Genomic DNA, 57,671 nt, shown 5'->3' with positions numbered 1-57,671 from the left:
GCCTCAATCCCAAGCTCTTCCCCAACTCTTTCGCAGCGTTCTCCGACCCGGCCGATGTTGCCCGGGTCGAGGAGCAGACCTTCATCTGCTCGCAGAACGAGCGGGACGCCGGATTCACCAACAACTGGATGGACCCGGACAAGATGAAGGAGAAGCTGCGCGGCCTGTTCGCCGGCTCCATGCGCGGCAGGACCATGTATGTGATCCCCTTCGTCATGGGCCACCTCGATGCGCAGAGCCCGAAGTTCGGCGTCGAGATCACGGACAGCGCCTATGTAGTGACCTCCATGCGCATCATGGCGACCATCGGTACCGAGGTCCTGGACCGGCTGACCGAACTCAATGCCGAGTTTGTCCCGGCCCTTCATTCCGTAGGTGCGCCGCTGGAGCCGGGGCAGCAGGACGTCGCGTGGCCGTGCAACGAGGAAAAGTGGATTGTGCACTTCCCGGAGGAGCGCTCAATCTGGTCCTTCGGATCCGGTTACGGCGGAAACGCTTTGCTTGGCAAGAAGTGCTATGCCCTTCGCATTGCTTCGGTGATGGCCCGGGACGAGGGCTGGCTCGCTGAGCACATGCTCATCCTGAAGCTCACTTCTCCGGAGAACAAGACGTACTACGTTTCCGCAGCCTTCCCGTCCGCTTGCGGCAAGACGAACCTCGCCCTCCTCGACCCGACCATTGAGGGGTGGAAGGTCGAGACACTCGGAGACGACATCACATGGATGCGTTTCGGGAAAGAGGGCGAATTGCGGGCGGTCAACCCCGAAGCCGGCCTGTTCGGCGTGGCGCCCGGCACCGGGTGGGACACGAATCCCAACGCCATGCGTGCCATCGCCAAGGGCAATTCCGTGTTCACCAATGTTGCATTGACTGACGACGGCGGTGTCTGGTGGGAGGGCATGACCGAGGACGTGCCAGCACACCTGATGGACTGGCAGGGCAACGACTGGACGCCCTCCTCGGACAACCCGGCTGCCCATCCCAATGCCCGGTTCTGCACGCCGATCGACCAGATCGACATGCTTGCCGAAGAATTCAACGACCCTGAGGGCGTTGAACTGTCGGCGATCCTCTTCGGCGGCCGGCGAAAGACCACCGTCCCCCTCGTGACGCAGTCACGCGACTGGACCAACGGCATCTTCATGGGCTCCACCCTGTCCTCGGAGACCACGGCCGCCGCTGCCGGAGCGGTTGGCAGGGTGCGCCGCGATCCAATGGCGATGCTGCCCTTCATTGGTTACGATGCCGGTGATTACCTCAGCCACTGGCTGAAAGTCAGCGGCCAGGCAGACCAGGCGCGGTTGCCGAAGATCTTCCTCGTGAACTGGTTCCGCCGCACCGCGGACGGCGGCTTTGCGTGGCCGGGCTTCGGTGACAACTCACGGGTGCTCAAGTGGATCATCGAACGGCTCGAGGGCCAGGCCGATGCCGTTGAGACCCCGATCGGGTACGTGCCGGCGCCGGACGCGATCGATCTCACCGGCCTGGACCTCACCGCCGCTGACGTTGAGCAGGCGGTCCGGGTGGATGCTGACGAGTGGGCTGCCGAGCTGGAGGGCATCGAGCAGTGGTACCAGCAGTTCGGGGAGTCACTGCCCGCGGAGCTATCCGGAGAACTGCAGCGGTTGAAGGAGCGTTTCGCGGTCTAGCGGCGGGTAAGCCCTAGCGGCGAGTAGTCCGTAACAGTGTGGCCGGTTCTTCCAACGGGGGGCGGCCACACTGACTTAAGAAGGGCAGTTACTGCCGGATCTGCTCGAGAACCGCAGTGGTGAGGCTTTCGAGGGTCTCAGGCTTTTCGGCTTCCGCATTGAGCCTCAGGAACGGCTCCGTATTGGACGCCCGGAGGTTGAACCACCAGGAGCCGTCGTCGGCAGTAAAGGTGAGGCCATCAACCTCGTCCACTGTGACGCCGTCGTTCTCGAATTCCTGCCGGACGCGCGCGGTCGCGGCAGCGACGTCGTCGAGCCGGGTGTTGATCTCGCCGGAGGCGAAGTAGGGCTCGTATTCACGGCCGAGCTCGGACAGCGGCTGATCCTGTTCGCCGAGCGCGGCGAGCACATGCATGGCTGCGAGCATTCCGGTGTCTGCGTTCCAGAACTCACGGAAGTAATAGTGAGCCGAGTGTTCGCCGCCGAAGACCGCGCCCTCCTCTGCCATGACGGCCTTGATGAAGGAGTGGCCCACGCGCGTGCGCACCGGCCGGCCGCCCTCTGCGCGAACCAGTTCCGGCACGGCGCGTGAGGTGATCAGGTTGTGGATGATCACGGGTTCCTGCTCGCCGGCAGCCTGCGCACGGCGGATCTCCCTGCGCGCCACCATGCCCGTGATTGCGCTGGGCGAAACCGGGTTGCCCTGCTCATCGATGACAAAGCACCGGTCCGCGTCCCCGTCGAAAGCGAGCCCGATGTCCGCGCCGTTACTGACCACTGCCTGCTGCAGGTCGCGGAGGTTTTCCGGCTCGAGGGGATTGGCGGGATGGTTGGGGAAGGTGCCGTCCAGCTCGAAATAGAGCGGAATGATCTCGAACGGCAAAGCGTCCAGGTACTCGGCCCCAAGCACTGCCGGCGTAGTGAGCCCTGCCATGCCGTTACCTGCATCCACAACAACCTTCATCGGGCGGCTGCCCGAGAGATCCACCAGCGAACGCAGATACTCGGCGTAATCCTTCAGTACATCCCGTGAGGAAGTGGAGCCACGCCGCTCGCCTGCCGGAATGGTGCCTTCGGCAAGGTACTTCTCCGCCAGCTCCCGGATCTCCGCAAGGCCCGTCTCGGAGGACACCGGGACTGCGCCGGGGCGGGACATCTTCATACCGTTGTACTGGGCGGGATTGTGACTGGCTGTGAAGGTGACGCCTGCGGCGTTGTACCTGCCGCTGGCGTAGTAGAGCTCATCAGTGGAGATCAGACCGAGGAACACCACATCTGCGCCGCGGGTGGTAGCGCCTTCCGCGAAGGCCTCGGAAAACTCCGGCGAGGAAGGGCGCATGTCGCCGCCAACCAGGACGGTTTCCCCGGACAGTTTCAGCACATCAACGAAGGCGGCGCCCACTGCCCGGACGGACTCCGTGGTGATGGTCTCACCGACGATCCCTCGTACGTCATAGGCTTTGAACGATGCGGACAGATCGATGGTTGTGTTCACGCTGGAAAGTCTAACCGCTTGGCTTCGGCCGTCCGGAGGCTGGGGAGTAATGGACGACGACGGTTGTCCACACTGCGCCGAAGCCCGCCGAATGCGTCAGTACCAACTGCCATACTGGGGCGCATGGCTGAAACAACCACCCTCCACCAGCAGGCGCTCGCGATTCTTCGAACACTCGTGGGGCGCGAGGACGCCGCATTTCATGAGGGCCAGTTCGAGGCTATCGAGGCGCTGGTCAGTGGTGGGCGCCGGGCCCTGGTGGTGCAGCGCACCGGGTGGGGGAAATCCGCCGTGTACTTCGTTGCGAGCCTGCTGCTGCGCGCCATGGGTGCGGGACCCACCCTCATCGTGTCTCCGCTGCTCGCGCTGATGCGGGACCAGGTGGCTGCCGCCGAGCGCGCAGGTGTCCGGGCCGCTGCCATCAATTCGGCAAACCAAACCGAGTGGCAAGAGATCACCACCACGCTCGACGCGGACCAACTGGACGTGCTCCTGGTGTCCCCGGAGCGGCTGAATAACCCGGCCTTCCGCGAGAACCAGCTGCCGGAACTCATCCGTCGCACCGGGCTGCTGGTGATTGACGAGGCCCACTGCATCTCTGATTGGGGTCATGATTTCCGGCCGGACTACCGGCGCCTCCGCGATCTCATCACCACGCTGCCGCAGGGCGTGCCCGTGCTTGCAACCACGGCCACCGCCAACTCCCGCGTGGTCAAGGACGTCGAAGATCAGCTCGGCACCGACGGAACCGCTGTCTACACGCTGCGCGGAGAACTTGCCCGCAAGTCGCTGCGGCTCGGCGTGCTGCGCCTTCCCAGCCCCCGCTCACGGCTCGCGTGGCTCCTGACCCACCTGAATGATCTGCCTGGAAGCGGGATCATCTACACCCTCACCGTCTCTGCAGCTGAAGACACTGCACGCCTCCTGCGGGAGAGCGGCCATTCCGTGCTGGCCTACACCGGCCGAACAGACCCGGCGGATCGTGAAGCGGCGGAGAAGGCACTCAAGAACAACGAGGTGAAGGCGTTGATCGCCACGAGTGCCCTCGGCATGGGCTTCGACAAACCCGATCTCGGGTTCGTGGTGCACCTTGGCGCGCCGTCCTCTCCGGTCGCCTATTACCAGCAGGTGGGCCGCGCCGGCCGAGGAACCCCCAACGCGGATGTGCTGCTGCTTCCGGGAAATGAGGACCGCGAAATCTGGGAGTACTTCGCCACCTCGTCCATGCCCGCCGAGGACAAGGCGCAGCGGATCCTGGCGGAACTGGCAGGAGGAACGGTGCTCTCCACGCCGGCCCTCGAAGCCCGGGTGGACGTGCGGCGATCGCCGCTCGAGCTTCTCCTGAAGGTGCTTGACGTGGATGGTGCGGTACAGAAGGTGACCGGAGGTTGGCAGGCCACCGGGAGGCCCTGGGAGTATGACCGCGAGCGGTATTCGCGCATTTCGGCAGCTCGTGTGCAGGAGCAGAACTCAATGCTCGACTATGAAAATACCAGTGGCTGCCGGATGGAATTCCTCGCTGCCGCGCTCGATGATCCGCTGGCTGCGCCCTGCGGCCGCTGCGACAACTGTGCCGGGTCCTGGTTCTCGGACGAAGTGTCACACGACGCCTCGGAGAGTGCCGCCAGCGCGCTCGGCAGGGTCGGTGTCCTTCTGGAACCCAGGAGCCAATGGCCATCCGGGATGGACAAGCTCGGTGTCCCCGTCAAGGGGCGCATCCCCGCGGACCAGCAGGTCTCCGCCGGACGTGCACTCGCACGCATGACTGACCTCGGCTGGGGGAACCGGGTACGGGAACTCCTTGCGGACTCATCCGAAGACGCCGCGCTGGACCCGGCAGCCGTGCAGGCCTGTGTGCGGGTGCTCGCAGAATGGCAGTGGGACACCAGACCGGTGGCGGTGGTCAGCATGCCCTCACGACGGCGCGCTCTGCTGATCCGTTCGCTCGCCGAAAGCTTGGCCGGCGTGGGCCGAATCCCTCACCTGGGGGCACTTCAACTGCCGCAGGGCTGGCCGAGCGGCAGCTCCGGCGGCAACAGTGCGTTCCGTCTCGCAGCGGTGTGGGAGAGGTTTGCGGTACCGGACGAAGGCCGTGCCTGGTTCGCGGCGAATCCCGGCCCGGTGCTGCTGGTCGATGATCTGGCGGACAGCCGGTGGAGCCTCACAGTCGCCGGAAGGGCACTGAGGCAGGCAGGCGCCCAGGAAGTGCTTCCCTTTGTCCTCGCACTGAAGGCCTAACCGTTCAGCAGACACGTTCGTGTAAAGGAAAAGGCGCCCCGGTCCAGGACCGAGGCGCCTTTTCGAAACGCGGAGACGGGGGGATTTGAACCCCCGGTAGGCTTTAGGCCCACACTTCATTAGCAGTGAAGCCCATTCGGCCGCTCTGGCACGTCTCCAGCAGCTATTACTAGCCACCCAAGACTACCCAGAACCTCAGGGCAAGAGCAAAATAACGCGGGCCCTACAGCTTGCCCGTCAGCGCTTTCCACACAAACTCGTGGGACATGGCGTGCATGCGCGCCGCCTGGCGGTTATCGGAGGCTCCGGCATGCCCGCCCTCGAGCGCTTCGTGGAACCATACGTTCTTCACTCCAAGCGCCTTCATCCGGGCGGCCATCTTCCGTGCCTGCACCGGGCCCACCCGATCGTCACTCGTAGCAGTCCAGATCAGGGTCTTCGGGTACGCCGTCCCCTCCTGCAGCCGGTGATACGGCGAGAACGTCTGAACGTACTCCCACTGCTCCGGCTTGTCCGGATCGCCGTACTCGGCAATCCACGAGTAGCCCGCGGAGAGTTTGGTGTACCGCTTCATGTCCAGCAGGGGGACACCACACGAGATGGCGCCGAAGAGGTGCGGGTATTTGGTGAGCATGTTGCCCACCAGCAACCCGCCGTTGCTCCTGCCCGTGCAGCCGAGCAGCTCCGGTCGGGTCACTCCGCGGTCCACCAGATCCTGGGCGATCGCGGCGAAATCCTCGTAGGCCCGGTGCCGGTTGGCGTGCAGCGCCGCCTGGTGCCAGGCGGGCCCATACTCGCCGCCGCCCCGGATATTGGCCAGCACGTACACACCGGACCGGCCGTCCTCGGTCCGGCGTTCCAGCCAGCCGCGCCCGGTCACTCCGCTGTACGCGGGTGTCATGGCATGTTCGAATCCTCCGTAGCCGGAGAGCAGCGTAGGGTTGCCGCCGTCGAGCACCAGGTCCTTGGACGCCACCTGGAAGTAGGGAACCCGGGTGCCGTCACTGGATTGCGCGAAGTGCTGCGAGACGGTGAAGGAGGACTCATCAAAGTACGACGGCGACTCCTTCACTTCCGCGTGCGCTCCACCGATGGTGCCGCGCACCACCGTAGTGGGAGTGAGGAAGCCGGTGGCAACCAGCCAGTAGTCATTACCGGCGTCGTCGTCCTCGTCATCGACCGCATACGCATCCACCGAGTGCAGGGGCGGGCAGGCATCCAGCAGTTCGGCCGTCCACGAATCGGCAGGGTTGAGCACGCGGATTTCCGAAGAAACATCCCTGAGCAGGTTGAGCAGGAGGTAGTCCCTCGTCCAGCTCCAGGACTGCAGGGCAGTGTGCGCATCCGGCTCGAAGACGGTTGTCAGTCCGCGGCGCCCGGCGAGGAAGTCCTCCAGAAGGGCCGCCTGAAGCGAGCCTCCGCGGTACGTGACGCCGTCGAGTTCGAAATCGGTCCGTGGCCGCAGCAGCAGCCACTGGCGGTGCAGCGACACGTTGACGTCGTCGGGGACGTCGATGTGCACCCACTCCTCTTCGCCGCGCAGGTAGGTGCGGCTTGAGTAGAAGTCGATAATGTGGGCGGCGATATCGCGTTCGAAGCCCGGCGTCTGATCATGGGCCACTGCGGCCATCATCGAGTTCTCAGGGATCTCGAAGTAGAGCTGCGCAGCGTCCAGCGGTTCACCACGCCGAAGGGTGCGCACTGTGCGGGGGTAGGAGCTCGTGGTCATAGATCCCGGCCCGAAGTCCGTGCCGACATGCAGCGCATCCGGCCCAGCCCAGCTGATCCTGCTCTTTGCCACCGGGATATCGAAGCCGCCCTTCACGAAGGAGCGGTCGGCGAGGTCGTACTCGCGGTAGCGCTGCGCGTCCCCGCCGTCCGGTGAAAGGGCGATCAGGGCCCGCCGGTAGGGATCGCCGTCAGCCGGACGCAGGAACATCGCGCCGCCCCAAACCCACTCCTGACCCTCCACAGCCGCCAGCTCATCGACGTCGAGAAGCGTGTCCCACTCCGGGGCGTCGGTGAGGTAGCTGTCCCAGGTGGTCCGCCGCCAGAGCCCTTTCGGGTGTTCCTTGTCCCGCCAGAAGTTGTAGTAGTGCTCACCGCGCTTTACGACCATCGGAATCCGGTCGGTGGAGTCAAGAACCTCGAGAAGGCGCTGTTCGTCTGCGAGGAAGGCGTCGTTGACCAGAACATCCTCCGTCTCTGCATTCTGGCCGCGCACCCACCGGAGGGGTTCTTCGCCGTAGATATCCTCAAGCCAGAGGAATTCGTCGTCGCTGGTAGGGATGGGATCAGGCACGGTGGACGTCATACCGTTATCTTAGGCAACCTGCCTCGTGAGTGCTCATTGCCTGATCAATCAGGGTCTGCCCATTGCTTGCCCTACCTGATTGGATAGAGCCATGCACATTGCCGACACCCATGACCTGATCCGCGTGCAGGGTGCGCGGGAAAACAACCTGAAGGACATCAGCGTCGAGATCCCCAAACGGCGGCTGACCGTTTTCACGGGGGTCTCGGGATCCGGTAAAAGCTCACTGGTCTTCGCCACGATCGCCGCGGAGTCACAGCGGATGATCAACGAAACCTATAGCGCCTTCGTGCAGGGATTCATGCCCACGCTTGCGCGTCCCGACGTCGATCTGCTCGAGGGGGTAACCACCGCGATCATCGTTGATCAGGAGCGGATGGGCGCCAATCCGCGCTCAACCGTCGGTACGGCCACCGATGCCAACGCCATGCTGCGCATCCTCTTCAGCAGGCTCGGATCCCCATACGTCGGTCCGCCCACCGCCTACTCCTTCAACGTTCCTACCCGCAAGGCGAGCGGCGTCATGTCGACAGACAAGGGCGGCCGGGTGGAAAAGAGTGTTGTCAGCCAGGCCGTCTACCTGGGTGGGATGTGCCCGCGGTGCGAGGGGATGGGCAACGTCAATGACATCGATCGAACGGCCCTGTATGACGACGCGAAGACGCTCGCCGACGGCGCGCTGACAGTTCCCGGGTACTCGATGGACGGCTGGTACGGCAGGTTGTTCGGGGGCATGGGTTTGCCGATGGACAAGCCGATCGCCAAATTCACAGCGAAACAGCTCGACACCATGCTGTACGCGGAGCCCACCAAGATCAAGGTCGAAGGAATCAACCTCACCTATGAGGGCATCATCCCGAAGATCCAGAAGTCGATGCTCTCCAAGGACCCTGAGGCGATGCAGCCGCACGTGCGCCGGTTCGTCGAACGCGCAGTGACGTTCCAGACCTGCCCGGAATGCAAAGGGACACGTCTCACCAAGGAGGCGCTCTCCTCGAAAATCAACGGCAAGAACATCGCCGAGCTCTGCGCGATGCAGATCAGCGACCTGGCCGACTGGCTGCGCGATCTCAAAGAACCCACCGTGGCGCCGCTCCTCAAGGGGCTGCAGCACCTTCTCGATTCTTTCGCCGACATCGGCCTGGGCTACCTCTCGCTCGACCGGCCCGCTGGCACGCTTTCCGGCGGCGAAGCGCAGCGGACCAAGATGATCCGCCACCTCGGTTCCTCACTCACCGACGTCACCTACGTTTTCGACGAGCCCAGCATCGGTCTCCATCCGCACGACATCGAACGGATGAACCGGCTCCTGCTTCAGCTGCGGGACAAAGGGAACACGGTGCTCGTCGTTGAACACAAGCCGGAGACCATCACGATCGGCGACCACGTCATCGACCTGGGACCCGGAGCAGGCACGAAGGGCGGGACCCTCTGCTTCGAGGGAACCGTTGAGGGACTGCGAAAATCCGACACCATCACCGGTCGCCACCTCGACGACCGGGCCAGGCTCAAAGACACTGTCCGTCCGGCGGCGAAGGCGCTGGAGGTCAGGGGAGCGTCGACGCACAACCTGCAGAACGTGGACGTCGACATTCCGCTCGGTGTGCTGTGTGTTGTCACCGGCGTGGCCGGATCAGGCAAAAGCTCACTGATCCACGGCTCGGTGGCCAAGCGGGACGGCGTCGTGGTCATCGACCAGGGAGCCATCCGAGGATCGCGGAGAAGCAATCCCGCCACGTACACCGGCCTGCTTGAGCCCATCCGCAAGGCGTTCGCCAAAGCGAACGGGGTCAAGCCCGCGCTGTTCAGCTCCAACTCGGAAGGCGCGTGCCCCACCTGCAACGGCGCCGGCGTTATCTACACCGAACTTGGGGTCATGGCCACCATGGAATCCACGTGCGAGGACTGTGAGGGCAAGCGGTTTCAGGCATCTGTGCTGGAGTACACCCTGGGTGGAATGAACATTGCCGAGGTACTTGCGATGCCCGTGTCGGATGCCACCGCGTTCTTCGGTGAGGGTGATGCCCGCACCCCGGCGGCGCACAAGGTCCTCGACCGGTTGGCCGACGTCGGTCTTGGTTACCTCAGCCTCGGCCAACCGCTCACCACGCTCTCCGGCGGTGAGCGGCAACGCCTGAAGCTGGCCAGCCAGATGGGCGAAAAGGGAGACATCTACGTTCTCGATGAGCCGACCACGGGTCTGCACCTGGCCGACGTCGAGCAGCTGCTCGGTTTGCTGGACCGCCTCGTCGACTCCGGGAAGTCGGTTCTGGTCATCGAGCACCATCAGGCAGTGATGGCGCACGCTGACTGGATCATCGATCTTGGTCCCGGTGCCGGGCACGACGGCGGCAGGATCGTTTTCGAGGGAACGCCGGCAGAACTGGTGGCTGGCGGAGGTTCCACCCTCACGGGCCAGCACTTGGCCGCCTATGTGGGACGAAGCTGACCGGATGCGCCGGACATCCGGTTGAACCGGCGGATGCTGCGCGGCCGATAATCTAGACGGATGGAAACAACGCGGACGGTGACGGTAGCCATCATTGGCGCCGGTCCGCGTGGTACCTCCGTACTCGAACGTCTGGCAGCCAACTGGGCGGCCCTGCCCAAAGCCAACCGGACGCGCATCGCGGTCCACCTGATCGAGCCCTACGAGCCAGGGCCGGGCCATGTGTGGCGTACCGATCAGTCACGGCATTTCCTGATGAACACCCCGGCGCTGTTTCCCACGGTGGTGCCGGTGGGTGAGGCTGCTGCGGAACGGGCGCCATCGCTTGTTCCGCTGTCCTTCGACGACTGGCGTCAGCTGATGGCGGACTCTCCGGACGATCGTCTCAGCGACGATGACCGGAAGGAACTCCAGTCGCTCACCTCCGCTGATTTCCCCAGCCGCGCTCTCTACGGCCGCTACCTGGAATGGATCTACAGCTCGCTGACCGCGGCCCTTGGGGACGGCTTCGAGGTAGTGGTTCACCGGTCAGAGGCGCAACACGTGAAGCCGCTGACAGCGGGTTTCCGGGTAAGGCTGAGTGAGGGCGGCACGGTAGTCAGTGACGCCGTCGTGCTTGCGTTGGGCCATCTACCCGCTCAACTCAATCCGGAACAGGAAGCGCTGCGCGACGGCGCGGCCCGGCTCGGCCTGCAGTACTGGCCGCCGAACGTACCCGCAGACGCGGATTGGAACCGGTTGCCGGCGCGCAAACCCGTGCTGGTGCGCGGGCTCGGCCTTAACTTTTTCGACATCATCACCCACCTCACCGAGGGCAGGGGTGGAAGCTTCGTATCCAGTGGTCTGCCGGCAGGGCGGGCGTTGGATTACCATCCTTCAGGCCGTGAGCCGCTGGTAGTCGCCGCGTCGCGTCGCGGCACCCCTTACCGTGCCAAGGCAAAGCTGGACAGCTATGTGCCGCGCAGCATCCAGCTCCGCTACTGCACACCTACCCGCGCATCCAGCTTCGCGGCTGAGGGAATCCAGCCCGGCTTCGATCACGACCTGTGGCCGCTGCTGCACCGGGACGCTGTCTGGGCTTACTACGGGACGCTGGCGCGCACAGCAGGTTTGCCAGATACTTTTCTTCCCTCGCTTCAGGAGGTGCTGGATGCCGCCGATCATGTCTGGCGCCGACGGCTGGAGGAGCTCCTCGATGGAACGGTGGCTCCGGCTGACCGGTTGAATCTGGAAGCGCTCGCCCGGCCCTTCTGGCGGCAACGGTTTGCCTCTGAGGAGGAGTACAACCGTGCCGTGCTCGACTATCTGGAAGAGGACGCCGCCGGTTCCGACCGCGGCGAGAATGACCCATTGAAAATGGCGATCGGAGCCATGAACGCCGGCCGGTCCGTCATCAAGGGGATCGTGGCCGACGGCGGTCTCACCGAGGCGTCATGGACTGCGGAACTGCGCGGATGGTTCGAGCCCCTCGTCGAGGGCCTTGCCAGCGGGCCGCCGGCCCTGCGTATCGAGCAACTGGCAGCGCTGGCTCGCGCGGGCATCGTCCGTTTTGCGGGCCCTGCGCCGCGGTTCGAGCTGGATGCCGCCCTTGGCCGGTTCACTGTTTCCTCACCCTGGGTGGAGGGCAGAAAGTACGACGCCGGTGTCCTCGTTGAGGCGATGATGCCGGCTAACCGTGTGGCGCAGAACCGGTCGGTCCTGCTTCGCCGGCTATTGGAGGACGGCCTGGTCCGGGCACGCACCATGATGTCTGAAGATGGCGTGCCTGAAGTGTCTCCCGGAATCGATGTCAGCAAGCCGCCGTACCGGGCAATCGGCGCCAATGGTCTGGCGCAGGAGAACCTCTATGTCCTCGGCCTGCAGCTGAGTTCCGTGCAGTGGGGGACGGCGATCGCCGCGGAAGCCGGCGCCTCCCTCGATGCCGGCAGCCGTACGCTGCGGGACGCCGACGACATCGCGCGCGCAATCCTTGCCTGACGGGTGCCGTTATTGACGTGAGCTTTCCGACAACGTGCCGCTGAACGAAGAAGCGCTCCTCCGCTGCACGGAGGAGCGCTTCTTCATTAGTTCGCCAAGGCCTTACCGGCCGCGACGAAATCTAGCCGCGACGGGCATCCGCAAGGCACTTGCGGTACTCGGCCATGGCCTTGCCATAGCTGTTCGGGTGCCCGGCGCCAGGACCGCGCTCCGGCTTGACCGGGGCGACGCACTCTGCGCCGGCAACCGCTTCAATGGTGACCGGAAGGGTCACCGTCGTGCCGGATTCCTTGGCCACCAGAACAATTCTCCCCGCTCCCGGTGCTGCTGCCGGAACGGTGACCGTGACCTGCGCCGCGCCGTCCGTGACGGGCGAGGTGCCCAGCTGGGTGACCTTGCCGGCGGCGTCGACGAAGCTCGCCGACACGCTGGTGTTGATCGGGCTGCCTAGCGACGTGAGGTTCAGCTTTGCAACGTCGAAGGTGACAGTGTCACCAGCCGTGACGGTGGCCGGTGCATTCTTCACGATCACTGAGCGACGGTCGAAGCTCGGGGACAGTGGGCTGTTCTGCTCGATGTAGCTGATCCAGGCGTCGCGGTCTACAAGTCCCGAGTCACGGACGTCGGTTCCCTGCTGGAAGACGGTGAAGTTATCGCCGCCCTGCGCCAGGAAACTGAAGGTGCCGATCCGGTACTCTGCAGCCGGGTCCAGCGGTGCGCCGTCAATCGTGACCGACGTGATGCGGGAGCCGGCTGCAAGATCCGGGTTGTAGGTGTAGGACACGTTGTCCGACAGCCCGAGCGCCAGGAAGGACCGGGAGGAGCCTTCCGGCTGCCACTGCTGCTCCAGCATCGTGATGAACTGCTCACCGGTCAGGGTGACCGTCCACAGATTGTTGAGGAACGGCAGTACCGCATTCGCTTCGGCGTAGGTGATGACGCCGTCCTCACCGTAGTAGAGCTCGTTCCGCATCCCGCCGGGGTTGATGACACCGATCTCGGCTCCGCCGCGTTCAGCGGATGAGAGCGAGTCCCGCAGTGAGTCAGCGATCAGGTTGCCGAGCGTTGACTCGGACGTCCGGTCATCACGCTTGCCGTTGACGAAGGCTGTAGTGATGTCCGCTGTCACGGATCCAACGGGCTGGTTGCCGATGACTGCTGCTTCGGCGAGCGCCGCGTCAACAATCGTCTTGACCTCGGCGACCCTCGGATAGGTTGCTACCAGCGCAGCCGGGTCAGTGGCCGTGCGTGCAACATTCTGCGCCGTATACGACTCGACCTCGCCGGTGGCGTTATCCACGGTGAGGGTGATGTGGCCGATGAACTCGCCGTAGGAGCCGGTCTGGATGATCGGACGGGTTTCGCCCTCCGCGCCGGGTACAGGTGCATCCCACGCGTACTGCTTGTGCGTGTGGCCGGTGTAGATGGCGTCGACGAGCGGCGAGGTGCCGGTGACGATGTCAGCGAACGCGCCCCCCGCGGCCACCTCTGCCTCGATGGTGGAACCCTCGACGGCGCCGTCTCCGGCTCCCTCGTGATACTCGGCAATGATGACGTCGGCCAGACCCTGGTCCTCGATCTGCTGCGCCACGCGGTTTACGGCCTCGACGGGATCGCCGAAGTCGAGATCGGCGATTCCGTCAGGGCTCACCAGCGAAGGTGTTTCCTGGGTGACGGCACCGATGATGGCAACATCAATACCGCCCACGTTCACAATTTCGTACTCCTGCAGGGCAGGCGTGGTGGTTCCCTTCTGGTACACGTTGGCGCCCAGGTATGGGAACTCCGCGGCGTCGGCCACACGACCGGCCAGGTCCGCAAAACCGCCGTCGAACTCGTGGTTACCGACAGCCGAAGCGCGAAGATCCAGAGCGTTGAGGACGTCGATGGTTGGTTGGTCCTGTGCAACCGAGGAGGCGAAGAGTGATGCTCCGATGTTGTCTCCGGCGGAGAGGAACAGCGAGTTCTCCTCGCCGTACTGGGCGCGCAGTTCCTCGATGGTTCCAGCGAACTTCACGGTGTTCGAGTCGATACGCCCATGGAAGTCATTGATGCCCATGAGGTTGAGCTCGGTCGTGGTGTCCGCCGGTGCCAGGTTCAGACCGACGATCACCGGATCGTGGTCACTCGCCCGGAACTGGTTCGGCGCGTAGAAGTCGGTGGCGTTGTAGTTGTAGCGGCTGTACTCAAGCGCTACGGATTCCACCGCGTTGATGTTCCATACGTCCACGCCGGATACCGCCGCGTCTGCTGCGGGGGAGGCGAGGATGTGGTCAAGGGAACCAACGAGTCCGGAGAAAACGTAGGAGTATCCATCAGTCTTGGCGCCCTGATTGATGTAGCCGGCCTCGTACAGGACCTGCATGGGATCCTCAGCCGAGTAGGAGTTGAAGTCACCGGCAAGGAAGACCTTGTCTGTGCCCGCTTCAGTCTTCAGCTGTTCAGCGAAGGCGACGAGAGCGGTTGCCTGCTCAACGCGGTCGGCATTGGATGCGCCCTGTCCGTCACCCTGGTCTGCGTTTTCGCCGCTGCCTGATCCCTTGGACTTGAAGTGGTTTGCGATGGCGAGGAACTTGGTGGAGTCATCACCGCCGACAATGTTGAAGGACTGCGCCAGGGGCTTGCGGGCATTTGAGAAGGCGACGTTGTCATCGAGGATGACGGACTGGCCAACGGGCTCCACAACCGCCTTCTTGTAGATGAACGCGGTCCTGATGACGTCCTCGTTCTCGATGGCGGGCAAAGCGTCCGGTGAACGGACGTAGTCCCACACACCGGGGGCAGCCTCATTGAGCGCGGCAGTCAGCGTGGCAAGGGCGGCGTCCCGGTCCTTGCCGAACTTGGCCGAGTTCTCAATCTCCTCGAGGGAGACCACGTCCGCGTCCAGCCCGTTGATCGCCGCAACGATCTTCGCTTCCTGGCGCTCCAGATTCTCTGCATTCGCGGCGCCGCGGGCATCACAGCCGCCGCGGACGGTGACGGGATTGCCGTCGCGGTCCTCGTAGTACGTGCACCCGCTGAGCTGGTCACCTGTGGTGGTGAAGTAGTTCAGCACGTTGAAGGACGCAATTTTGACGTTGCCGCCAACGTTCTCCGGTGCGTCAGGACGTGAGCCCTCGAACACGACGGGCTGAACTTCGGCGGAGTTCACTGCAGTGAGAGCGGTCAGCGGCTGGAACTTCCAGGAGCTGTTGCGGAAATCGAAGACCACTGGCGAGGTGAAAGTTGCCGATGAGTTGACCCGCACCGGCTGCTCCGGTGTGAGGTAGGGCAACGGCTGGTCCATGTTGGCGCTGCTGAGGAAATTGGTGGTGGCGCCGTCGTCGAGCTTGACCCGGCGGGCAGCGTTGTCAGCGGAGACAGCAGCATTCTCGGCCGTTCCCGGCGGAGCGATTTCCGTGGGCTGCACCAGGGGACTGTCCCCGACGGCAAGAGTGATTTCCCCATACTGGTTCAGTGAGTAGTTGTCCGAGACCGTGAAGTCGTTGGTCGGCTGCACGAGCATTCCCTCGAGTGCTTCGCGCGCGACATCATCCGCGGGGTACGCGATAGAGGCGGTCTTCACAGCCTCCGCGGGCTCCCCGGGCTTGGTCATTCCGCCGGCCAGGACGGTGATCTGTGAGAGGCCGAAGTATTCTCCAGCGGTGCCGGTGACCTCCACGAGGTCACCAACAGCAACGTCAGCGGCCGTGGCGGTCGAGTAGATGAAGATGCCGTCAGAGGCGGCATGATCCGCACCGAGGTCACCGCCGGTCCCGGGGGTCTGGATGTAGTAGCCATCAAATCCGCCGGTGGGGTAAGTGGCAGTTACTACGCCGCGGGTGGTGACAACCTGCCCTCCATACGGCGTTGCTCCACCCGTGCCCTGGATCTGATCGATGGGGATCACTTCGCCCGGCGTGGGCGGTTCCGGTTCTGGCTCGGGTTCGCTTCCGGCCGTCTCACCAGCGGCACTGGTGGGAGTGACGGTTTCGGAAACGGTGAAGTCTGTCAGATTGTTGTCGGTGTCAACTCCGCCTGCGCGGTTCATCGACAGCGGGTTGCGGGTGCCACCGGGGCCTTCTTCGCCTGCGGCCTCGAAGGTGTTGGACTCTCCGTATCCCAACAGGTCAACGACGCCGGGCGCGGCCACAACAGAGCCGACAGGCAGGTTGCTGACAGCAGTAGCTTGATCGGACAGGACGATGGTCCCGCTGCTCCCGCTGATATTCAGCGAGCTGGTCACATCAGCCGCCGGAAGTGCTGCGCCAACAGAGCCGTTGCTGGACGCCTGGATGAGGAAGTTTCCGTTTGCCGGGATGCTTCCCTTCAGCGGCGCAACGCCGGTCGGAGCAACTACCCCCGTCGCTGAACGGTACTGGAGCGACCAGCCGTCCAGGCTCACCGGCGCATCGGTGGTGTTGATCAGTTCTACGAACTTGTGCGTGAACGGTGCGTTGGCACTGCCCCCGTTGACGTACGCCTCATTGATAACGACGCCGCCGCCCGCTTGGGCGTCGACGGTTTCCTCTGCGCTGGCTGGCGAGAACGCCATCGGTGAGGCAATGAGCCCGACCGAAAGCGCTGAGCACAGCGCGCCCCTCCACGAATTTTTCATTCGTCCTGTTTCTCCTTGCTTTTGGCCGGATTACGGCCGCGAGTGATGCCTGCTTCGGCAGTGAGCCTCGGCGGAACTGGCCACGAAAGTGACAATAGGATCTGCCGGTGACATTCCGGTCGCGGCAAGCCAAGCACGCCGCAATGAACGGGTGGTTACCTCGCGGAGAACAGAGCAGCCGGGTTGAGACCATCAACGCGTTTCCCATCGTCGGCCCGGTGGTGCCGGACGTCGGCGTCCTAATATTCACCACTTCGTAGTGATGTAGACCACATCAGGCGCCTTGCACATTCAAGCACGAGTACTTGCTGTTGGGAACTACTGGCTGGAGTCGCGGAGTGTTCCCGTTGAGGGCTCACCGCCGGCACTGCCGACGAGGCAAATCACCGAGCGGCCGCCTTCGTCAGTCCATTCCGACTCGACCGGGTAAAAGTACTGGAGTTCCAGGGCGGACGCGTCATACTCCACGCCGACGAACGCAGCGAATTCACCGCGGCAGAACTCCTGCGCCTGAGCGTCCGCTTCCCCGAGCCCGGGGTAAATGCCTTCATCCAGCTCGGTTGTCGCGAATACTTCGAACGCGTGAGGTTCGTCGCAGGGGATTACCTGAATGTCCGGCTCCGCTGCGGTGCCGGAATCGGTCACGCACTGACCCTCTTGCAGGTCGTTCGCCGTGACGCTCGAGGCCTTCTGCGCCTCCGCTGCTTCGCTACTCGCTGCCGAGGTGAGTTCGGAAGGTGAGGCGCCGTCGTCGTTCCCGGCGGTGCAGCCGGTCACTGCTGCTGCCGCTATCAGGGCAGCAGGCAGGAGAAATCGCCGGAGGGCGGCAGTCGTCATTGAAAGGCTCCTTGAAGTGAGACTTGGCACTTCCGGAGCCTACCCGATGGGATTCGAAGCGCCCGGAAGGACCTTAAACCAGTTGCACCCCGTCCATCAGGACGGGGTGCAACTGGTGAGCACGGCTCAGCTCGATGCGGAAGGTAAGGGATTCGAACCCTTGAGACGGGGTTACCGTCCACTGGTTTTCAAGACCAGCTCCTTCGGCCGCTCGGACAACCTTCCATACGGGGAATAGTGTTTCATGCAGAACAGGCTGCACAAAACTCCAGGCAGCAGGGTGAGGTCCGGAAAGGGAAATCATGAAAGCAGTAGTGCTTCGCGGGTTCGGTGAACCGGACGTTCTTCAGGTGGCCGATGTGGCGCCGCCCGGTCTCCAGGCCGGTGAGGTGCTCATCGACGTCGTCGCAGCCGGATTGAACCGCGCGGATGTGCAGCAGCGGTTGGGTGTGTACCCGCCGCCTCCCGGTGCCTCCGAGTATCCGGGCCTTGAGGTTTCCGGAAGGATCGCTGACCCGGGGGAGTCGGGGTTCCAGCCGGGCGACGCCGTCGTCGCGCTCCTTGCGGGCGGCGGTTATGCCGAACAGGTGGCAGTGTCCGCCGGGCAGGTATTGCCCGTGCCCGCAGGCGTGGATCTCGTGGCCGCCGCCGCGCTACCCGAAGTGGCTGCGACGGTCTACTCCAACCTTGTCCTGGTTGCGGGTCTGCGCGACGGCGAAACCCTTCTCATTCACGGTGCTTCCGGGGGTATCGGGACTATGGCTATCCAGCTTGCACGCGCCCTGGGTGCCCGTACGATCGTGACCGCCGGAACGGCCGACAAGCTCGATTTCGCCCGGTCACTGGGTGCAGAGGTCTGCGTAAATTACCGGGAGCAGGATTTCGTTGCCGAGGTGGACGCAGCTACCGATGGGCGCGGTGCTGACGTGATTCTCGATGTTGTTGGCGCAAAATACCTCGGCCGCAACGTTGAGGCCCTGGCGATAGGAGGCCGCCTTGTGGTCATCGGACTGCAGGGCGGTGCAAAAGCCGAGATCAACCTCGGCTCGCTCATGGGAAAGCGCGCGTCCGTGACGGGAACCACGCTGCGTTCACGGCCGGGGGAGGAGAAGGCGGCCATTATGGCGGGGGTACGCGAGAATGTCTGGCCGCTGATCTCTAACGGGTCCATTTCCGTGCCCGTTGACCGCACCTTTCGGCTCGCAGAAGTGGTTCAGGCGCATGAGTATTTCGACTCCGGGCAGCACACTGGAAAAGTACTTCTGACGCTTTAGAACCGCTCATTTGGCGTGAGCGGCGAATTCGATGCCGAGCGCAGACGGGGGCACTAAGGCTGCTTTGTGGATTCCGGGCGGTGTGACAAGCTTGCTTTCACCTGAACTCCAAGGAGGAACCATGGCCAAGCACAGGGCAGACGGCAAGCCGGACGGCGCAACGCACGGCAAGGACGAGGAGTCCGGTCTGGAGCGTGCCGCCGAGAGTTGGGCAGAGAATCTCGCCGACCAGGTGAACGACGGCGTGAAGAATAATCCGCACGACACCGCCAATGACGGGCCTGACCCACGGACGGACACGCACTCCAGCCTCAGCGAGGGATCCAACTCCCGTGACGGCCGGGACGACCCGACACACTGAACGCCGAAATATAGTGCAGATCAGGCGGGTTTGACCGGGGGCGAACACGCCTGATCTGCGCAAAACTCCCTAGCGCCCGCGAACTGCGCGTGGTTTGCTGGGGTGATGACTGAGAACCTTCCTGAACACCTTCGTGAAGACATCGGCGCGTCCGGACCCGGCGCTGAATCCGAGGACGAGCACTTGCGTGAAGATGTCAACACTCCCTCCGATGAAAATGACGGCGGCCCCGAATTCTCCGAAAGTCACTTCACCTCCGGGCAGCTCAACGCAGGCCAGCGTGTTCCAGGGGTGAGCCCCGGGGGCGAGTACAAGGAGGGCCGCGAGGAGGAGCTTGCGCACCGGGACGAGGCCGACTGACACGCTTCGGCATACGCGCCGCATGAGAGCATGTTGCTATGACCGAACAGCAGCCCGAGCACCACAACGGCACTCCCGAGCATGCGTCGAAAGAGAGCCCGGTCCTGTCCGGAGAACTGGACGCGGGGCGTGGTCTTCCGGAACAGAACGACGACGGCGGCTCCCGCAGTGAGAAGGCGCAGGGCACCAAACTGACTGAACTGGTGGACGAGCCCGCCAAGGTCATGCGCATCGGTACCATGCTCAAGCAGTTGCTCGAGGAGGTGCGCAGCGCTCCCCTGGATGACGCCGGGCGCAGCCGACTGGCCGAAATCCATGAGCGGTCCGTGCGTGAGCTTGAGGACGGACTCGCACCGGAACTGGTCGAGGAACTGCAGCGGATCAACCTTCCGTTCACGGAAGACTCTGTTCCGACCGATGCCGAACTGCGCGTTGCACAGGCACAGCTGGTCGGATGGCTGGAGGGTCTCTTCCACGGTATCCAAACCGCGCTTGCCGCTCAGCAGATGGCCAATCAGCAGCTGGCCGCGCAACTGCAGTTGAAGCAACTGCCGCCCGGCACCGTTCTTGCTCCGGGCGTGGTGGTCGGCGATGACGGTGAACCGAAACGCGCTCCCGGAGTGCGGCCCGGTTCCCCCCAGATGCCGGACACTCACGGTCCGGGCCAGTACCTCTAGACGCGCGTGGCACTTTTTGCGGCGGCCCGACAGGGCCGCAAGGATGACGCGGAGCTTGGTACGGGAGTGTGGCGGCGCGCGCATGACCGCTTTCGGCGCGGGCTTGACCGGTACCACCAGATTCTTGAGGGCGTTGAGGATGACGCCGTCTATAACGAGTTGGCGGGTTTCGCCAATCAGCTTGCCCAATTGCTGCCGCGCGTGCGCGAGTGCTGCGTCACCGCGCAGGCTCAGCATCCGAGCGAGGGGCTGGACATCCCCGGGGCCCTTCTCCAGGTACACCGTGCGCTGTCCCGCGCGGGCAACGCCCTGGCAACCACAGCGGAGGCGGCCGCGATGGCCCGCCTGGACGGCGAACGGTGGGGTATCGCGTCAGCCGGACTGGAGAACGTCCGGCGCCGGGCGGAAGTAGTCGCTGAGGACGTCATCGAAGCTGAACGCTTGCTGTCAGTTCCCGGCCAGTAGCTACGTCAATAGCAACCTGTCGGAATACTTGCCGTCGGGTGGAGGTTGCCACCATTCGACAAGAGCAACAGTCTTCGAAAGGGATATATGAGTACCTCACCAAACCTGACGTTCAACGACGGCCGCACCATTCCCCAGTTGGGTTACGGCGTGTGGCAGGTCGATGACGCAACGGCAGAGGACGTCGTCGGACGAGCTTTCAAGGCCGGCTACCGGCACATCGACACCGCGAAGATCTACGGCAATGAAGCAGGCGTGGGCCGCGCGATTGAAGCCTCGGGTCTCAGCCCCGAGGAACTGTTCATCACCACCAAGCTGTGGAACGCCGATCAGGGGTATGAGAGCACCCTCCAGGCATTCGAGGAGTCCATGCAGCGGCTGGGCCTCGAAACACTCGACCTCTACCTGATCCATTGGCTCCAGCCAAAGCAGGGCAAGTATGTGGACACATGGAAGGCGCTCGTTGAATTGCAGAAGCGCGGCCGCGTCCATTCAATCGGTGTCTCCAACTTCACGGTCGAAGCACTGCAGGAAATCATTGACGCAACCGGCGTCGTGCCGGCAATCAACCAGGTCGAGACCCACCCGTACCTGAACCAGGCCGAACTGCGCGCCTTCGAGGCGGACAAGGGAATCCTCCACGAGTCCTGGTCCCCGCTCGGTTCCGGCAAGGGCCTGCTTGAGGATCCGGTGCTCGCCGGTATCGCAGAAAAGTTGGGCGCCACTCCGGCGCAGGTTGTGATTGCGTGGCACCTCGCACTCGGGCTCGTTGTCATCCCAAAGTCGGTGACGGAGTCGCGCATCATCGAAAACTGGGGTGCGCTCGAGGTCTCGCTGAGCGAAGAGGACATTGAGGCAATTAACGGCCTCGACAAGGGTGAGAGCGGCCGTATCGGCGCCAATCCCGCAACGGCTGACTTCGCCTGATCGTTTCCCCCCGGTTGACCCGAATGACTCGATCGCCGCGGCGGTAGGTCATTCAAACTAGTGCAGGCACTGCATGCGTTGCTTTCAACGCATGCAGTGCCTGCACCGTTTTGTGGGAACAATAGTGCCCATGGACAGCGACATTGTGAACCTTCTGATCGGGACCTACGCGAGCGACGGCGCCGAGCCGGGATCCGGTGAAGGCATCTGGCGTGTAACCCTGGACCGGCGCAGCGGCGCACTGAGCGGCGATCACCTCATTACGACGACGACGGCGCCATCTTTCCTCGCACTCCACCCTTCCGGAAACATGCTTTATGCAGTCCAGGAGACAGAGCAGGGCCAAGTGAGCGCGTTCAGCGTGCAGGGCGAAAACCTGTTACTTCAAGCCACAGTGCCGACCGGTGGCTCGTTCCCGTGTCACCTCCTCGCCTTCAACGACGCACTGTGGGTTGCCAACTACGGTGATGGCGTGGTCAGCCGCCTGGACCTGAACGACGACGGCGAGCCGACGGGAATGCCTGCCGTGTACCGGAACTCCGGTTCGGGACCCAACAGTGAACGGCAGGAAGGGCCGCACGCCCACTTTGTTCATGACACCGGCAACGGGTCCGTCTGGGTAAGTGACCTCGGAACTGATGAGATCCGTCGATTCACTGTGTCTGGGCCGGACGGCCTTGCGGCCGTGCTGCCGCCGGCCACAGGCCCACGGCACCAGGCAGCGCTGCCGGGCGGCGCCGTCGTCGTTGTCGGTGAACTGGACTCCCGCCTGCATGTTCTGGCCTCTGACGGGAGTGGATCGATCCTCTCGAGCGTGGCCGCGCTTGCAACGCCGGTGCCATCCGGGCAGCCGAGCCAGCCCTCGCATATCGATGTCGGAGTTTCCCCGGCCACACGGAACCTGCTGTATGCAGCAACCAGAGGGCCCGATGTCCTGGCCGTGTTTGCGGTGGAGGACGGGCAGACGCTCAGGCATCTGTCGGACACACCGATCGGCGGCGCATGGCCGCGGCATTTCGCGGTGGTACCCACCAGTGATGATCGCGCGGACTTCATTGTGGCGGCGAACCAGTACTCGTCAACGCTCGATGTGCTGCGCGTGGACGGCGTTGGTCACGTTGAGCAGGTGTATTCCCTTGCGTTGCCGGTGCCGGCTTGCGTTATTCCCGCCGATTGAGCGCTTGCTTGGACCCGCGGCCGACGCCCGATGGGTACGAGCGTCCAGATAGTATGTACGCTTGTACACATGCAGAACTATTTCGAGGGTGATTCCAGAACGAACAAGGAGCGGATGCTCTCCGGTGATCTGTACATCGCCGACGATCCCGACCTCGCTGCCGGCCACCAAAGGGCAGTCAAGCTGGCCCACGACTACAACGAGGCGTACGCCCAGGATGTGGACTCCGCGCGGCCGATCCTTGAATCCCTTATTGGTCAGCTTGGCGAAGGTGCCCACATCCGGCCGCCGCTTGCCGTGGACTATGGCACGTACATCACCATCGGTGCCGGTACCTTCATCAACTGCAACTTCACCGCACTTGACGTCGCTCCCATTGTCATCGGCCGGGACTGCCAGATCGGCCCGAGCGTCCAGCTGTTGACTCCCACGCATCCGGTCGAGGCGCAGCCGCGGCGCGACAAGCTCGAAGCGGCGCTTCCCATCACTATCGGGGACAATGTCTGGCTCGGTGGCGGGGCTATTGTGCTGCCGGGAGTGACGATTGGTGAGAACAGCGTCATTGGTGCCGGCGCCGTCGTCACGAAGGATGTTCCGGCGAATGTCGTCGCCGTGGGGAATCCTGCCCGCGTGATTCGGGAGATCTGACCGCATGAGCCAGCGAAGGCATGATCCGGAGCGGCGGGACCGGATCATCGACAGCGCATTGGCAACCATCGCCGAACATGGCGTAGCGGGCACCACGCACCGCAAGGTGGCGAAGCATGCCGATGTACCGCTCGGGTCCATGACGTACCACTTCGCAGACATGGATGAGCTGCTCCGCGAGGCGTTCACGCGCTACGCCAGGCGCATCGCCCGGCGTTTTGCTGACCGTTTGGCTTCTGTGTCCGGCACCGACCAGCTGGTGGCTGCGATTGCCGATCTTGTGCATCACGACCTCAGCGAGAGTCCCGAGGATGTGGTCCTCACCCTCGAGCTGTACACGCTGGCTGCGCGAAAGCCGGACTTCCGGCGGATCACCCACGACTGGATGGGGCAGAGCCGCGCCGTCCTTGAGCGGCACATGGATGCAACCGCGGCGTTCGAGGTGGATGCGCTGATTGAAGGGTTGTTCATTCACGTGAGTCTCGACCAGCAGCCTCGCTCCCGGGCAGGCACCGAACGGGCAATTCGCCGCTTCCTCACTGATGTGCCCGTGCGCTGAACGCGCCCCGATCACCAGAACCATTTCGAAGAAGGACGATCATGAGTTCAATGACCACCGAGCAGCGCGTAGCTATTCCGCGGGACGCGCGAAACGCACGGATCGCAGTGGCGGTGCTGTTCTTCACCAACGGCGCCATCTTCGCCAACCTCCTGCCGCGCTATCCGGAGATCAAGCGGGACCTTGGGCTCAGTAACGCGGAGTACGGGCTGGCGATCGCATCGTTTCCGCTGGGCGCCCTGATTGCAGGGTTGGCCGCGGCAACCCTGATCCGCCGGTTTCGTTCCTCCAGGGTGGCGGTGGCCGGGACGCTGTTCGTTGCGGTTGGTGTGTTGATCGCGGGTGTTTCACCGACCTGGATTGCCTTGGCGGGTGCGCTGTTTTTTGCCGGTGCAATGGATGCGGTGACCGACGTAGCTCAAAACTCACATGGTTTGCGGGTCCAGCGGTTGTACGGCCGGTCCATCCTCAACTCCTTCCATGCCGTCTGGTCGATCGGAGCTGTTGCCGGTGGGCTGATGGGAGGGTTGGCGGTTGCACTCGATGTACCGCGCGGAATCCATCTCTCAGTCACCGGCGCACTCTGCGTTGCCGCCGTGTTGATTGCCTACCGGTTCCTTCTGGCAGGTCCGGAGCCTGTCGAGCGGACGGTGGTGTCTCCGGGACCCGATGTCCACGGGGGCGCGCCTAAGACGCGGCGGACCGGCCCATACCTCACACTTGCTGCGCTGGTGCTCATCGCGGTTGGCGGGACGCTGGTCGAGGATGCCGGCAGTACATGGGCGGCGGTCTACCTCTCGGGGCAGTTGGACGCCAGTGTCAGCATCGCTGCCCTCGGTTTTGTTGCGATGGTGGGCGCACAGTTCATCGGGCGACTGCTGGGCGACGGGCTCGTGGACCGCTTCGGGCAACGCGCTGTCGCCCGGGCGGGCGGCGTGATCGTTTTCCTCGGTATGGGAGCGGCCCTCGCCTTCCCCTCCGTCGCCGGGACGATCATCGGGTTCGGGCTCGCCGGCTTTGGTGTTGCCACGCTGGTTCCCGCCGCTATGCACGGCGCCGATGAACTGCGAGGGCTGCGGCCCGGAACCGGTCTGACCGTGATCAGCTGGCTCATGCGCGTCGGCTTCCTGGTCTCACCGCCCGTCGTCGGCCTGATCGCCGACACCCTGAGCCTGCGCATAGGACTCCTGGTGGTGCCGTTCGCAGGATTGCTGGTCATCCTGCTCGCCGGTGTTCTGTCCTCCGAGCGTGCGAAGGGGCGTCGGTCCTGACGCACAGGCCTACCCGTCCAGCTGATTCGACAGTATGCTTACTATTCCCATGAGTAGTCCGGAATGAGGCGACAATGCGAGCAATGGTCTACCGCGGCCCCTACAAAATCCGTGTCGAAGAAAAAGACATTCCCGCAATCGAGCACCCCAACGACGCCATCATCCGCGTAACGCAAGCGGCGATCTGCGGCTCAGATCTGCACCTATACCACGGTCTGATCCCGGACACCCGCGTTGGAACCACCTTCGGTCATGAGTTCATCGGCGTCGTTGAGAAGGTGGGCGGGTCCGTGAATAGTCTCGCCCCCGGCGATCGCGTGATGGTTCCCTTCAACGTCTACTGCGGCTCCTGTTACTTCTGCGCCCGCGGCCTCTATTCCAACTGCCATAACGTCAACCCGAATGCGACGGCGGTCGGCGGTATCTACGGCTACTCCCACACGAGCGGTGGGTACGACGGCGGACAGGCCGAATACGTGCGGGTGCCTTTCGCCGACGTCGGGCCCTCACTGATTCCGGACTGGCTGGACGATGAGGACGCGCTCCTCATGACTGATGCCCTGGCTACCGGCTATTTCGGCGCCCAACTGGGCGACATTGCGGAGGGGGACACCGTCGTCGTCTTCGGTGCAGGACCGGTGGGACTCTACGCGGCGAAGTCGGCCTGGCTGATGGGCGCGGGGCGGGTGATAGTCATCGACCAGCTTGAGTACCGCCTCGAAAAGGCCCGGACGTTCGCCCACGCGGAGACCTTCAATTACAACGAGTACGAAGACATTGTGGTTGAGATGAAGAAGACCACCGATTATCTGGGCGCCGACGTCGTGATTGACGCGGTGGGCGCCGAAGCGGACGGCAACTTTCTCCAGCATGTGACCGCGACGAAGCTCAAGCTCCAGGGCGGGTCCCCGATTGCGCTGAACTGGGCCATCGACTCGGCAAGGAAGGGCGGCAATGTCTCAGTGGTGGGAGCATACGGCCCTGTCTTCAGCGCCGTGAAGTTCGGCGATGCCCTCAACAAGGGACTCACTCTCCGTATGAACCAGTGCCCGGTGAAACGGCAGTGGCCGCGGCTCCTTGAGCACATCCGGAACGGCTACCTTAAACCGAACGACATTGTCACGCACCGCATCCCACTCGAACATATCGCCGAGGGCTATCACATGTTCGCCGCCAAACTCGATAACTGCATCAAGCCGATCATCGTTCCGGACGCCAGCTAGGAGAACTCCGTGCCCTCGACGCCGTACGTCGCCAACAAGCCGAAGAACAGGGAAACCCGGGATGAGCTGCGTGCACGCATTCCCGGGTGGGGCGCCGACCTGGACCCTGCAGACCGCCCCTCCTACCCCAAGGAAAGGCTGGACCCCTCCGCTACGGGCGCGCATTGGGACTTCCCCGAGCAACAACCCGGTGGAGAAAACCGGGAACGCTCCATCGAACACGAGATTGTTCCCCCGGTCTTCGGGACATCCGTACCCCTCAAAGGCGTTTCAGGTGTGATCCGGCGCCACGCGTACGCCTCCTACGGCGAAGGCCGGGCTGCTCACTGGCTGCTTCTGATCCTCGGCGACCGCGTTGATGCGTGGGAAAGCCACCTGCGCTCATTCGCCTCTGCGCGGCCGGATAATCCGGTGACGGAAACCGGCGTTCTGTCCGAGAAGCGCCGGCATGGCATCGCATCACGCTTCGGCGTGAAGCGGTCGGACACCCACCATCAGTGGATAGACCCGGTGCTGGTGGGCGGACCATGGATAGCGGCGGGAGGCGCCGCCGTCGTCATCGTGAGGAAGCTGGCCCGGCGCGGTTAGGACACAAAACCGGCAGGGCACAAAAAGAGCCTCCTGCCAGAGTCGGACTGGCGACCTTCTCATTACGAGTGATCAGGTTTGCGGCTATGCAACAGCCTTTTCGGCGAGTCAACTGAAGGAAAAGTGACGACTATCTCCAACCGACGATGTTCAAGGCATCATTCAGGCGTCCAGCCCTGTCATGTAGGTCGTCTTCGAATAGCCCAGCGTACGTGTCTAACAGCAGAATAGAATCTATTCAGCGGAAATACTGCTGATCTGACTGCCGGTGGAATGTAGCACTCCCAAGTGAGACTACGAAGACCTTCGTATTAGATCGAGCTGGCTCTTTCGCCGTTCAGCATCAAGGTTGAGTTTGAAACGTGACAGCGAACGACGTCGAGAATTTGGTTCTAAATCTTTCATCTTCAGTTTCACTTTGAGTGACCGACAATTGAATCTGAAGGGCGTCTGCAACTACTTTAGCTGCAGCTAGACCAACACCCTGTCCGCCTGTTGCCATTGCCCTTGCAGCAGACGCTCTGATGCCAGCGAGGAAAATACTCTTGGTTTCATTTTTCTCAATCTTTGGCCCCAGTGACGAGAATGTAATAGTAACGGAGTCGGCCTTCTCGGCGAATACGACAGAGGAGGAGGAACCGGCTGGTGCATACTTAACCATGTTGTCAAGATAAGCCTGAATGATGGCGCTGATGGCCTCGGTATTATAGGTTACGCGCGCCCGACAGTTCCCATAGACTTGAACGCTCATCGACTTTTGTTTTGCTTGCCAGTCGTAAATGCGAACGTGTTTCAGCACGAAGGGGTGAATCTGGAACTTCTCTTCGCCGCCAAATGCAGAGTTGACGTGACTAAGGAACTTCAGCGAGTTCATTTTCATCAACATAAGCTCAGTGGTGAAGTAGATGGCCCCCTGTTCCTTATGCGTTTCTGCAGCCGTGACTACGTCTACGCCCGGAGCAACTTCCGCAAGGAGCGCCTCCGCGTTACCACGAACGAGCTTGGTGAGTTGTAGGAAGTCGTGACTTCGATTGAAATCCTGATCGAAGTCCCTGCGCAAGTCGCCTGCTATGGCTTTTTGCAACTCCGGATCCCGGCTGAGTCGTTCGACGACGGCGGCCTTGTCTTGTTCAAAGTCCCTAACGACTCCGGGACCGAGAGATATCGCACGGGCTACCGCTGTCTCAACGTGCTCAACCTTCACGCGCTTCTCGGTTTTGTCCCTGTACCGTCGCTTGGTTCGGCTCGTTGGATTCTGTAGGCCGTCACCGACGAAGCCAAGCACCAAGCGTTCAGTATCAATCCTTGAAAAACACAAACCGAATCGGCATTGCTGGACGTCGCCCGGCTTCACCGTCTTATCGTTGAGGCACGGCATTGATGAACACGTTCTGCAGTCGTCGTGGACCGCCATAACTGAACCGTTCAGGAATACACCCTCCGAATAGGTGGGATAAGGGAATAGATTCCAGGGCGAATTGGTCATGCGGTGATTACCATAGATGCAACAGCTACTCCGAGTTGCAGAATGCCAACAACAGTGTTGACTTGGCTTGGTTCGAGAGGCGTGCGATCCATGTATCGGGCAAAGCCCGAAACGTTTCTTTTCTGCAACGCCTTCATTGCTTTACCCACAGCTTTCGGAGCAAGGACTGCATTTTCGCCCAGAGCTTTGTTCATAGCAGCAATAAAGTATGCAGGCGAGGATCGTAGCTTTAGTAGGGAATCAACTTTTGAAGCAAAATCGACATACGGCAGTGCTTTGTCAACAACTGCATCAGCGAGTACCATTATGCCCAAATGAGTGATCCTCTGGGGCTGTGCAGAATATAAAATGACCATCTGAGCAGGATTGCTCTCTTTGATGTGACGAAGTATTCCTAGACCCTCAAGCTCAGGACTTATCTCAATTCCCACCCCTTGTATGTCGAGAAGGATCAGGTCAAAGTGCCCATCGGTTATGTGGGAAAGGTTATCTATTGTGGCCCAGCGCTCAATGTGATAACCGTTCTTCTTGAAAATCGGCTCATATGGAAAGTCGTGGTCGTCGATGACGAGAATTTTCGATTTCTTTCGAATGTCCTCAATGGATGGTGGTACTGGTAGGTCGTTGCCCCACACGGCGTTCCTATCTCTGAATTGCAGTCGTATGTTGATTTCGAATAGTGCTTCGACAAAACTGAGTTCACAGGCCTTGCATCTCGGCCGTCGCGCGCTTCGTAAGGAAGCTCGGGGCCGATGGCGCACGAACTGACTCTATACAGCGGTTGTCAATGTTCACAGCAAGGGTACTGAAATCATTCCTGCAGTTGGTACTTCCGTTCGACTGCTGAAAACCCTATCCCAGGGTTCTCAGCAAACGCCCGACCAGTTCGTTACAAGTTACTGCCCGTGGCGCGCAGATGCGGGGGCGGCGGCGGTTCGCCGCGACTCACCGCAAGCTCCGGTGGTCTCCGATCGACCGGTTGGAGGTTTTGGCTCTTCGGTGCGGAGGGTAGGAGGTGCCGTGCTACGGCGGTCTCCACCATTGGTATGGCGTGGAGGAGCCGTCGGCGCCTGCCGAGCAGGTGACGAAAAAGTGACGAAGTGGCAGGGAGCGTCGAAGCACAAGAGGTCACACACGCTGCAAGCAAAAGCAAGTGGAGTAGGAAGAACCCCTACGATCGGGGGAATCTAGGGCACAAAAAGAGCCTCCTGCCAGAGTCGAACTGGCGACCTTCTCATTACGAGTGAGACGCTCTACCGACTGAGCTAAGGAGGCTTGCCGCGGATGAGCTGCGCTAACGCAAAGGCTCATTCCACAAGCAATAACTGTATAAGAGCATAAGCTCACTGGTCAAAATCAGCAGCGAACGCCGTCGTCGGGAAGAATGCCCTCGATCAGGAAATCATCCACGAGAGACTCGATGCATTCGCCGGACCGGCCGTAGGCGGTATGCCCCTGCCCCTCCCAGGTAACATGCACGGCGGATTCCAGCTGGTCCGCGAGGGCCAGCGACCACTCGTAGGGCGTCGCCGGATCTCCCGTGGTTCCGATTACGAGCATCGGCGGCGCATCCGGCGCGCTGGCGGGGGAGGGCTCGAGCACCGGTTCGTGCGCCCACTCCTTGCAGGCGAGCGCTCCGTAGCTCAGGTATTCACCGAAGACCGCGGATGAGGCTTCGAGCGCTTCCGCCTGTTGCTCCATGACCGCTGGGTCGGCCGGCATGGGGTAGTCGAGGCACGTCACCGCGGTGAAGGCCGCGGACGCGTTGGTGAGGTAATCGCCGTCGGGCTCCCGCTCTGCGCCGAGGTCAGCGAAGCGGAGGAACTCCGTGGGGTCACCCTGCAGCGCCTGATCGATCGCGGCGGTCAGGGCCGGCCAGCTGGCACTGTCATATAGCGGAAGCACGAACCCCTGGAAAAACGTCCCGATGGTGACCAGCCGCCCGTCGGCAGCCGTCATGGGGCTCTCCTCAACGGACTCGAACAACGCATCCACAACAGCCACACCCTCGTCAACATCACCGGGAAGCGGGCACTCGCTCTGCGATTGGCAGTCTGCGACGTAACTGCGCAGCGCCTCATCGAACGCCGCGACCTGCCCGGCTGTGATCTCAGCCGAGCTCAGGGAAGGGTCTACGGCGCCATCGAGTACAAATCGCCCAACATTGTCGGGGAACAGTTCTGCGTACGCAGCGCCTAGCTGGGTGCCGTAGGAAAACCCGAGATAGTCGAGCTGTTCCTCACCGACAAGGGCCCGCAGGATGTCCATGTCCTTCGCGGCGCTCACGGTGTCGATGTAGCCCAGCAACTCACCGGTGCGCTCGGCGCACAGTTCGGCGTACTCCGCTGAGTCCGCTTCGAGGATCTTGAGGGCCTCCGCATCGGTGGCATCCGCCGGTATCGTCTCGGTCCGGGCCTCGTCGCGTTCCTCATCCGTCAGGCACTTCACCGCAGAAGACCGGTTGACCCCGCGGGGGTCAAACCCAATCACGTCGTAGGACTGGCGCAGCCGATCGCTGAGGATGAACTCAGCGGAGTCGCGGACCAGGTTATAGCCGGAAGCTCCCGGTCCGCCCGGGTTGACCAGGAGAGAGCCCTGCGAATCCCCTGACGCATCCAGCCGGATGGCCGCGATCTCGATCGATTCCCGTCCCGGATCGCTGTAATCAAGAGGAACCTCGACTGTGGCACAGGCGAAATCCTCCTCGCACTCCTCCCAGACAACTTCCTGCGAGTAGAACTCCCGGAGGTCTTCCGGAACTTCACCGATCACCTCCGCCGGTGCCGTCGACGCGCCGGTCTCGGGGCCCGCAGTGCACCCGGAAAGCACCAGAGCAACGACGACGGCGGCAGCACCTGCCAGCGCACGCAGCGGTGAGCGGCGCGCGGGTTGGGAGTGGGTCACGCGGAAAGTTCCTTCTCTGGGAGCAGGCTGACGGCCATCGCTTCGATGGCCAGCAGGGGGGCAACATTTGTTCCAACGATCCGCGTGCGCACTTTGTTGATGGCCTCAATGCGCCCCAGGGTCTCCTCCGGCGTGCCGTGTTCGGCGTAGCGCTCAAGCTCAGGCCGCAACGGCTCGTTCACCAGGTATCCGGAGGTGCCGAGCTGCAGCATGAGGACGTCACGGTAGAACGAGGTGAGATCGGTCAGCGCGCGGTCGAAGTAGTCGTTCTTGGAGCGCTTCGCCCGCCGGTTCTGATCGTCCTCCAGTCGCTTGACCTGCGCACGGATGGCAGGCGGGAGAGTGCCGGACTCGGGGGCACCGAGGGAGACCAGCAGCGCGGCTTTCTCCTCGGCGTCGCGTTGCTCGAAGGAGCTCTGCGCCTCGGCTTCAGCGAGCTTCACGAGATCCGCAGCCGCCCTCATGGCACCGGCAATGTTGCGCAGGTTGAGGGGTAGCCGCACTATCTGGTTGCGCCGCTCGCGGGCATCGCTGTCCGTAGCAAGGCGCTTCGCCACTCCAATGTGGCTCTGGGCGGCGCGGGCCGCAGCCTCGGCGATGATCGGATCAATCCCGTCACGCCGCACCAGCAGGTCCGTGACAGCGTCAACGGGCGGAACGCGCAGGCTGACCGAGCGGCAGCGAGAGCGAATGGTCACCAGCACGTCTCCGGGACTTGGTGCGCACAAAAGCCAGATCGTGCGCGGGGGCGGTTCCTCGATGGCCTTCAAAAGGACGTTTGTGCTGCGCTCCTGCATGCGGTCCGCATCCTCGACGATGATGACGCGCCAGCGGCCCGTTGACGGCTTGTCCTGCGCCTTCCGCACCAGCTCGCGGGCTTCATCGATGCTGATGGTGACTTTCTCGGTGGTCACATTGGTGACGTCCGCATGCGAGCCGGCCAACGCCGTCGTGCAGGCCTTGCACTCCCCGCAACCGCGTTCCTCCAGCAGCGGGCGGTCGCAGAGCAGAGCGGCGGCGAAAGCCCGTGCGGCGTTGGAGCGTCCGGAGCCGGGAGGTCCGGTGAACAGCCAGGCGTGGTTCGGCTGCTCAGCGGCCGCGGCGCGGCGCAGTTGTTCAACGGCGGCAGCCTGACCGGTCAGGAACGTCCAGACGCTCATGCCAGATGCTCCCGTACGGCGCCCACGATCGTTGCTGCCAGCACATCAACGGGATCCGACGCGTTCAGCACCAGATACGCCTCCGGATTCAACGCCGCCTGGTCGCGGAAAGCCGCCCGGATCTGCTCGTGGAAGGAGTCCGGCTCCGATTCCATGCGGTCTTCCTGCGCCGCTGTGGAGGTTCGGCGGCTGCGGCCTTCCACGTGGTCAACATCGAGCAGTACCGTCAGATCCGGCCCGAGCCCCTCCACCGCCCAAAGGTTGATCTCCAGCACGCTCTCCGCCCCGAGGCCCCGTCCCACGCCCTGGTAGGCAACGGAGGAGTCGATGTATCTGTCACAGATGACGACGTCGCCGCGCTCCAGAGCGGGCAGGATCACCTGATGCACGTGGGCGGCACGCGAAGCGGCGAAGATCAGTGCTTCCGTCCGCGCGTCGATGTGCCCGTGCCCGTGATCAAGCACCAGGGAACGCAGCTTCTCACCGATTTCAGTACCACCGGGCTCGCGGGTGCGCACCACCGTTTGGCCGTCGGCCTGAAGAGACTCCGCCAGGCGCGCGGCCTGCGTGGACTTGCCGGCGCTGTCTCCGCCCTCGAAGGCAATGAACATGCCGCGGGTAGGGCGGGAAGTCTGGGATGTCACTGGATCAGCCTACCGACTCAGCCCTACAGCCCGCGCAGCCTGTGGAGAACACATAGAATCGATCCACCGGCCGTGCCGGGCAACTGCCAACTCAGAGTTGATAGTTTCAACCGGCTATCTTCAGCGCGCGCGTCATCCGCGGCGCTGGATTACCGCCCGCATCATTCGGCAACTTAACCTGATCCAATGACCCAGCACGCGGACCTTGCCCCGGATACCCTCACTGTGGCCGCAGGCCGCCCGCCCCGTGAGCACGATTCCCCGGTCAACCCGCCCATTGTGCTGTCATCGACCTTCCACGAAACCGCACCGCCCACCGGGTCCGACCGCATCTACGCGCGCATGTCCAACCCCACCTGGGATCCCTTCGAGGAAGCCCTCGGGCAGCTGGAAGGTGCCGCGCTTCCGGCGCTCGCCTTCGCCTCCGGACTCGGTGCCGCAGCCGCAGCGCTCTCGCTCGTGCCCACCGGGGGAGTAGTGGTCATTCCCCGCCACGCGTATGGTGGATCGGTTTCGCTCGCGCTCGCAGAGGAAGCGCGCGGCCGCCTCTCGGTCAGGCAGGTCGACATTGCTGACACCGAGCAGGTCCTGTCACAGCTCGACGGCGCTGACATGCTGTGGCTCGAAAGTCCCACCAACCCGATGCTCGAGGTCGCTGAAACCGCGGTGCTGACGGACGCTGCCCACGCAGCCGGTGCCGCCGTCGTCGTTGACAACACCTTCAACACACCGCTGGTGTGCCGGCCGCTGGACTACGGTGCGGACGTCGTCCTTCACTCCGTCACCAAGTATCTGGCCGGCCATTCCGACGTCGTCCTCGGCGCGCTGGTCACCTCCGATCCTGAGCTGCGCTCCCAGCTGACCTCCTACCGGACACTTCACGGTGCCATCGCGGGGCCGTTCGAGGTGTGGCTGGCCCTCCGCGGTCTACGCACACTCGCGCTCCGGATGGAACGCAGCCAGGCCAATGCGCTGGAACTGGCCGTCAGACTCGAGCAGCATGCCGCCGTCCAACGGGTTCGCTACCCGGGGCTGCCCAACGATCCCGGCCACGAGCGCGCCACAGCACAGCTCAAGGGCTACGGCGGCATCATCAGTATCGAACTGGGCAGCAGAGAAGCCGCTGACGCGCTGGTCGAAGCGGTCCGCTTGTGGCTGCCCGCCACCTCGCTGGGCGGCGTTGAATCGCTGGTTGAACGACGACGGCGCCAGCCCGGTGAGCCCAAAACGGTGCCTGAGGCGCTGGTCCGGCTGTCCGTCGGCATTGAGAACGTTGAGGATCTCTGGGCGGACCTGAATGCGGCACTCTCCTCAGCGGCGAATACCCGGTAGGCTGAATCCGTGGAAATTGTGCTGCTGACCGAGTTGTGGCTCTTTCGTGTTCTCGGCTACCTCGCGCTCGCCATTGAACTGTGGGCCCTGGTCGATTGTGCCCGGCGCAAGCCAGCCTCCTTCGAGGCCACATTCAAGCGCACCAAGAGTTTCTGGCTCGGCCTGACTGCGGGCTCTGCAGCGATCGGGGCGCTCACCGCGTACTTCGGCGGTTTCGGCCTGTTCGGACTTCTGCAGCTCGTTGCGATTATTGCCGCCTGCGTGTACCTCGCTGACGTGAAGCCTGCGGTGAGCGAGGTTCAGGGAAGCGGGCCGTACGGCCCCTGGTAGGCCCTGCCCTCATTTCACCGAGGAGCAACCGCGTCCCAGGCAACAGTAATCTCGCCCAGACGCCACCGTGACGGGCCGTCGAGAAGCGGCCATCCGGCGTCGGACATCGCCGAGCACATCCCCAGCCAGCGCTGCCGGTTTCCGAAGGAGCCTAGGGGTGCCGCGTCGAGCCACGCGCGGTCGAGCGCCTGCAGGTAGTCGAACACGCGTTCACCGGGAACGTTCCGGTGGATCAGCGCCTTTGGCAGACGCTCGGCCACATCGGAGGGCACCGCGAATCCGCCGAACCGCAGCGAGATGCTCAGCGACGACGGGCCGTCCACGCTGATCGCCGCCCAGGTGGACCGGCGCCCAATTTCATCGCAGGTCCCGTCGATAAAGAGCCCGTTCTCCGACAGCCGGCTCCGTACCCGGTCCCAATGCGTCAGGTACTCATCCTCGCCGTACTGGCGCAACACGTTGAACGCTCGGACAACCACGGGACGCCGGCCCTGCAACGGCAACTCGAACCCGCCCTGGACAAAGCTCAAACCCGGCCGCTCAAGCGGAAGCGCAGCGCGGACGCGCCCGGGATCGATCTCCACACCGACCACCTGAACGTCATCCCTCACCGTACGCAGGCGGGTGAAGAGTTCAACAGCCGTGACCGGCGTCGCGCCGTAACCGAGGTCAACCACGAGCGGATCCTCCGCTGTCCGGATGCGCCACGCCTGCGGGCCGGCCAGCCAGCGGTCCGTGCGCCGAAGGCGGTTCGGGTTGGTTGTGCCGCGTGTGATCGCCCCAACGGGCTTCGCGGGCTGTCGTATCGGCACCGTTCAAGGTTACGGGTAATGAAACCGCTTGCCGCAGCACATCATGTGCCCCAGCTGGCCAAATACGGCAGACTGGATCCATGACTTCTTACAAACTGATCCTGCTGCGCCATGGCCAGAGCGAGTGGAATGAAAAGAACCTTTTCACGGGCTGGGTGGACGTGGCGCTGACGGAACTGGGCCGCAAGGAGGCCGTCCGCGGCGGCGAGCTCCTGGTGGAGCATGACCTCCTGCCGGACATCGTGTACACCTCGCGCCAGAAGCGGGCCACCATCACCGCCAACCTCGCGCTGGAGGCGGCTGACCGCACCTGGATCGACGTCAAGCGCAACTGGCGCCTCAATGAGCGCCACTACGGTGCCCTGCAGGGCAAGGACAAGGCCCAGACCCTCGCCGAGTTCGGCGAGGAGCAGTTCATGGAGTGGCGCCGCTCCTATGACACGCCACCGCCGCCGCTCGACGATTCGAGCGAGTACTCCCAGGCCAATGACCCCCGTTACGCGGACCTCGGCGATGATCTTCCGCGCACCGAGTGCCTAAAGGACGTCCTCGAGCGGTTCCTGCCGTACTGGGAATCGGACATCAGCGTTGACATCAAGACCGGCAAGACCGTCCTTATCGCCGCCCACGGCAATTCCCTCCGTGCCCTCGTCAAGCACCTCGACGGCATCAGTGATGAGGACATCGCCTCCCTCAACATCCCCACCGGCATCCCGCTGGTCTATGAACTGGATGAGGACCTCAAGCCCGTCAAGGCCGGTGGTACCTACCTCGACGCCGACGCCGCCGCTGCCGCAATTGAAGCTGTCGCCAACCAGGGCAAAGCCAAGCACTAGCAGCCGAGCGACGCCCAGCACCCACCCACGACGGCGGCCCGCCTCCCAAAGGAAGCGGGCCGCCGTCGTCGGTGGTTGCATCAGTTCAGCGGAGCGCTGGGCTGCCACTCACCGGTGACCAGGTAGGTGACCTTACGCGCAACGGAGATGCCGTGGTCGGCGAAACGCTCGAAGTACCGGCTGGCAAGGGTGACATCCACGGTGGTAGGAGCGGACGCATTCCAGTCAGCAGCGGCAACCGCCTTGAAGACGCCCGCGTGCAGCTCGTTGATCCGCGCGTTGTGGGTGTTGATCTCGAGGCTCAGCTCGAGGTTGCGCGTTTCGAGCAACTCGGTGACCTTGTTGGCAATCGCAATGTCGAGCTGCGCCAGCTCAACGAAGGTGGGCCGGATGCTCTCTGGAATCACATTCTCCGGGAAGCGCAGGCGGGCCAATTGCGCGATGTGCCGGGCGAGATCGCCCATCCGCTCAAGCGACGCACTCATTCGCAGGGCGCCCACAATCATGCGCAGGTCACTTGCAACCGGTCCCTGGAGGGCGAGTACGTCAATCGCGCGTTCGTCGAGGTCGTTCTGCAGGAAGTCGATGCGTGCATCCGCGGCGATGACTTCCTGTGCAAGCTCTGTATCCGCTGCCTCGAACGCTGTGGTGGCCTTCTGCATGGCCTCCGAAACCAGCTTCGAGATCTCGATGAGTTCTTCGCCGATTTGGTGAAGCTCCGCCTGAAAAACCTTACGCACGTGGGCGTCCTTTCCCTTTGAGGTGCTGAACGGGCGCAGATGCGCAGTCCTGTTCAGCACGTTTTCAGCTGCCCCTTAACTGTTACGCATCTTTAGGTGAACGTTAGTTGAACCACCGGTCCAAAGCCACCGGATCAGCAGGGGTGGGTGCATTCACGGCCTAAGCTGGATCCGTGGATCCTGTACTGCTGATGCTCGTGGCCGGGCTGGTCGGTCTCGCCATCGGTGTGGCCGGCATGCTGGCGTTCCGGGCCAGCGAGGCGCAACGCCGTGCCCGCCTTGATAGTGATGAGCCGGTGCTCCCCAAAGGGGCTGCTGATGTCCTTTCCGTCGTGGGCCGCGCGTATGTCATCGTCGACGGGATCGACGGCGTTGTCCGCGCCAGTCCTGCGGCGTACGCTTTCGGTCTGGTCCGCGGCCACACCATCGTGCACAGCGAACTCCTTGACCTCACCGCACGGGTGCGCCGGGACGGAGTCATCGAGGAGCGCCAGCTGGAACTGCCGCGCGGCCCGCTGGGGCAGGGCACCATCATTGTGCATGCCCGCATCGCGGCCCTCGGCGAGGAATACATCCTCATCCTCGCGGACGACCGCACCGAGATCACCCGCACCGAGGAGATCCGCAATGACTTCGTCGCGAACGTATCCCATGAACTGAAGACACCCGTCGGTGCTATCTCCCTCCTCGCCGAAGCCCTTGATGATGCAGCCTCCGACGAGGTGGCCGTCCGCCGGTTCGCCCAACGGATGCATAAGGAATCAGGCAGGCTCTCAGCCCTGGTCCAGGACATCATCGAGCTGTCACGGCTCCAGGGAACCGACGTCGTCCGCCGCGGCAAGGCCGTCAATATCAATGCGGTGATTGCCGAAGCAGTGGACCGCAACAAGCTTCCCGCCGAGAGCAAGCAGATCGACATCGTGGTCGGCGGAAAGATCGACGCACCGGTCTACGGAGACCCGGACCTCCTCATGACCGCCTTCCGGAATCTGATCGACAATGCCATCCGCTATTCGCCGGATGGAACCAGGGTGGGTGTTGGGCTGCGCTCACGCGACGGCCTGGCGCAGATTTCCGTTACGGACCAGGGCCTGGGCATCACTCCCGAGGAGCAGGAGCGGATCTTCGAGCGCTTCTACCGCATCGACGCGGCGCGTTCACGGCAGACCGGCGGCACGGGCCTCGGGCTGAGCATCGTGAAGCATGTGGTGTCGAATCACGGCGGTGAAGTGACGGTGTGGTCGCAGCAGGGCCAGGGCAGCACGTTCACCGTCCGTCTGCCGGAGATGGAAACAGCCGACGACGACGGCGCCGGGCCGGCGGCGAGTGTCACCTCGGGCGCGGTGCAGGAGAGCAGGCACGAAAGTGCCGGCAATGACAAGGGCAGCAGTGTCCAGAATCAAGGAGTGAAAGCGTGAGCCGCATCCTGATCGTTGAAGACGAAGAATCCTTCAGCGACCCCCTGTCCTACCTGCTGGGCAAGGAGGGCTTTGACGCCGTCGTCGTGGACAACGGGCTTGATGCGCTGACCGAGTTCGACCGCGGGGGCGCGGACCTGGTCCTCCTCGACCTCCAGCTGCCGGGCCTTTCCGGTACGGAAGTATGCCGCCAGCTGCGGCAGCGCTCAAGCGTCCCGGTCATCATGCTGACCGCCAAGGATTCAGAGATTGACAAGGTCGTGGGACTGGAACTGGGTGCCGATGATTACGTCACCAAGCCCTACTCATCACGGGAGCTGGTGGCCAGGGTGCGCGCTGTGCTGCGCAGGCAGGGTGAGCCGGAAGAGTTGGTCTCAAGCACTGTCGCGGCTGGGCCGGTCCGCATGGATGTGGAGCGCCACGTTGTGAGTGTCAGCGGGGAGCAGGTTTCGCTGCCGTTGAAGGAGTTCGAGCTGCTCGAGATGCTGCTGCGTAATTCCGGGCGTGTGCTGACCCGCGGGCAGCTCATTGACAGGGTGTGGGGCTCGGACTATGTGGGGGACACCAAGACCCTCGATGTCCATGTGAAGCGTCTGCGCGGAAAAATTGAACCGGATCCTTCAAGCCCCCGGCACCTTGTGACGGTGCGGGGGCTGGGCTACAAGTACGAGCCCTAAAGCTCTTCCTCTTCTTCAACAACTTCTTCGATGGGGGTGGGCGGCGGGGTGTAACCGCCGGGAACAAACTCGCGGTACTCCTCGAGCGTTCCGTCGAGGACTGGCACCCGGATACTCTCGCTCTCGGAGTTCACGGTGAATTCGAGGTCAACCAGCGCTCCAGGAATCTCGCTGATGCCTTCCAGAATGCCGTCGTCGCCCACTTCGTCTTCGAAGACATACTTGCCGTTTGCGTCGATGGTGACCTGCGAGTTTTCATTCTCGCCGTCAATCGTTACCTGGACAGGGGAGTCTGACTCGTTGAAGAGAGTACCCAGCAGGGTTCCCGGCTCGCCCTCATCCGACGTGATGATGAGGATGTTGCGCAGAAGCACGGGGCCCACGCGGTCCACGATTCCGTCCGAGGCGGAATACTCGATGGTGGTGGCCTGCTCATTCACTGCGGAACAGCCGGTTGCTCCAAGGAGAGCCAGTACAGCGGTTCCGGCAGCTGCCAGCTGTACTCGTTTCTTCGGGGCACTGTTCACGGCACTAACTCCTGTGGGTATGGTCGCGCGGACCGACGGACAACACTGGTGAACAGCCTATCGGCAAAGAGGGTGATTGTTGGATTTCAACGAAGTTCATCAGCCGCCGGTGACCGGTGGAAGCACCCTCGCAAGCACCAATTTTGCTCTGCGTCAAGAGCGGAATGATATCCAATTGGTCGCTCTTCTCCCCGCTGACCTGCGTAAACGCGTCATCGGCGTGTCGTTTCCGTGATAAACTGATCTGCGGGAAAGGGGTTTATCCACATGGTTTTTGAGGTCGGCGAAACAGTTGTTTACCCTCACCACGGCGCAGCGAAGATCGAAGAGATCAAGATGCGCACCATCAAGGGCGAAGAGAAGATGTATCTCAAGCTCAAGGTGGCACAGGGTGATCTGACCATTGAAGTTCCAGCAGAGAACGTTGACCTTGTCGGCGTACGTGATGTTGTGGGCAAGGAAGGTCTTGAGCACGTCTTCGACGTACTCCGGGCTGAATTCACGGAGGAGCCTACCAACTGGTCACGCCGGTACAAGGCAAACCTGGAGAAGCTCGCATCGGGAGACGTCATCAAGGTTGCCGAAGTAGTTCGGGACCTCTGGCGCCGCGATCACGATCGCGGTCTGTCTGCCGGTGAGAAACGGATGCTGGCGAAGGCTCGCCAGATCCTGATCTCCGAGCTGGCCCTGGCGGAGAAAACAGACGAAGAGAAGGCAGCTACGGTACTCGACGAGGTACTGGCTTCCTAGCAGGAAAGAAAAGGACCGCATAGCTGCGGTCCTTTTCTTATGGCCGGGCTGCTGCTCGCAAGGGGCCTTCGCACACAATCCTGAGCGAGGATCCTTGCGAGCAGCAGTGCTTATTTTCTCAAGTTCGCGCTCGTCGAGATAGCTCGCGGTGCCACTCCCAACCTGACACTCCCCTAGCCGCGCAAGCGGCGATAATCCAAGGCGTGGTAGCGGAGACCAAGGCAGCGAAGATGGCAATAACCGCTAGGAACAACCCCACGCCCGCGCCGGCGAAGCAAATCACTATGGCAGGACCAGAGGTTCCGACCTATGGTCCTGCGAGCACACAAGCACTACGCTCTGCGTGCTTGGCAAACTATTGGCGTATCGTCTGGTTAGTGGTGAATCCTAAGCAAGCCATTGTTCTTGTTGCGGCTGGTTCCGGTAGCCGCCTCGGAATGGGCGTTCCCAAAGCGCAAGTGCGTATCGGCGACGCCACCATCTTGGAGCACGCCCTCCGAGCATGTCTGGCATCTCGAATTGATGCCCACGTGTGCGTTGTTCTCCCGCCTGGCGACGATACTTTGCGGGCAGTAGTTGATCACTCCGGCGGGCCATCGGTGACCGTAGTTGAGGGGGGCGTGACACGTCAGGCATCAGTGCGAGCGGGCTTATCCACCCTCCCTTCAACGGTCCGGTACGTGCTAGTTCATGACGCGGCTCGCGCACTGACGCCACCAGAAGTATTCCGGCGTGTGTTGCAGACGCTCATGGACGGCGCAGAAGCGGTCACTCCGGGTGTCGCGGTAGCTGACACCATCAAGAGCGTGAGCGACGGCTGGGTTGCGGCTACCCCAGCTCGCGCCGGACTGCGGGCGATCCAAACGCCGCAGGGATTTACTCTGCAGCTCCTGCGGCGTGTGCATTCGGAAACGAGCGATGCCGACATCACCGACGACGCGATGCTAGTCGAGTCACTCGGGGTGCCTGTTCGTGTAGTTGAGGGCCACCCCGAGGCCTTCAAGGTCACTACGCCCCTTGATCTGATGCTCGCCGAAGCGCTTGTGCGCCGGGCTCGCGAACACGCAGGGGAGCAGCAGTGAGCGCTAATCTTCCACGCACCGGTATCGGCATCGACGTCCATGCCTTTGCGCCCGATGACCAGCCGCGCACGCTGTGGCTGGCCGGGCTTCAATGGCCGGGCGAGCGCGGGCTGGCCGGCCATTCCGACGGCGACGCCGTTGCGCACGCAGCAGCCGATGCCCTGTTCTCTGCCTCAGGAACAGGCGACCTCGGCACCAACTTCGGCACCGACCGTCCCGAATATGCCGGTGCGTCCGGCGTCCTGCTCCTGACGGAAGCCGCCCGGATTGTTCGCGCCGCTGGCTTTGAAATTGGCAATGTCGCCGTCCAGCTGGTTGGGAACCGTCCGCGGTTCACGCCCCGCCGCCCGGAAGCGGAAGCGCTCCTCTCTGCGGCGATCGGAGCATTGGTCAGCGTCTCGGCAACCACCAGCGACGGACTGGGTTTCACTGGCCGTGGTGAGGGAATAGCGGCGATCGCCACCGCCGTCGTCGTTCAGCTCTGACACTTCGCCGGCGGCTGCCGGCCGGTGCCGCCCGATTCGGTAGTCTGGATCGGTGAGCCTGAGATTCTATGACACCGCAACGGCAGTAATCCGAGAGTTCACACCGGTACATCCCGGGGAAGCGCGGGTCTACTATTGCGGGGCCACCGTCCAGGGGATGCCGCATGTGGGGCACGTCCGTTCCGCAATCGCCTTCGACCAGCTCACCCGCTGGCTGCGTATCCGCGGTTACGCGGTGACCGTGGTCCGGAACGTCACGGACATTGATGACAAAATCCTTGCCAAGTCCAAAGCCTCCTTCGAGGAAGTGCCCACAGATCCGGACGCTGTGCCCAACGAAGAGTGGTGGGCATTGGCCTACCGCTACGAGCAGGAGTTCCTTAAGGCGTATGACACCCTAGGCGTGCAGCGGCCCACCTATGAACCCCGCGCCACCGGGCACATCCTGGAAATGCACCAGCTCATCGGGCAACTCATCGACCGCGGCCATGCGTATCCGGCTGCGGACGGCTCAGGTGACGTCTACTTCGATGTGCGGTCCTGGCCTGCTTACGGCAGCCTCACCAACCAGGACGTTGATGACATGCAGGCCGCACCGGATGTCGAAGCGCAGTTCAGCAACCGCAAGAAAGACCCACGTGACTTCGCTCTCTGGAAGGGTTGGAAAGAGGGCGAACCGGAGACGGCGGCGTGGCCCAGTCCGTGGGGCCCGGGCCGTCCCGGCTGGCACCTTGAGTGCTCTGCGATGGTGACCAAGTACCTTGGCGCCGAGTTCGACATCCACGGCGGCGGCCTGGACCTGCGCTTCCCCCATCACGAGAACGAGATGGCGCAGTCGCAGGCCGCAGGGCATGCCTTCGCCCGGTTCTGGATGCACAACGGGATGGTGACCTACGAGGGCGAGAAAATGTCCAAGTCGGTGGGTAACACCATCAGCCCGGATGAGATGCTGCAGCTCGCCGACGCCAGGGTAGTTCGCTACTACCTGGGCCAGGCGCATTACCGCTCCGTTCTGGACTACCGGCCCACGTCGCTCCAGGAGGCTGCTGCCGCCGTCGAACGCATTGACGGGTTCCTTGCGAAGGCGGGTACAGCAAAGTCGAGTGACGCGGGGAGCGCGCCGCAGTGGCAGGACCTACCGGAGGCCTTCGCCGAGGCCATGGACGAGGATCTGAATGTTCCCCGCGCACTCGCTGTCCTCCACGAGACGGTGCGTGCCGGCAATTCGGCGCTGGCAAACAAGGACGACGACGGCGCCGCCCGGGCAGCAGCCGCAGTCACCGCCATGACCGCTGCGCTGGGGCTTGATGATGCGAGGTCGGCCGAAGGGAACCGGGAGAGCCCGGAACACGGAGCCCTCGACGCCCTGATCCGATCGCAGCTCAGCGAACGCGCCTCGGCCCGCGCAGCCAGGGATTGGGCCCGGGCGGATGCCATCCGGGACGCACTGGCGGGAGCCGGCGTCGTGGTCGAGGACTCTCCGGACGGTGCGCGCTGGAGCCTCTCCCGCGACTGACGGTCCCGAAAATCGGCAGGGGAGTGACCAGGCATCCGCCCGCGTAAACTGGACTGACGCAAGTCCCCTATCTGAAGGTGTTTCCCCATGGCCAACCCCCACGGACGTCCTGGTGCTATCCGCAAGACCAAGAAGGGTCCCACCATCGGCACGGGCGGCCACGGACGGAAGTCGCTTGAGGGCAAGGGGCCCACGCCCAAGGCTGAAGACCGCCCGTACCACAAGTCGCACAAGAGCAAGCAGTTGGCTGAGCGCTCCGCCGCAAAGCGGCTTGCTGGGAGGGCAGCTCCCGGCCGGGCCAAGGCAAAGCCGGGGGAAGAGTACGTCACCGGGCGGAACGCCGTCGTGGAAGCGCTACGGGCCGGCATCCCTGCCAAGGCACTGTATGTCGCCATCCGGATCGACGTGGATGACCGCGTCCGTGAGTCGCTCAAGCTAGCAACAGAGCGCGGCATTCCCCTCATGGAAACGGGTAAGCCTGAGCTGGACCGTCTCGCGGACGGCTCCGTTCACCAGGGCATGATGCTGCAGATTCCGCCGTATGAATACGCAGACGGCCTCGACCTCGCCAGCGAGACCATCGCCAAATGGAAGAAGGGGCACATCAGCCAGGCGCCGCTGTTCGTGGCGCTGGACGGCATCACTGACCCCCGTAACCTCGGCGCCATCATCCGGTCGCTGTCCGCGTTCAGCGGCCACGGCGTTCTTGTGCCGGAACGGCGCTCGGTCGGTGTGACGGCTTCCGCCTGGAAAACGAGTGCCGGAGCGGCTGTGCGGGTACCGGTTGCCCGGGTAGGCAACCTGAACTCCACCCTGAAATCCTTCAAGGACATGGGCATTTTTGTTCTGGGGCTGGACGGGGATGGCGACGTCTCGTTGCCGGAAATCACCCTCGGCGTCGAGCCTGTATGCCTGGTGGTGGGTTCAGAGGGCAAGGGCCTGTCACGGCTGGTGCGGGAGAACTGCGACCAAATCGTGTCCATTCCGATTGACTCCGCCATGGAATCTCTGAACGCTTCTATGGCTGTGGGCATCAGTCTCTATGAAATCTCGCGTCAGCGGGCGGCCGAAGCCCGTTAGGAAACGAATTCCCCCTATGAGCCTGACCACCGAGATCACCCAACGTTCCCAAGCTTTCCCGCTGGGGGTCCGCCGGTGCGCCGGAAACCAGTCGAACCTGTTCGACGTGGCCGTGTACGCACCTGACCTAGATACAGTGGCGGTTCATTATCAGGACTCTCAGGGCAGCTGGAACGCCGTTGTGCTTCCGGAACTCACGGACGGGGTTCACCACGGTTTGGTGGAGGGGATGGGCGAATCCTCCAGGTACGCGTTCTGGCCTGACGATGCGCCGCTGCAGGGTGAGCCCGGCACATCGCAGCTGTTGCTGGACCCGTACGGCCGCGCCATCGACACCGTCCGGGTGGATGAAAACCCGGTCTACTTCTCCGTAGTGGTCGATCAGGCGTTCAACTGGGGCTCATCCCGCCGTCCGGGTACCCGCTGGAGGGACAGCGTTATTTACGAGGCGCACGTCAAAGGTCTCACGCAGCTGCACCCGGATGTGCCTGAGGAGCTCCGCGGCACTTACGCGGGCCTGGCTCATCCGGCAATGATCCGGCACCTGTTGGAGCTTGGAGTTACAGCCGTTGAGCTCCTGCCGATCCACTTCCACATTGATGAGCCCCACCTGGAACCGCTCGGGCTGAGCAACTACTGGGGCTACAACACGCTCGGGTTTTTCGCGCCTCACCCGGAGTACGCCACTGAGGCCGCACGCGAGGCTGGACCAAAAGCGGTGCAGGACGAGCTGAAGGGCATGGTCCGGCTCCTCCACGAGGCCGGGATCGAGGTCATCCTCGATGTCGTCTACAACCACACCGCCGAGGGCCCGCAGGGCGGTCCCGCACTCTGCTGGCGCGGGCTGAGTGAGATGAAGTACTACCGCCACCACGACGACGGCCGTTACCTCGACACCACCGGTTGCGGAAACACGGTCAATTTCACCGAACCGCGCGTAATTCAGTTCGCGCTGGACTCTCTGCGGTACTGGGTCGACGAGTTCGGGATCGATGGCTTCCGCTTTGACCTCGCCGTCGCCCTCTGCCGGGATGAAAGCCACCAGTTCACGCCGCGGCACCCCCTGCTGATCGCCATCGCCGCAGACACCGTGCTCAGCGGTGTCAAGCTGATTGCTGAACCGTGGGACGTCGGCTACAACGGCTGGCAGACGGGAAACTTTCCCCAGGGCTGGGCGGACTGGAACGACCGCTTCCGGGACACCGCCCGCGACTTCTGGCTGTCGGACCAGGCGGCCCTGGCCGAGGGACGGCGCGGCGGCACCGTGGCACGCCTGGCCAGTTGTCTGGCCGGCTCAGCCGAGGTGTTCGGCCGGTCCGGTCGGACGGCGGTGTCTTCAATCAACTTCGTCACCGCCCACGACGGCTTCACTCTGGCGGACCTGACGGCCTACAACCGGAAGCACAACGAGGCCAACGGCGAGGCCAACCGCGACGGACACAACGACAACCGCAGCTACAACCACGGTGTCGAGGGACCAACGGAGCAGGAGGCCATTCTTGCCGCCCGTTCCCTCACAGCCCGGAACCTGATGGCTACGCAGCTGCTCGCGCTCGGGGTCCCGATGATCACGGCCGGCGATGAGTTCGGCCGCACCCAGCATGGGAACAACAACGCTTACTGCCAGGACAATGAACTGGCGTGGGTCCACTGGAACCACAACGAGGACGCTCGCGGCATGCTCACGGCAACACGCGAACTGCTGCGTATCCGCCGGGAGTTCCTCACCGAGCAGCCCGCCGGATACCCCGCGCGGGAAGATACCTCGTACCTGCTCTGGTTCAACGCGGACGGCGAGCCGATGCGCCAGGAGCAATGGTCGGATCCTGAGTGCCGGACCGTCCAGCTGCTGCTTGGATCGCCCGGCGGGGACCTCGACGGTCTGATTGTGGTCAATGGACATCTGGAGGACCGCAGCCTGGTTCTTCCCACGGCAGCAGCACTGCATGGGCTGGGTTTCCCCGAGAGTCAGAACCAGATGTTCGAGCTGCGGTTCACCACAGCGGATGCCAACGCAAAACGCCGCGGTGCCCGTCTCTGTGGAGGAGAAACGGACACCGCGGCGGCGAACTCAGTAACTGTCTATCGCGTTTAGGCGTTCACCACGAGTCCAAGTTCAGCCCGGGAAGCAAGGCTCTCGTGTTGGGGCAGCACGCGGACGGTGTACCCGAACGAGCCGGAGTGGTCAATGACAATCTCTCCACTGAACAGGAACCGTCCGCGGCCCAGATCCTCGCCAACCTGAAGATCCGCTACGGCTACCTCGCTCAGGTCGTCACTATCGGAGGCGCGGCCGTAGACCACTTCCACCGACACGTCTTCGGGCCCTACGCTACCCAGCGAGACGTAGGCGTTGACGGTGAGCGTGTCTCCGATCTGTGGTTCCTCGGACACACCAAGCGAGTCAACGTGTTCAACCTGCACGGCAGACCAGCCGTCCTTGATCTTCGAACGCCAGGAGGCCATCTGCTTCGCCGAGCTGTAGCCGTCGCGGACTGCCAGTCGTCCTGCACGGCAGGCGGGCTGGTACAGCTGGCCTACATAGTCCTGGAGCATGCGCTCGGCGGAAACCGCAGGGCCCAGCTTCGCCATGGTGTGCTTGATCATCGACACCCACTGATGCGGGACGCCGTCGCTGGACGGTGACGAGGGACCGGCAGCGCTTACGCCCGGTGCGCGGACCGTGCTGTAGAAGCGGGGAGCCACCTGCTCTTCGATGAGGTCATACAGGGCTGCTGCCTCGATGTCGTCACGCTCGTCGGCGGAGGCACCGTTGTTGGCGGTCGGGATTGCCCAGCCGTTGTCGCCGTCGTACATTTCATCCCACCAGCCGTCCAGCACCGACAGGTTGAGCCCACCGTTGATGGCTGACTTCATCCCGGACGTCCCGCACGCCTCGAGCGGGCGGAGGGGGTTGTTGAGCCACACATCGCAACCCGGGAACAGTGTGCGTGCCATGGCGATGTCGTAGTTCGGCAGGAACACAATCCGGTGGCGCACCTCGGGGTCGTCAGTGAACCGGACGAGGTCCTGGATCATGCGCTTGCCCTGCTCATCGGCGGGGTGCGACTTTCCTGCGATGACGAGCTGGATGGGATTGGTGGGGTGCAGCAGAAGCGCCTTGAGGCGGTCTGCATCGCGCAGCATCAGGGTGAGCCGCTTGTAGGTGGGTACGCGGCGCGCGAATCCGATGGTGAGCACGTCCGGGTCGAGGACACTATCCGTCCAGGCCAGCTCGGCGTCGGCTGCGCCGCGCTTCTTCCAGGAAGACCGCAACCGGGAGCGGACATCATCGATGAGGTTGGAGCGCATGATCCGCCTCAGCCGCCAGATGTCGGCGTCCTCAACGTCATACACGCGTGCCCACTGCGGGTCCAGCACGGATTCCGCGCCGAAGTTCTCCCGGGCGAAGTCGGCGATGAGGGGGTCCACCCAGGTGGGTACGTGGACGCCGTTCGTCACCGAGGTGATGGGAACTTCCCGGGAGTCGAAGCCCGGCCATAGTCCCGAGAACATTTCGCGTGACACCTCGCCGTGCAGCTTGGCAACACCGTTGGCGCGCTGCGCCAGCCGCAGGCCCATGACCGCCATATTGAACTTCGACCCGTCACCGCCGTCGTAATTTTCTGCTCCCAGTTCGAGGACACGCTCGGTGGGAACGGAAGGCGCCAGCCCGGCATCGAAGAAATGCTGGATCTGTGCCCGTTCAAATCGGTCAATACCGGCCGGAACCGGGGTATGTGTGGTGAAGACCGTGGATGCGCGGCCGGCTGTCAGAGCTTCCTCCCAGGACATCGGCTGCTCATTGGAGGAGTCCATGAGCTCGCGGATGCGCTCAATGCCGAGGAACCCGGCGTGTCCCTCGTTGGTGTGGAAGACCTCGGGGGCGGGAAGCCCGGTCAGCCGCTCGAAGATGCGCAGTGCCTTCACTCCGCCCATACCCAGCAGCAGTTCCTGCTGCAGACGCTGGTCGCCGCCGCCGCCGTACAGGCGGTCGGTGACGTTGCGCGCCGCTTCGTCATTGCCTGGAACATTGGAATCTAGGAGCAGCAACGGAACGCGCCCGACGTCGGCCCTCCAGATGTGGGCGCGCAGCTCACGCCCGTTGGGAAGCGGGAGCACTACCGTTGCAGCGGCGCCGTCCTCCTCACGGAGGAGCGTAAGGGGGAGTCCGTCCGGGTCGAGGACGGGATAGGTTTCCTGCTGCCATGCGTCGCGGGAGAGGGACTGTTTGAAGTAGCCCGCTTGGTAAAGAAGCCCGACACCGACCAGCGGCACGCCCAGGTCGGATGCCGCCTTGAGGTGGTCACCGGCCAGAATGCCGAGGCCGCCGGAATACTGGGGAAGCACAGCGCTGATGCCGTACTCAGGGGAGAAGTAGGCGATGGACTTGGGTGCGTCCTCACCGAGCGATTGGTACCACCGTGGCTCTGACAGGTACTGCTCCAGGTCAGCTCCGAGATCCTGAATCCGCGACACCAGTTCCTGGTTCGCGGCAATACGCTTCAGCTGCTCCCGGGTGATGGATCCGAGGAACTGGACGGGATCGTGGCCGCTGGATTCCCACGCCTCGGGATTGATGTCATGGAACAGTCTCGCAGTAGGCAAATGCCAGGACCAGCGCAGATTGCCAGCCAGCTTACCTAGGGGAGCGATGCTCGGCGGAAGAACGGTACGGACAGTAAACCTACGGATTGCCTTCACGTTGGGTAGGTTAGCGTACATTTCCGAGCCGGAGTACGTCTTGGCCCCTCATGTGCGTAAACGCTTGCAATGTGAAGTGCAACACTTGTCCCCTTTAGAAAGTCGCCTTAGCAATCTGACGCGATAATGGATAACGTCTAGTCTGTGACCACTTCGAGCGAGGCGACACGAAAAAGGGCAGGCGCATCCATGAGCGAAGATTTACGGTTCGGACGGATTCCCATCACCAAGGTGTCTCCGGTGGTCGAGGGCGGCTTGTTCCCCTCGAAGGCCGTACCGGGATCCGACATTGTGGTGGGAGCAACGGTTTTCCGGGAGGGCCACGACCAACTCGGTGTATCGGCAGTACTGCTCGACCCACAGGGCGCGGAAGTGCAGCGGGTACGGCTGGCGCCGCTCGGGATGGGAACGGATCACTATGAAGGCCGGCTCCGGCCAGCCGCCGTCGGGCTTCATTCCTTCCTGATCGAGGGCTGGAGTGATCTGTATGAAACCTGGCACCATAACGCCACCGTAAAAATTGAAGTGGGCGTCGACGTCGAGCTGATGCTCGAAGAGGGGGCGGTGCTCTTCACCTCCCAGTCTTCCTCCCGGCCCGCGCCGGAGAAGGACCTGTTCCTCGCCACCGCGGAGCGGCTCCGGAACCGGGAGTTGCCCATTGATGAGCGTCTCGCCGCCGGGCACGCCCCGGACATTCGCGCAGCGGTCGAGCGTGAGCCGTTGCGGGCTCTGGTGACGCCGTCCCGTGCGTACCCGATCCTCGTGGAGCGCGAGGCTGCCGGCCGGGGCGCCTGGTACGAGTTCTTCCCGCGCTCAGAAGGCGCCAGTTATGACCCCGGCGCCGCAGAGTGGACCTCGGGAAACTTCGTCACCGCAGCCCAAAGGCTCCCCGCTGTTGCACAGATGGGTTTCGACGTCGTCTACCTCCCTCCGATCCACCCGATCGGTAAAACGCACCGCAAAGGCCCGAACAACACCTTGAACGCAGGGCCGGGGGATCCCGGTTCCCCGTGGGCAATCGGCGGTCCGGAGGGTGGTCATGACGCCATCCACCCGGATCTGGGAACTTTCGAGGACTTCGACGCCTTTGTCCAGCGGGCTCATGACCTGAACCTCGAAGTGGCCCTGGACCTTGCGCTGCAGGCTTCGCCTGACCATCCCTGGGTCACGGAACACCCCGAGTGGTTCACCACACGCGTGGACGGGTCTATCGCCTACGCCGAGAACCCGCCGAAGAAGTACCAGGACATCTATCCGATCAATTTCGACAATGATCCGGACGGCATCTACAACGAGGTGGTGCGCATAGTTCTGCTGTGGGTGAGCCACGGCGTCCGTATTTTCCGCGTGGACAACCCCCATACCAAGCCGGTGCAGTTCTGGGAATGGCTCATCGCGCAGGTGAACAGGAAACATCCCGATGTCGTGTTCCTGGCCGAGGCGTTCACGCGGCCGGCCATGATGCATGCCCTCGGACGGGCAGGCTTCCAGCAGTCCTACACCTACTTCACCTGGCGCAACACCAAGGAGGAGTTGGAGCAGTACTTCACCGAGGTCAGCCGGGACACTGCGGCGTTCTTCCGCCCCAACTTCTTTGTGAACACACCGGACATCCTCACCGAGTACCTCCAGTACGGTGGGCCGGCAGCGTTCAAGGTGAGGGCCGTGCTTGCCTCCATGGCGAGCCCGCTCTGGGGTGTGTACGCCGGCTATGAGCTATACGAACACGTTGCCCGGCCGGGTGCGGAGGAGTACATCGACAATGAAAAGTTCGAGTACCGTCCCCGTGACTACGAAGCCGCCGAAGCTCAGGGGCGAAGCCTCGCACCCTTCCTTACGCGGTTGAATGAGATCCGCCGCTCCCATCCGGCACTCGGTGATCTCGAGAACCTCACGGTCCACAGCAGCACGGACGAGGCCACCCTGGTTTTCTCCAAGCACAAGGAAGGCCTGGGGGAGAATGGCCAGGAAAAGGACACACTCATCGTTGTCGTCAATGTTGATCCGCACAGCGCACGGGAGTCCACCGTGTCCCTCAACCTCGGTGCCCTCGGTCTTGCGGACGGCGACTGGAATGAGGATGGCACCTTCTGGGTGGATGACCTCATCACCGGCCAAAGCTGGCAGTGGGGAGCACACAACTATGTCAGGCTGGATGCTCACGTGGAACCGGCTCACATCCTTTCCGTCAGGAGGACTCGTTAGTGGCGAATCCGTTTCAGCTGCATGCCCCAGGCCTTGCACATGACCCGCACTGGTACCGCAAGGCCGTGTTCTATGAAGTGTTGGTTCGAGGTTTCGCCGACGCGAACGGCGATGGCTCCGGGGATTTCACCGGCCTGATCGACAAACTCGACTATCTGCAGTGGCTCGGAGTCGACTGCCTCTGGCTTCCACCGTTCTTCAAGTCCCCGCTGCGTGATGGCGGCTATGACATCGCGGATTACTATGATGTGCTCGACGAGTTTGGCAGCCTGAGCGACTTCAAGCGGCTGGTGGCCGAAGCGCACGCACGTGGCGTTCGTGTCATCATCGACCTCCCGCTGAACCACACTTCCGACAAACACCAGTGGTTCGAGGAGTCGCGCACAGACCCGGACGGGCCGTACGGCGACTTCTACGTGTGGAGCGACACCGACGAGAAGTACCAGGACGCCCGGATCATATTCGTTGACACGGAGGAGTCCAACTGGACTTTCGATCCAGTCCGTCGGCAGTTCTTCTGGCACAGGTTCTTCAGCCACCAGCCTGACCTCAACTTCGAGAACCCGAAGGTGACGGAGGCACTGTTCGACGTCGTGCGGTTCTGGCTGGACCAGGGGATTGACGGCTTCCGGGCAGATGCCATTCCCTACCTCTTCGAAGAGGAGGGAACCAACTGCGAGAACCTTCCCGCCACTCACACCTTCCTCAAGGAACTACGGGCCATGGTGGACGAGAACTATCCCGGACGCGTCATCATCGCTGAAGCAAACCAGATGCCCGACGAGGTTGTGGAGTACTTCGGTGACGAAGAGGGCGCAGAGTGCCACATGTGCTTTCACTTTCCGATCATGCCGCGGCTCTTTTACGCCCTGCGGGACCAGAAAGCAGCCCCGATCATCGAGACGATGGCCGAGACGCCTGACATCCCGGCCGGTGCCCAGTGGGGAACCTTCCTGCGGAACCATGATGAACTCACGCTGGAGATGGTGACTAACGAGGAACGCGAAGCGATGCTTGGCTGGTACGCACCTGATTCCCGGATGCGCGCCAATATCGGTATCCGGCGTCGTCTTTCGCCGCTGCTGGACAACTCGCGGGCGGAAGTGGAACTCATCCATGCACTGCTGCTCTCCCTGCCAGGCAGCCCGTTCCTGTACTACGGCGATGAGATCGGCATGGGAGACAACATCTGGCTTGAGGACCGCGATGCCTCCCGAACGCCCATGCAATGGAACCCGGACAGGAACGCGGGCTTCTCGACCGCCGATCCCGGCAAGCTTTACCTTCCGGTGGTTCAATCGCTCGTTTATCACTACAACCATGTGAACGTCGAAGCGCAGCTCGCAAGCTCGAGTTCGTTGCTTCACTGGATGCGGCAGATGCTCGCGGTGCGGCGATCCCACCCCGCGTTCGGTCTTGGCTCTTATCGCAACGTACCCACTGAGGCCGAGCCGGTGCTCGCGTTCATCCGTGAAGTTCCGGCCGACAACCCTGAAGGGGAGCAGCCGGAGGTGATCCTGTGCGTGTTCAACCTGTCGCAGCATCCGGTAGCAGCACGGCTGCACCTGCCGGAGTACTCGGGCAGGGGACTGCGTGATCTCTTCGGCGGTACCCCGTTCCCGGCGTTCGGCGATGACGGCGATCTCACCCTGACGCTGGGCAGCCATGACTTCTACTGGCTGCGGTTGCGTTCGGCCAGTTCCAATGTGGCCTCTCCGCATACCGAAGCGATGCCCGTAATTCCTATCTCGAAGGCAGTAGAGTAATGGCCGTATCGACGTCATCCGTTCCCGAACTGCTCACGGCCTGGATGCCCACCCAGCGCTGGTTCCCTTCGAAAGGCAGGGAGATATCCCTGAGCCGCGCCGGTGGTGTCCGGTTGGAGGACCCGGCGGATGAAGTGGGGTTGGAGGTGCATCTCGTTGCGGTTGAGTCCGGAAGACGGCTGGACGTCGTCAATGTGCCGCTTACTTTTCGGTCGGAGCCCCTCAAGGGGGCGGAGTCGGCGCTGCTCGGAGAGACCGACCACGCCGAACTGGGACGCAGGTACGTCTACGACGGCACCCATGATCCCGTATTCATTGCCGCGTGGCTCGAGCTCATCCGCACTCAGGGCGGCACGGATGACGGCCGAACCAGGGCAACCTCACTCGGCGACTTCGGTTCCTCTCCCAGCGTCCCTGCGTCGGCTGATATCTCGGTGCTCGGCGGCGAACAGTCGAACACCTCCGTGGTCATTTCCTCCGGTGGGACGCCGACCATCCTGAAATTCTTCCGGGTCCTCGCAGCCGGGGAGAGCCCTGATGTCCTGGTGAGCGCAAAACTCACCGATGCCGGATCAACCGACGTACCGCAGACTTTCGGTTGGGTGATGGGCAGTTGGCAGGACACCAGGTCCGCTGATGAATGGGTCACCGGGCATCTCAGCGTGCTTCGGGAATTCATTCCGGGCAGCAAGGATGCCTGGCGGCAGGCCGTCACCGCCTTGGAAGCGGGACAACCGTTCACCACGGAGGCGGGTGAGCTCGGACGGGTCATCGCACGCATCCACAATCAGCTCGCACAGGCCTTCGGGAGCCGCGCCGCAACCGAACAGGAGTCGGCTGAGTTTCGGCAGTCCCTGGCCAGCCGTATCGAGTGGGCGTGGCGTGAGGCTGGGGCCACCGTAGGACCATACGACGAGCAGATCCAGGCAGTCATCGGCGAAGTGCAGGGATTGAAAGAACTTCCCGAACTTCAACGCATCCATGCGGATCTGCACCTAGGGCAGATTCTTGCAACGCGCGGAAGTAAATGGCTCGTCCTCGACTTTGAAGGTGAACCGCTGCGGCCGGCATCCGAACGAAGCGTGCCGGATGTTCCTGTGCGCGACGTCGTCGGGCTCGTGCGTTCTTTGGAGTACGCGGCAGGAGTGGGCGTACACGAAGCGGTAGTCTCGCCATCGGCCGCTGAGGCCTGGGCAACGGATTCAGTGACTGCCTTCCTCGACGGCTATTCCAGTGAGGCTGGAACAACGGTCGATCGCGCCGGCTCCCTTTTCCGTGGGCTATGGCTTGACAAGGCACTCTACGAGGTGGTGTACGAATTGAGAAACCGACCAGATTGGGTGGACGTACCCGTGTCAGCAGTTCGACGAATGCTCAAGGGCGGCGGGTCCGCCAAAGAAGAAGCATCGAATCAGGATTCCCCTGAGGATGCGGGCGCGACGGCGGCGGCGCAGGACCAGCCTGTCGCCACCGCACCTTCCGGTGATCCTATCCAGGTGGATCCGGATGTCCTTCAGCAGGTGTCCGAAGGGCGGTACTACCAGCCGCATGCAGTACTCGGAGCCCACCTGGACCAACACGGGCACGTAACCATCCGCACCCTTCGCCGGCTCGCGGAGAGCGTCACTGTGGTGACCGGCAGTGGCCGGACCGAGCTGAGCCATGAACACAACGGCATCTGGGTTGGCACTGTTGAACCTGAGCTGCCCGGACACGTCCCGGACTACCGCTTGGAAGTGGTGTATGACGGCGCTCCCCAAATGGTCGACGATGCCTACCGCTTCCTGCCCACTCTGGGCGAAATCGATATGCACCTACTTGCGGAAGGAAGGCACGAGACCCTGTGGACGGCTCTGGGTGCTCATGTACGCCGCTACGCTTCCGCGCTCGGTGACATCGCTGGGGTCAGCTTTGCTGTATGGGCTCCGAATGCCCAGTCGGTCCGGGTCAAGGCCGACTTCAACGGCTGGGACGGCTCGGTCCACGCTATGAGGTCGCTCGGTAGCTCCGGAATTTGGGAGCTCTTCGTTCCGGGAGCAGAGGCGGGCGCCCGCTACAAGTTCGAAATCCTTGGTCGTGACGGGCAATGGCGTGAGAAAGCCGATCCCATGGCACGAGGCACGGAAATTCCGCCGCTTACCGGGTCCCGGGTGGTGGAGTCCCGCTACGTATTCGGAGATGACGAGTGGATCAAGGATCGCGCTTCCAAGGATCCACACAACGGTCCGATGAGCGTCTACGAAGTGCACCTTGGGTCCTGGCGGCTGGGGCTGGACTACAAGCAGCTCGCCGAACAACTGGTTGAGTACCTGCAGTGGCAGGGATTCACCCACGTCGAGCTGATGCCGGTCGCTGAGCACCCGTTCGGCGGGTCATGGGGCTACCAGGTGACGTCCTACTTCGCGCCGACCGCCCGTTTCGGGCACCCGGACGACTTCAAATACCTTGTGGACAAGCTGCACCAGGCGGGTATCGGCGTCATCATGGACTGGGTGCCGGCCCACTTCCCGAAGGACGAATGGGCTCTCGCCCGGTTCGACGGCGACACTCTCTACGAGCACGGCAACCCTCAGCTGGGCGAGCATCCGGACTGGGGCACGCTGATCTTTGATTACGGTCGACGGGAAGTGCGTAATTTCCTGGTGGCCAATGCCTTGTACTGGCTGGAAGAATTCCACATCGACGGGTTGAGAGTCGATGCAGTCGCCTCAATGCTGTACCTGGACTATTCACGCGAGGACGGTCAATGGCAGCCGAACAGGTTTGGCGGCCGTGAAAACCTTGAGGCAATCTCTTTCCTCCAGGAGGTCAATGCGACCGCCTACAAGCGTGTGCCGGGCATCGTGATGATCGCCGAGGAATCAACGGCCTTCGATGGCGTTACCCGTCCAACCTCACAGGGCGGGCTGGGCTTCGGAATCAAATGGAACATGGGGTGGATGCATGATTCCTTGCAGTACATCGCCGAGGATCCGATCAACCGTGTGCACCATCACGGCAAAGCTACCTTCTCCATGGTGTACGCCTACACCGAAAACTTCATGCTTCCGATCAGCCACGACGAGGTCGTGCACGGGAAGGGCTCACTGCTTCGGAAAATGCCCGGCGACCGGTGGCAGCAGCTGGCCAACGTCCGCGCATATCTAGCTTTCCAGTGGGCGCATCCGGGCAAGCAGCTGATCTTCATGGGTACCGAGTTTGCCCAGGAGTCGGAGTGGTCCGAACAGTACGGACTGGATTGGTGGCTGTCGGACACAATCCCGCATAAGGGCGTGCAAGAGATGGTCAGGTCTCTCAACTCCATCTACCGGCAGACGCCGGCACTGTATGCGCGTGATAACGATCCTTCAGGATTCCAATGGATCGACGAGAATGACGGCGCCCACAACACCTTGTCCTTCATCCGGTGGGACACGCAGGGAAATCCTCTTGTCTGCGTTGCGAACTTCTCCGGTTCGCCGCACGAGGGCTACCGGGTGGGAATGCCGTGGTCGGGGCAGTGGACCGAGCTGCTCAACACTGATGCCGAGGAGTTCGGCGGTTCTGGAGTACGGAACATCGGCCCGGTTGAGGCGGTAGAAGGAGCGCATAACGGGCTGCCCGCGTACGCGGATCTGCGGGTTCCGCCGCTGGGAGTTCTCTATCTGACCCCAGCCCACATCTAGCCCGAACCGCTACCCCGGAAGCTGGATTTACAACTGCGCTTCCGGGGTGCTAGAGTTTATATCCGCGCCGACGATCACTTCGGGTCAGGCCGACATCCACAATTCGCAAGAATCAGATTCGTTTCTGATCGCAGCGGACTGTGAATGAAGGCAGGATTTGACGGGGTGGGGTTTGGCGGGTAAGTTTGAAAAGTTGCTCCGGAGCGATGATGCGGCCTTGAGGGTTGTGTTTGGTGCCGGGTGTTTCTGTTGTTTGAGAACTCAATAGTGTGCCATGTTTGTTGATACCGATTGTTTTTTGATTGGTTGATTTGCTGGTCATCTCACCTTGTGGGGTGGCTGGTTTTTTGGCTGGTTTCGAATTTTGTGCAGCATGGGCTTCTCTTTTTCCGGGGGGTTTGTGTTGTGTTCGTAGTTTTTTACGGAGAGTTTGATCCTGGCTCAGGATGAACGCTGGCGGCGTGCT

The 57,671-nt window shown here is 62.9% G+C and carries 44 protein-coding genes and 3 tRNA genes (1 of these 47 running past the window's edge); 30 read left to right on the top strand and 17 right to left on the bottom strand.

Going from position 1 to position 57,671, the window contains the following annotated elements; translation table 11 throughout:
- Positions 1-1,649: the 3' portion of a phosphoenolpyruvate carboxykinase (GTP) gene (locus P4U43_RS06795; RefSeq protein WP_277358043.1), read on the top strand. 211 nt of this gene lie to the left of the window's left edge; 1,649 of the gene's 1,860 nt are visible here — the last part of the coding sequence; the start codon falls outside the window, past its left edge; its stop codon occupies positions 1,647-1,649.
- A gap of 88 nt (positions 1,650-1,737) precedes the next feature.
- Here the strand turns inward: P4U43_RS06795 and P4U43_RS06790 are convergent, their stop codons facing one another.
- Positions 1,738-3,144, bottom strand: a complete 1,407-nt coding sequence (locus tag P4U43_RS06790) for a phosphomannomutase/phosphoglucomutase (RefSeq protein ID WP_277358042.1) — start codon at positions 3,142-3,144, stop codon at positions 1,738-1,740.
- Between the two features lie 123 nt (positions 3,145-3,267).
- On the opposite strand from P4U43_RS06790, the gene P4U43_RS06785 reads away from it, so the two are divergent.
- Positions 3,268-5,382, top strand: coding sequence for a RecQ family ATP-dependent DNA helicase (locus P4U43_RS06785; RefSeq protein WP_277358041.1), 2,115 nt, complete (start codon positions 3,268-3,270; stop codon positions 5,380-5,382).
- Positions 5,383-5,452: 70 nt separating this feature from the next.
- Here the strand turns inward: P4U43_RS06785 and P4U43_RS06780 are convergent.
- A tRNA-Ser gene (locus P4U43_RS06780) sits at positions 5,453-5,540 on the bottom strand.
- A gap of 65 nt (positions 5,541-5,605) precedes the next feature.
- Entirely contained in the window at positions 5,606-7,696 is a 2,091-nt protein-coding gene (locus P4U43_RS06775; protein WP_277358040.1) for a prolyl oligopeptidase family serine peptidase, read from the bottom strand.
- A 91-nt stretch (positions 7,697-7,787) separates the two neighbouring features.
- On the opposite strand from P4U43_RS06775, the gene P4U43_RS06770 reads away from it, so the two are divergent.
- Together P4U43_RS06770 and P4U43_RS06765 are read left to right on the top strand one after the other, a co-directional pair.
- The gene (locus P4U43_RS06770) at positions 7,788-10,145 is read left to right on the top strand and encodes an excinuclease ABC subunit UvrA (RefSeq protein ID WP_277358039.1); all 2,358 of its coding nucleotides are present in this window, start codon (positions 7,788-7,790) and stop codon (positions 10,143-10,145) included.
- A 60-nt stretch (positions 10,146-10,205) separates the two neighbouring features.
- Entirely contained in the window at positions 10,206-12,122 is a 1,917-nt protein-coding gene (locus P4U43_RS06765) for an FAD/NAD(P)-binding protein (RefSeq protein WP_277358038.1), read from the top strand.
- Positions 12,123-12,243: 121 nt separating this feature from the next.
- On the opposite strand, the gene P4U43_RS06760 is transcribed toward P4U43_RS06765, so the two are convergent.
- From P4U43_RS06760 to P4U43_RS06750, 3 genes are all read right to left on the bottom strand, one after another.
- Positions 12,244-16,719: an ExeM/NucH family extracellular endonuclease gene (locus P4U43_RS06760; protein ID WP_277358037.1), complete on the bottom strand. Its 4,476-nt coding sequence runs from the start codon at positions 16,717-16,719 to the stop codon at positions 12,244-12,246.
- Positions 16,720-17,037: 318 nt separating this feature from the next.
- Positions 17,038-17,556, bottom strand: coding sequence for a septum formation family protein (locus P4U43_RS06755; protein ID WP_277358036.1), 519 nt, complete (start codon positions 17,554-17,556; stop codon positions 17,038-17,040).
- Between the two features lie 137 nt (positions 17,557-17,693).
- Positions 17,694-17,781: transfer RNA gene (locus P4U43_RS06750), tRNA-Ser, on the bottom strand.
- Positions 17,782-17,858: 77 nt separating this feature from the next.
- Here P4U43_RS06750 and P4U43_RS06745 point away from each other — a divergent pair.
- The 12 genes from P4U43_RS06745 to P4U43_RS06690 all read left to right on the top strand — a co-directional run bounded on the left by P4U43_RS06745 (position 17,859) and on the right by P4U43_RS06690 (position 27,086).
- On the top strand, positions 17,859-18,830 hold the full coding sequence (locus P4U43_RS06745) for an NAD(P)H-quinone oxidoreductase (protein ID WP_277358035.1): 972 nt from the start codon (positions 17,859-17,861) through the stop codon (positions 18,828-18,830).
- 121 nt (positions 18,831-18,951) lie between these two features.
- Positions 18,952-19,191, top strand: a complete 240-nt coding sequence (locus P4U43_RS06740) for a hypothetical protein (protein ID WP_056546324.1) — start codon at positions 18,952-18,954, stop codon at positions 19,189-19,191.
- 105 nt (positions 19,192-19,296) lie between these two features.
- Positions 19,297-19,551 (top strand): hypothetical protein, encoded by a 255-nt coding sequence (locus P4U43_RS06735; RefSeq protein WP_277358034.1) that lies wholly within the window; start codon positions 19,297-19,299, stop codon positions 19,549-19,551.
- Between the two features lie 38 nt (positions 19,552-19,589).
- Positions 19,590-20,228, top strand: coding sequence for a bacterial proteasome activator family protein (locus P4U43_RS06730; RefSeq protein WP_277358033.1), 639 nt, complete (start codon positions 19,590-19,592; stop codon positions 20,226-20,228).
- A gap of 6 nt (positions 20,229-20,234) precedes the next feature.
- Positions 20,235-20,693, top strand: a complete 459-nt coding sequence (locus tag P4U43_RS06725) for a hypothetical protein (protein ID WP_056546330.1) — start codon at positions 20,235-20,237, stop codon at positions 20,691-20,693.
- An 87-nt stretch (positions 20,694-20,780) separates the two neighbouring features.
- Complete coding sequence (locus P4U43_RS06720) at positions 20,781-21,620, top strand: aldo/keto reductase (protein WP_277358032.1); 840 nt, start codon at positions 20,781-20,783, stop codon at positions 21,618-21,620.
- Positions 21,621-21,750: 130 nt separating this feature from the next.
- Positions 21,751-22,797 (top strand): lactonase family protein, encoded by a 1,047-nt coding sequence (locus P4U43_RS06715; protein WP_277358031.1) that lies wholly within the window; start codon positions 21,751-21,753, stop codon positions 22,795-22,797.
- A 69-nt stretch (positions 22,798-22,866) separates the two neighbouring features.
- Positions 22,867-23,445, top strand: a complete 579-nt coding sequence (locus P4U43_RS06710; protein WP_277358030.1) for a sugar O-acetyltransferase — start codon at positions 22,867-22,869, stop codon at positions 23,443-23,445.
- Between the two features lie 4 nt (positions 23,446-23,449).
- Positions 23,450-24,004 carry a TetR/AcrR family transcriptional regulator gene (locus tag P4U43_RS06705; RefSeq protein WP_277358029.1) on the top strand — a complete coding sequence of 185 codons (555 nt, stop codon included), beginning with the start codon at positions 23,450-23,452 and terminating at the stop codon, positions 24,002-24,004.
- A gap of 41 nt (positions 24,005-24,045) precedes the next feature.
- Positions 24,046-25,275, top strand: coding sequence for an MFS transporter (locus P4U43_RS06700; protein WP_277358028.1), 1,230 nt, complete (start codon positions 24,046-24,048; stop codon positions 25,273-25,275).
- Positions 25,276-25,349: 74 nt separating this feature from the next.
- Entirely contained in the window at positions 25,350-26,498 is a 1,149-nt protein-coding gene (locus P4U43_RS06695; protein ID WP_277358027.1) for a zinc-dependent alcohol dehydrogenase, read from the top strand.
- A gap of 9 nt (positions 26,499-26,507) precedes the next feature.
- Complete coding sequence (locus P4U43_RS06690; RefSeq protein WP_277358026.1) at positions 26,508-27,086, top strand: hypothetical protein; 579 nt, start codon at positions 26,508-26,510, stop codon at positions 27,084-27,086.
- Between the two features lie 343 nt (positions 27,087-27,429).
- Here the strand turns inward: P4U43_RS06690 and P4U43_RS06685 are convergent, their stop codons facing one another.
- The 6 genes from P4U43_RS06685 to tmk form a co-directional block, all read right to left on the bottom strand.
- Positions 27,430-28,572 (bottom strand): ATP-binding protein, encoded by a 1,143-nt coding sequence (locus tag P4U43_RS06685; protein ID WP_277358025.1) that lies wholly within the window; start codon positions 28,570-28,572, stop codon positions 27,430-27,432.
- A complete protein-coding gene (locus P4U43_RS06680; RefSeq protein ID WP_277358024.1) occupies positions 28,569-29,207 on the bottom strand; it encodes a DNA-binding transcriptional response regulator in 639 nt (212 codons plus the stop codon). Before P4U43_RS06680 ends, P4U43_RS06685 begins: the two co-directional genes overlap by 4 nt.
- 567 nt (positions 29,208-29,774) lie before the next feature.
- Positions 29,775-29,847, bottom strand: a tRNA-Thr gene (locus tag P4U43_RS06675).
- Positions 29,848-29,928: 81 nt separating this feature from the next.
- A complete protein-coding gene (locus tag P4U43_RS06670) occupies positions 29,929-31,476 on the bottom strand; it encodes an alpha/beta hydrolase (protein ID WP_277358023.1) in 1,548 nt (515 codons plus the stop codon).
- Complete coding sequence (locus P4U43_RS06665; RefSeq protein WP_056546350.1) at positions 31,473-32,636, bottom strand: DNA polymerase III subunit delta'; 1,164 nt, start codon at positions 32,634-32,636, stop codon at positions 31,473-31,475. Before P4U43_RS06665 ends, P4U43_RS06670 begins: the two co-directional genes overlap by 4 nt.
- Complete coding sequence (gene tmk, locus P4U43_RS06660; protein WP_277358061.1) at positions 32,633-33,247, bottom strand: dTMP kinase; 615 nt, start codon at positions 33,245-33,247, stop codon at positions 32,633-32,635. The genes P4U43_RS06665 and tmk overlap by 4 nt, the downstream gene beginning before the upstream one ends.
- A gap of 219 nt (positions 33,248-33,466) precedes the next feature.
- On the opposite strand from tmk, the gene P4U43_RS06655 reads away from it, so the two are divergent.
- The gene (locus P4U43_RS06655) at positions 33,467-34,612 is read left to right on the top strand and encodes a trans-sulfuration enzyme family protein (RefSeq protein WP_277358022.1); all 1,146 of its coding nucleotides are present in this window, start codon (positions 33,467-33,469) and stop codon (positions 34,610-34,612) included.
- A gap of 9 nt (positions 34,613-34,621) precedes the next feature.
- Positions 34,622-34,942 carry a DUF2516 family protein gene (locus P4U43_RS06650; RefSeq protein WP_056546359.1) on the top strand — a complete coding sequence of 107 codons (321 nt, stop codon included), beginning with the start codon at positions 34,622-34,624 and terminating at the stop codon, positions 34,940-34,942.
- A gap of 14 nt (positions 34,943-34,956) precedes the next feature.
- Here the strand turns inward: P4U43_RS06650 and P4U43_RS06645 are convergent, their stop codons facing one another.
- Complete coding sequence (locus P4U43_RS06645) at positions 34,957-35,754, bottom strand: class I SAM-dependent methyltransferase (RefSeq protein WP_277358021.1); 798 nt, start codon at positions 35,752-35,754, stop codon at positions 34,957-34,959.
- Positions 35,755-35,834: 80 nt separating this feature from the next.
- On the opposite strand from P4U43_RS06645, the gene P4U43_RS06640 reads away from it, so the two are divergent.
- Entirely contained in the window at positions 35,835-36,590 is a 756-nt protein-coding gene (locus P4U43_RS06640) for a phosphoglyceromutase (protein ID WP_277358020.1), read from the top strand.
- Between the two features lie 80 nt (positions 36,591-36,670).
- Here P4U43_RS06640 and phoU read toward each other — a convergent pair whose 3' ends face one another.
- Positions 36,671-37,330: a phosphate signaling complex protein PhoU gene (phoU, locus tag P4U43_RS06635; protein WP_277358019.1), complete on the bottom strand. Its 660-nt coding sequence runs from the start codon at positions 37,328-37,330 to the stop codon at positions 36,671-36,673.
- Positions 37,331-37,503: 173 nt separating this feature from the next.
- Here phoU and P4U43_RS06630 point away from each other — a divergent pair, with 173 nt between their 5' ends.
- The gene (locus P4U43_RS06630; RefSeq protein WP_277358018.1) at positions 37,504-38,748 is read left to right on the top strand and encodes a sensor histidine kinase; all 1,245 of its coding nucleotides are present in this window, start codon (positions 37,504-37,506) and stop codon (positions 38,746-38,748) included.
- On the top strand, positions 38,745-39,425 hold the full coding sequence (locus tag P4U43_RS06625) for a response regulator transcription factor (protein ID WP_056546368.1): 681 nt from the start codon (positions 38,745-38,747) through the stop codon (positions 39,423-39,425). The genes P4U43_RS06630 and P4U43_RS06625 overlap by 4 nt, the downstream gene beginning before the upstream one ends.
- On the opposite strand, the gene P4U43_RS06620 is transcribed toward P4U43_RS06625, so the two are convergent.
- The gene (locus P4U43_RS06620) at positions 39,422-39,952 is read right to left on the bottom strand and encodes a hypothetical protein (RefSeq protein WP_056546369.1); all 531 of its coding nucleotides are present in this window, start codon (positions 39,950-39,952) and stop codon (positions 39,422-39,424) included. The two genes, P4U43_RS06625 and P4U43_RS06620, sit on opposite strands and share 4 nt — an antisense overlap.
- A 267-nt stretch (positions 39,953-40,219) precedes the next feature.
- Between P4U43_RS06620 and P4U43_RS06615 the strand changes: the two genes are divergently transcribed.
- The 6 genes from P4U43_RS06615 (at position 40,220) to glgX (ending at position 46,960) form a co-directional block, all read left to right on the top strand.
- Positions 40,220-40,702 (top strand): CarD family transcriptional regulator, encoded by a 483-nt coding sequence (locus P4U43_RS06615; protein ID WP_167990786.1) that lies wholly within the window; start codon positions 40,220-40,222, stop codon positions 40,700-40,702.
- Positions 40,703-40,932: 230 nt separating this feature from the next.
- Complete coding sequence (ispD, locus tag P4U43_RS06610; protein WP_318533009.1) at positions 40,933-41,784, top strand: 2-C-methyl-D-erythritol 4-phosphate cytidylyltransferase; 852 nt, start codon at positions 40,933-40,935, stop codon at positions 41,782-41,784.
- Positions 41,781-42,269, top strand: coding sequence for a 2-C-methyl-D-erythritol 2,4-cyclodiphosphate synthase (gene ispF / locus P4U43_RS06605; RefSeq protein WP_277358017.1), 489 nt, complete (start codon positions 41,781-41,783; stop codon positions 42,267-42,269). Before ispD ends, ispF begins: the two co-directional genes overlap by 4 nt.
- A gap of 52 nt (positions 42,270-42,321) precedes the next feature.
- Positions 42,322-43,785, top strand: a complete 1,464-nt coding sequence (cysS, locus tag P4U43_RS06600) for a cysteine--tRNA ligase (protein ID WP_277358016.1) — start codon at positions 42,322-42,324, stop codon at positions 43,783-43,785.
- A gap of 87 nt (positions 43,786-43,872) precedes the next feature.
- Positions 43,873-44,865: a 23S rRNA (guanosine(2251)-2'-O)-methyltransferase RlmB gene (gene rlmB, locus P4U43_RS06595; protein WP_277358015.1), complete on the top strand. Its 993-nt coding sequence runs from the start codon at positions 43,873-43,875 to the stop codon at positions 44,863-44,865.
- A 16-nt stretch (positions 44,866-44,881) separates the two neighbouring features.
- Positions 44,882-46,960 (top strand): glycogen debranching protein GlgX, encoded by a 2,079-nt coding sequence (gene glgX / locus P4U43_RS06590; protein ID WP_277358014.1) that lies wholly within the window; start codon positions 44,882-44,884, stop codon positions 46,958-46,960.
- Here glgX and glgP read toward each other — a convergent pair.
- Entirely contained in the window at positions 46,957-49,569 is a 2,613-nt protein-coding gene (gene glgP, locus P4U43_RS06585) for an alpha-glucan family phosphorylase (RefSeq protein WP_277358013.1), read from the bottom strand. The two genes, glgX and glgP, sit on opposite strands and share 4 nt — an antisense overlap.
- 189 nt (positions 49,570-49,758) lie before the next feature.
- Here glgP and P4U43_RS06580 point away from each other — a divergent pair, with 189 nt between their 5' ends.
- Genes P4U43_RS06580 through glgB form a run of 3 tightly spaced genes read left to right on the top strand, consistent with a single transcriptional unit; the run spans position 49,759 to position 57,205 of the window.
- Entirely contained in the window at positions 49,759-51,774 is a 2,016-nt protein-coding gene (locus P4U43_RS06580; protein WP_277358012.1) for an alpha-1,4-glucan--maltose-1-phosphate maltosyltransferase, read from the top strand.
- Complete coding sequence (gene treS / locus P4U43_RS06575) at positions 51,774-53,540, top strand: maltose alpha-D-glucosyltransferase (RefSeq protein WP_277358011.1); 1,767 nt, start codon at positions 51,774-51,776, stop codon at positions 53,538-53,540. Before P4U43_RS06580 ends, treS begins: the two co-directional genes overlap by 1 nt.
- On the top strand, positions 53,540-57,205 hold the full coding sequence (gene glgB, locus P4U43_RS06570) for a 1,4-alpha-glucan branching protein GlgB (protein ID WP_277358010.1): 3,666 nt from the start codon (positions 53,540-53,542) through the stop codon (positions 57,203-57,205). Before treS ends, glgB begins: the two co-directional genes overlap by 1 nt.
- A 112-nt stretch (positions 57,206-57,317) precedes the next feature.
- Here glgB and P4U43_RS06565 read toward each other — a convergent pair.
- Positions 57,318-57,671, bottom strand: a 354-nt coding sequence (locus P4U43_RS06565; RefSeq protein WP_277358009.1) for a hypothetical protein, incomplete at its 5' end; no start/stop codon positions are given.

Origin of the sequence: Arthrobacter vasquezii, from assembly GCF_029455255.1 — a bacterium.
Taxonomy (GTDB): domain Bacteria; phylum Actinomycetota; class Actinomycetes; order Actinomycetales; family Micrococcaceae; genus Arthrobacter_D; species Arthrobacter_D parietis.
The sequence above is the reverse complement of the archived record's forward strand: the minus strand, read 5'-3'. Positions and strand labels throughout refer to the sequence as shown.

What these genes read in the sequence shown, in the direction of transcription:
- P4U43_RS06700 (WP_277358028.1), top strand. Translation starts at nt 24,046, where the DNA reads ATGAGTTCAATGACCACCGAGCAGCGCGTAGCTATTCCGCGGGACGCG.
- P4U43_RS06720 (WP_277358032.1), top strand. Translation starts at nt 20,781, where the DNA reads ATGAGTACCTCACCAAACCTGACGTTCAACGACGGCCGCACCATTCCC.
- P4U43_RS06715 (WP_277358031.1), top strand. Translation starts at nt 21,751, where the DNA reads ATGGACAGCGACATTGTGAACCTTCTGATCGGGACCTACGCGAGCGAC.
- P4U43_RS06640 (WP_277358020.1), top strand. Translation starts at nt 35,835, where the DNA reads ATGACTTCTTACAAACTGATCCTGCTGCGCCATGGCCAGAGCGAGTGG.
- glgB (WP_277358010.1), top strand. Translation starts at nt 53,540, where the DNA reads ATGGCCGTATCGACGTCATCCGTTCCCGAACTGCTCACGGCCTGGATG.
- P4U43_RS06770 (WP_277358039.1), top strand. Translation starts at nt 7,788, where the DNA reads ATGCACATTGCCGACACCCATGACCTGATCCGCGTGCAGGGTGCGCGG.
- tmk (WP_277358061.1), bottom strand. Translation starts at nt 33,247, where the DNA reads ATGTTCATTGCCTTCGAGGGCGGAGACAGCGCCGGCAAGTCCACGCAG.
- rlmB (WP_277358015.1), top strand. Translation starts at nt 43,873, where the DNA reads ATGGCCAACCCCCACGGACGTCCTGGTGCTATCCGCAAGACCAAGAAG.
- P4U43_RS06735 (WP_277358034.1), top strand. Translation starts at nt 19,297, where the DNA reads ATGACTGAGAACCTTCCTGAACACCTTCGTGAAGACATCGGCGCGTCC.
- P4U43_RS06615 (WP_167990786.1), top strand. Translation starts at nt 40,220, where the DNA reads ATGGTTTTTGAGGTCGGCGAAACAGTTGTTTACCCTCACCACGGCGCA.
- P4U43_RS06705 (WP_277358029.1), top strand. Translation starts at nt 23,450, where the DNA reads ATGAGCCAGCGAAGGCATGATCCGGAGCGGCGGGACCGGATCATCGAC.
- P4U43_RS06745 (WP_277358035.1), top strand. Translation starts at nt 17,859, where the DNA reads ATGAAAGCAGTAGTGCTTCGCGGGTTCGGTGAACCGGACGTTCTTCAG.
- glgX (WP_277358014.1), top strand. Translation starts at nt 44,882, where the DNA reads ATGAGCCTGACCACCGAGATCACCCAACGTTCCCAAGCTTTCCCGCTG.
- P4U43_RS06775 (WP_277358040.1), bottom strand. Translation starts at nt 7,696, where the DNA reads ATGACGTCCACCGTGCCTGATCCCATCCCTACCAGCGACGACGAATTC.
- P4U43_RS06710 (WP_277358030.1), top strand. Translation starts at nt 22,867, where the DNA reads ATGCAGAACTATTTCGAGGGTGATTCCAGAACGAACAAGGAGCGGATG.
- P4U43_RS06730 (WP_277358033.1), top strand. Translation starts at nt 19,590, where the DNA reads ATGACCGAACAGCAGCCCGAGCACCACAACGGCACTCCCGAGCATGCG.
- P4U43_RS06695 (WP_277358027.1), top strand. Translation starts at nt 25,350, where the DNA reads ATGCGAGCAATGGTCTACCGCGGCCCCTACAAAATCCGTGTCGAAGAA.
- P4U43_RS06665 (WP_056546350.1), bottom strand. Translation starts at nt 32,636, where the DNA reads ATGAGCGTCTGGACGTTCCTGACCGGTCAGGCTGCCGCCGTTGAACAA.
- P4U43_RS06685 (WP_277358025.1), bottom strand. Translation starts at nt 28,572, where the DNA reads ATGACCAATTCGCCCTGGAATCTATTCCCTTATCCCACCTATTCGGAG.
- P4U43_RS06785 (WP_277358041.1), top strand. Translation starts at nt 3,268, where the DNA reads ATGGCTGAAACAACCACCCTCCACCAGCAGGCGCTCGCGATTCTTCGA.
- P4U43_RS06765 (WP_277358038.1), top strand. Translation starts at nt 10,206, where the DNA reads ATGGAAACAACGCGGACGGTGACGGTAGCCATCATTGGCGCCGGTCCG.
- P4U43_RS06760 (WP_277358037.1), bottom strand. Translation starts at nt 16,719, where the DNA reads ATGAAAAATTCGTGGAGGGGCGCGCTGTGCTCAGCGCTTTCGGTCGGG.
- P4U43_RS06755 (WP_277358036.1), bottom strand. Translation starts at nt 17,556, where the DNA reads ATGACGACTGCCGCCCTCCGGCGATTTCTCCTGCCTGCTGCCCTGATA.
- P4U43_RS06655 (WP_277358022.1), top strand. Translation starts at nt 33,467, where the DNA reads ATGACCCAGCACGCGGACCTTGCCCCGGATACCCTCACTGTGGCCGCA.
- P4U43_RS06580 (WP_277358012.1), top strand. Translation starts at nt 49,759, where the DNA reads ATGAGCGAAGATTTACGGTTCGGACGGATTCCCATCACCAAGGTGTCT.
- P4U43_RS06740 (WP_056546324.1), top strand. Translation starts at nt 18,952, where the DNA reads ATGGCCAAGCACAGGGCAGACGGCAAGCCGGACGGCGCAACGCACGGC.
- ispD (WP_318533009.1), top strand. Translation starts at nt 40,933, where the DNA reads ATGGCAATAACCGCTAGGAACAACCCCACGCCCGCGCCGGCGAAGCAA.